General features: G+C 64.3%; 48 protein-coding genes, 1 tRNA gene and 1 pseudogene. 21 read left to right on the top strand and 29 right to left on the bottom strand.

What is annotated here, in order from left to right:
- The first annotated feature begins 25 nt into the window (after positions 1-25).
- Entirely contained in the window at positions 26-1,039 is a 1,014-nt protein-coding gene (locus LB528_RS13100; RefSeq protein ID WP_224511473.1) for a fatty acid desaturase, read from the top strand.
- A gap of 77 nt (positions 1,040-1,116) precedes the next feature.
- A complete protein-coding gene (locus LB528_RS13095; RefSeq protein ID WP_224715197.1) occupies positions 1,117-1,956 on the top strand; it encodes a phosphate/phosphite/phosphonate ABC transporter substrate-binding protein in 840 nt (279 codons plus the stop codon).
- Here the strand turns inward: LB528_RS13095 and LB528_RS13090 are convergent.
- From LB528_RS13090 to LB528_RS13070, 5 genes are all read right to left on the bottom strand, one after another.
- Positions 1,924-3,264, bottom strand: a complete 1,341-nt coding sequence (locus tag LB528_RS13090) for a M24 family metallopeptidase (RefSeq protein WP_224511099.1) — start codon at positions 3,262-3,264, stop codon at positions 1,924-1,926. The genes LB528_RS13095 and LB528_RS13090 overlap by 33 nt on opposite strands.
- Before the next feature lie 16 nt (positions 3,265-3,280).
- Positions 3,281-4,840, bottom strand: a complete 1,560-nt coding sequence (locus LB528_RS13085) for an ArnT family glycosyltransferase (protein ID WP_224715196.1) — start codon at positions 4,838-4,840, stop codon at positions 3,281-3,283.
- Between the two features lie 37 nt (positions 4,841-4,877).
- Positions 4,878-7,460 (bottom strand): FAD-dependent oxidoreductase, encoded by a 2,583-nt coding sequence (locus tag LB528_RS13080; protein WP_224715195.1) that lies wholly within the window; start codon positions 7,458-7,460, stop codon positions 4,878-4,880.
- Between the two features lie 15 nt (positions 7,461-7,475).
- On the bottom strand, positions 7,476-7,955 hold the full coding sequence (locus tag LB528_RS13075) for an endonuclease domain-containing protein (protein WP_224715194.1): 480 nt from the start codon (positions 7,953-7,955) through the stop codon (positions 7,476-7,478).
- Positions 7,956-8,093: 138 nt separating this feature from the next.
- Positions 8,094-9,671 (bottom strand): trimethylamine methyltransferase family protein, encoded by a 1,578-nt coding sequence (locus LB528_RS13070; protein ID WP_224715193.1) that lies wholly within the window; start codon positions 9,669-9,671, stop codon positions 8,094-8,096.
- 297 nt (positions 9,672-9,968) lie between these two features.
- Here LB528_RS13070 and LB528_RS13065 point away from each other — a divergent pair, with 297 nt between their 5' ends.
- The 3 genes from LB528_RS13065 (at position 9,969) to LB528_RS13055 (ending at position 14,866) form a co-directional block, all read left to right on the top strand.
- Positions 9,969-11,129, top strand: coding sequence for an MFS transporter (locus LB528_RS13065; RefSeq protein ID WP_224715192.1), 1,161 nt, complete (start codon positions 9,969-9,971; stop codon positions 11,127-11,129).
- Positions 11,130-11,202: 73 nt separating this feature from the next.
- Positions 11,203-13,269 carry a prolyl oligopeptidase family serine peptidase gene (locus tag LB528_RS13060; RefSeq protein WP_224715191.1) on the top strand — a complete coding sequence of 689 codons (2,067 nt, stop codon included), beginning with the start codon at positions 11,203-11,205 and terminating at the stop codon, positions 13,267-13,269.
- Positions 13,270-13,486: 217 nt separating this feature from the next.
- Positions 13,487-14,866, top strand: coding sequence for an aspartate aminotransferase family protein (locus LB528_RS13055; protein ID WP_224715190.1), 1,380 nt, complete (start codon positions 13,487-13,489; stop codon positions 14,864-14,866).
- A 321-nt stretch (positions 14,867-15,187) separates the two neighbouring features.
- On the opposite strand, the gene mmsB is transcribed toward LB528_RS13055, so the two are convergent.
- Together mmsB and LB528_RS13045 are read right to left on the bottom strand one after the other, a co-directional pair.
- Positions 15,188-16,072: a 3-hydroxyisobutyrate dehydrogenase gene (gene mmsB, locus LB528_RS13050; protein WP_224715189.1), complete on the bottom strand. Its 885-nt coding sequence runs from the start codon at positions 16,070-16,072 to the stop codon at positions 15,188-15,190.
- A 43-nt stretch (positions 16,073-16,115) separates the two neighbouring features.
- Positions 16,116-17,282, bottom strand: a complete 1,167-nt coding sequence (locus LB528_RS13045) for an isobutyryl-CoA dehydrogenase (protein ID WP_224715188.1) — start codon at positions 17,280-17,282, stop codon at positions 16,116-16,118.
- Between the two features lie 139 nt (positions 17,283-17,421).
- Between LB528_RS13045 and LB528_RS13040 the strand changes: the two genes are divergently transcribed.
- Together LB528_RS13040 and LB528_RS13035 are read left to right on the top strand one after the other, a co-directional pair.
- The gene (locus LB528_RS13040) at positions 17,422-18,027 is read left to right on the top strand and encodes a dimethylsulfonioproprionate lyase family protein (RefSeq protein ID WP_224715187.1); all 606 of its coding nucleotides are present in this window, start codon (positions 17,422-17,424) and stop codon (positions 18,025-18,027) included.
- Entirely contained in the window at positions 18,027-19,502 is a 1,476-nt protein-coding gene (locus LB528_RS13035; RefSeq protein WP_224715186.1) for a cobyric acid synthase, read from the top strand. The genes LB528_RS13040 and LB528_RS13035 overlap by 1 nt, the downstream gene beginning before the upstream one ends.
- Here LB528_RS13035 and LB528_RS13030 read toward each other — a convergent pair whose 3' ends face one another.
- The 4 genes from LB528_RS13030 to LB528_RS13015 all read right to left on the bottom strand — a co-directional run bounded on the left by LB528_RS13030 (position 19,503) and on the right by LB528_RS13015 (position 21,933).
- Positions 19,503-19,922 (bottom strand): VOC family protein, encoded by a 420-nt coding sequence (locus tag LB528_RS13030; RefSeq protein WP_224715185.1) that lies wholly within the window; start codon positions 19,920-19,922, stop codon positions 19,503-19,505.
- A gap of 85 nt (positions 19,923-20,007) precedes the next feature.
- Complete coding sequence (locus tag LB528_RS13025) at positions 20,008-20,841, bottom strand: helix-turn-helix domain-containing protein (protein WP_224715184.1); 834 nt, start codon at positions 20,839-20,841, stop codon at positions 20,008-20,010.
- A gap of 83 nt (positions 20,842-20,924) precedes the next feature.
- On the bottom strand, positions 20,925-21,095 hold the full coding sequence (locus LB528_RS13020) for a hypothetical protein (RefSeq protein WP_224715183.1): 171 nt from the start codon (positions 21,093-21,095) through the stop codon (positions 20,925-20,927).
- A 52-nt stretch (positions 21,096-21,147) separates the two neighbouring features.
- A complete protein-coding gene (locus tag LB528_RS13015; protein ID WP_224715182.1) occupies positions 21,148-21,933 on the bottom strand; it encodes a TSUP family transporter in 786 nt (261 codons plus the stop codon).
- Positions 21,934-22,155: 222 nt separating this feature from the next.
- On the opposite strand from LB528_RS13015, the gene LB528_RS13010 reads away from it, so the two are divergent.
- Both LB528_RS13010 and LB528_RS13005 read left to right on the top strand, forming a co-directional pair.
- The gene (locus tag LB528_RS13010; RefSeq protein ID WP_224715181.1) at positions 22,156-22,587 is read left to right on the top strand and encodes a TerB family tellurite resistance protein; all 432 of its coding nucleotides are present in this window, start codon (positions 22,156-22,158) and stop codon (positions 22,585-22,587) included.
- A 32-nt stretch (positions 22,588-22,619) separates the two neighbouring features.
- Positions 22,620-23,105, top strand: coding sequence for an NUDIX domain-containing protein (locus LB528_RS13005; RefSeq protein ID WP_224715180.1), 486 nt, complete (start codon positions 22,620-22,622; stop codon positions 23,103-23,105).
- Between the two features lie 4 nt (positions 23,106-23,109).
- Here the strand turns inward: LB528_RS13005 and LB528_RS13000 are convergent, their stop codons facing one another.
- The 5 genes from LB528_RS13000 to LB528_RS12980 form a co-directional block, all read right to left on the bottom strand.
- The gene (locus LB528_RS13000; protein ID WP_224715179.1) at positions 23,110-24,732 is read right to left on the bottom strand and encodes an ABC transporter ATP-binding protein; all 1,623 of its coding nucleotides are present in this window, start codon (positions 24,730-24,732) and stop codon (positions 23,110-23,112) included.
- Entirely contained in the window at positions 24,729-25,598 is an 870-nt protein-coding gene (locus tag LB528_RS12995; RefSeq protein ID WP_224715178.1) for an ABC transporter permease, read from the bottom strand. The genes LB528_RS13000 and LB528_RS12995 overlap by 4 nt, the downstream gene beginning before the upstream one ends.
- Positions 25,595-26,644, bottom strand: a complete 1,050-nt coding sequence (locus LB528_RS12990) for an ABC transporter permease (protein WP_224715177.1) — start codon at positions 26,642-26,644, stop codon at positions 25,595-25,597. Before LB528_RS12990 ends, LB528_RS12995 begins: the two co-directional genes overlap by 4 nt.
- A gap of 28 nt (positions 26,645-26,672) precedes the next feature.
- Positions 26,673-28,154, bottom strand: coding sequence for an ABC transporter substrate-binding protein (locus tag LB528_RS12985; RefSeq protein ID WP_224511138.1), 1,482 nt, complete (start codon positions 28,152-28,154; stop codon positions 26,673-26,675).
- 228 nt (positions 28,155-28,382) lie between these two features.
- On the bottom strand, positions 28,383-29,660 hold the full coding sequence (locus tag LB528_RS12980) for an acetylornithine deacetylase/succinyl-diaminopimelate desuccinylase family protein (protein WP_224511140.1): 1,278 nt from the start codon (positions 29,658-29,660) through the stop codon (positions 28,383-28,385).
- 257 nt (positions 29,661-29,917) lie between these two features.
- Between LB528_RS12980 and LB528_RS12975 the strand changes: the two genes are divergently transcribed.
- The gene (locus LB528_RS12975; RefSeq protein ID WP_224511142.1) at positions 29,918-30,349 is read left to right on the top strand and encodes a L,D-transpeptidase; all 432 of its coding nucleotides are present in this window, start codon (positions 29,918-29,920) and stop codon (positions 30,347-30,349) included.
- Positions 30,350-30,454: 105 nt separating this feature from the next.
- Here the strand turns inward: LB528_RS12975 and LB528_RS12970 are convergent, their stop codons facing one another.
- The 8 genes from LB528_RS12970 to LB528_RS12935 all read right to left on the bottom strand — a co-directional run bounded on the left by LB528_RS12970 (position 30,455) and on the right by LB528_RS12935 (position 38,181).
- Positions 30,455-31,447: a lipid A biosynthesis lauroyl acyltransferase gene (locus tag LB528_RS12970; protein ID WP_224511145.1), complete on the bottom strand. Its 993-nt coding sequence runs from the start codon at positions 31,445-31,447 to the stop codon at positions 30,455-30,457.
- A gap of 20 nt (positions 31,448-31,467) precedes the next feature.
- Positions 31,468-32,496 carry a zinc-binding dehydrogenase gene (locus tag LB528_RS12965; protein WP_224715176.1) on the bottom strand — a complete coding sequence of 343 codons (1,029 nt, stop codon included), beginning with the start codon at positions 32,494-32,496 and terminating at the stop codon, positions 31,468-31,470.
- A 114-nt stretch (positions 32,497-32,610) separates the two neighbouring features.
- Positions 32,611-33,882: a beta-ketoacyl-ACP synthase gene (locus LB528_RS12960; protein WP_224715175.1), complete on the bottom strand. Its 1,272-nt coding sequence runs from the start codon at positions 33,880-33,882 to the stop codon at positions 32,611-32,613.
- Positions 33,883-33,959: 77 nt separating this feature from the next.
- Positions 33,960-35,147: a beta-ketoacyl-ACP synthase gene (locus LB528_RS12955; RefSeq protein WP_224715174.1), complete on the bottom strand. Its 1,188-nt coding sequence runs from the start codon at positions 35,145-35,147 to the stop codon at positions 33,960-33,962.
- Between the two features lie 115 nt (positions 35,148-35,262).
- On the bottom strand, positions 35,263-35,544 hold the full coding sequence (locus LB528_RS12950; RefSeq protein ID WP_040981809.1) for an acyl carrier protein: 282 nt from the start codon (positions 35,542-35,544) through the stop codon (positions 35,263-35,265).
- 235 nt (positions 35,545-35,779) lie between these two features.
- Entirely contained in the window at positions 35,780-36,820 is a 1,041-nt protein-coding gene (locus LB528_RS12945; protein ID WP_224715173.1) for a slipin family protein, read from the bottom strand.
- Between the two features lie 461 nt (positions 36,821-37,281).
- A tRNA-Thr gene (locus LB528_RS12940) sits at positions 37,282-37,347 on the bottom strand.
- A gap of 285 nt (positions 37,348-37,632) precedes the next feature.
- On the bottom strand, positions 37,633-38,181 hold the full coding sequence (locus tag LB528_RS12935; RefSeq protein ID WP_224511152.1) for a histidine phosphatase family protein: 549 nt from the start codon (positions 38,179-38,181) through the stop codon (positions 37,633-37,635).
- Positions 38,182-38,342: 161 nt separating this feature from the next.
- On the opposite strand from LB528_RS12935, the gene LB528_RS12930 reads away from it, so the two are divergent.
- From LB528_RS12930 to LB528_RS12920, 3 genes are all read left to right on the top strand, one after another.
- Entirely contained in the window at positions 38,343-39,293 is a 951-nt protein-coding gene (locus LB528_RS12930) for an AEC family transporter (RefSeq protein WP_224511154.1), read from the top strand.
- Positions 39,294-39,603: 310 nt separating this feature from the next.
- Positions 39,604-41,061 carry an NAD-dependent succinate-semialdehyde dehydrogenase gene (locus tag LB528_RS12925; RefSeq protein WP_224715172.1) on the top strand — a complete coding sequence of 486 codons (1,458 nt, stop codon included), beginning with the start codon at positions 39,604-39,606 and terminating at the stop codon, positions 41,059-41,061.
- Between the two features lie 181 nt (positions 41,062-41,242).
- Entirely contained in the window at positions 41,243-42,268 is a 1,026-nt protein-coding gene (locus LB528_RS12920; RefSeq protein ID WP_224511159.1) for an aldose epimerase family protein, read from the top strand.
- A gap of 129 nt (positions 42,269-42,397) precedes the next feature.
- Here LB528_RS12920 and LB528_RS12915 read toward each other — a convergent pair whose 3' ends face one another.
- Positions 42,398-43,315, bottom strand: coding sequence for a sugar kinase (locus LB528_RS12915; RefSeq protein WP_224715171.1), 918 nt, complete (start codon positions 43,313-43,315; stop codon positions 42,398-42,400).
- Positions 43,316-43,471: 156 nt separating this feature from the next.
- Between LB528_RS12915 and LB528_RS12910 the strand changes: the two genes are divergently transcribed.
- Positions 43,472-43,915, top strand: a complete 444-nt coding sequence (locus LB528_RS12910) for a FixH family protein (protein WP_224715170.1) — start codon at positions 43,472-43,474, stop codon at positions 43,913-43,915.
- A 7-nt stretch (positions 43,916-43,922) separates the two neighbouring features.
- Positions 43,923-45,131 (top strand): cytochrome-c peroxidase, encoded by a 1,209-nt coding sequence (locus LB528_RS12905; RefSeq protein WP_224715169.1) that lies wholly within the window; start codon positions 43,923-43,925, stop codon positions 45,129-45,131.
- Here the strand turns inward: LB528_RS12905 and LB528_RS12900 are convergent.
- Positions 45,128-45,580 (bottom strand): Lrp/AsnC family transcriptional regulator, encoded by a 453-nt coding sequence (locus LB528_RS12900; protein WP_126060325.1) that lies wholly within the window; start codon positions 45,578-45,580, stop codon positions 45,128-45,130. The genes LB528_RS12905 and LB528_RS12900 overlap by 4 nt on opposite strands.
- 164 nt (positions 45,581-45,744) lie before the next feature.
- Here LB528_RS12900 and putA point away from each other — a divergent pair, with 164 nt between their 5' ends.
- Positions 45,745-49,353, top strand: coding sequence for a bifunctional proline dehydrogenase/L-glutamate gamma-semialdehyde dehydrogenase PutA (gene putA, locus LB528_RS12895; protein WP_224715168.1), 3,609 nt, complete (start codon positions 45,745-45,747; stop codon positions 49,351-49,353).
- Here the strand turns inward: putA and LB528_RS12890 are convergent.
- From LB528_RS12890 to LB528_RS30540, 3 genes and pseudogenes are all read right to left on the bottom strand, one after another.
- A complete protein-coding gene (locus LB528_RS12890; protein ID WP_224715167.1) occupies positions 49,350-49,700 on the bottom strand; it encodes an antibiotic biosynthesis monooxygenase family protein in 351 nt (116 codons plus the stop codon). The genes putA and LB528_RS12890 overlap by 4 nt on opposite strands.
- 44 nt (positions 49,701-49,744) lie before the next feature.
- Entirely contained in the window at positions 49,745-50,572 is an 828-nt protein-coding gene (locus LB528_RS12885) for an energy transducer TonB (RefSeq protein WP_224715166.1), read from the bottom strand.
- Positions 50,573-50,898: 326 nt separating this feature from the next.
- Positions 50,899-53,093 (bottom strand): annotated as a pseudogene (locus tag LB528_RS30540) (TonB-dependent hemoglobin/transferrin/lactoferrin family receptor).
- Between the two features lie 197 nt (positions 53,094-53,290).
- On the opposite strand from LB528_RS30540, the gene hemP reads away from it, so the two are divergent.
- The 5 genes from hemP to LB528_RS12855 are packed head-to-tail and all read left to right on the top strand — an operon-like array spanning position 53,291 to position 57,412.
- Complete coding sequence (gene hemP, locus LB528_RS12875) at positions 53,291-53,497, top strand: hemin uptake protein HemP (RefSeq protein WP_224511170.1); 207 nt, start codon at positions 53,291-53,293, stop codon at positions 53,495-53,497.
- 49 nt (positions 53,498-53,546) lie between these two features.
- A complete protein-coding gene (locus tag LB528_RS12870) occupies positions 53,547-54,608 on the top strand; it encodes a hemin-degrading factor (protein ID WP_224715165.1) in 1,062 nt (353 codons plus the stop codon).
- Positions 54,609-54,618: 10 nt separating this feature from the next.
- Positions 54,619-55,509 carry a hemin ABC transporter substrate-binding protein gene (locus LB528_RS12865; protein ID WP_224715164.1) on the top strand — a complete coding sequence of 297 codons (891 nt, stop codon included), beginning with the start codon at positions 54,619-54,621 and terminating at the stop codon, positions 55,507-55,509.
- 6 nt (positions 55,510-55,515) lie between these two features.
- Positions 55,516-56,616 carry a FecCD family ABC transporter permease gene (locus tag LB528_RS12860; RefSeq protein ID WP_224511175.1) on the top strand — a complete coding sequence of 367 codons (1,101 nt, stop codon included), beginning with the start codon at positions 55,516-55,518 and terminating at the stop codon, positions 56,614-56,616.
- 7 nt (positions 56,617-56,623) lie between these two features.
- Entirely contained in the window at positions 56,624-57,412 is a 789-nt protein-coding gene (locus LB528_RS12855; RefSeq protein ID WP_224715163.1) for a heme ABC transporter ATP-binding protein, read from the top strand.
- Positions 57,413-57,671: the final 259 nt, after the last annotated feature.

The following is a 57,671-nucleotide window of genomic DNA, read 5'->3' as shown; positions in this document are numbered from 1 at the left end:
GGCAGTGGTCGATAGCATGGCAAGCATGAATACCGGCATCAGCAAGAGACGCAGCAGTGCACCGGCAATCGAATGGCCGACGGTATTCCTCGCACTCTTCTGCTACGGCGCATGGTTCGCAATCGGCTTGTTGCTTTGGCCATCCTATCCCTTGATCGCTTTGATCGCGCTGGCGCTGATCCTGGCGCTCCAATCCTCGCTGATGCATGAGGTGCTGCATGGCCACCCGACCCGCAGTGCCAGGATCAACGAAGCCTTTGTCTTCCTGCCGATCGGGCTTGTCTGGCCGTTCCGGCGTTTCAAGACCATCCACCTGCGCCACCATGCAGACGAGCGGCTGACCGATCCGCTGGACGATCCCGAGAGCTATTACCAGGCGCTCTGGATGCATGAGGAACTGCCGCAGGCTATGAAGTTCCTGCTCAAGATCAACAACACCATGGTCGGCCGCCTCGTCCTCGGACCGTGGCTGTCGTCGGTCGGCTTCTTCATCGACGACGCCAGGCAGATCGCCGCCGGCGACCAGGCGATCCGCAAGGCCTGGCTGCTGCATGCCATCGGCATTGCCGTCGTGGCGCCGATCGTCACCTTCGGCTTCTGCATCCCGCTCTGGCTCTATGTGCTGGTGCCGGTCTGGCTCGGACAGTCGCTGATTTCGGTGCGCACCTATGCCGAGCATCAGTGGTCCGAGCATCCGGAAGGGCGCACCATCATCGTCGAACGCTCGCCGCTGTCGTTCCTGTTCCTCAACAACAACCTGCATTTCGTGCATCACAAGAGCCCGACGGTTGCCTGGTACAGATTGCCCAAGCTGTTTCGCGACCGGCGCGAGGAATGGCTGCGGATGAACAACGGCTATGTCTATCCGAACTATCTGGCGCTGATAAAATCCTATGCCTTCAGCGCCAAGGAGCCGGTGATCCATCCGGTGCTGCGTCGCGCGCCGGAGCCGGGCCGCGCCTTCAAGCCGCGCGTCAGGGCTCGAAATGTCAGCGGGCTTGGCACGGCGCCGGTTCCGGCCGAGCCGCCGAAAGAGTAATTTCGACTTTTCGCGCCCGGCTTTTTCGCGGCGGAACGCAGGCGCCGAAGGTCGCCTGCCTTTGAAAGCTGTTCGACATGAACAAGTTCGTTGCGGCCCTGCCGATGTATGATTGGCCCGAAGCCCGGCGCGAGGTCGATGCGCAATGGGCGCGGCTGCGTGACGCCTTCCAGCAACGGGGCATCGATGCGCCGGAAACGATCGTGCGCCGCAATCGCGATCTGCCGCCGGTGCCTGGCGGCATCCACGATAAGGCCGGCATGGTGATCGCGCCCGATCCGGCGACGCTGCCTCTGGACGAGATCGATTTTCACCAGCTTTGGCTCAGTCCGGCGCTGCTCTTCGGGCAAACCTGTTGGGGACCGATGGAACTCGGCCTCGCCGGGCATGTGCAGGTGATTGCCCAGCCGAATTACGATGCGTTCGAGGGGGGACAGGGGGAACTCTATTCCAGCGCGCTGGTGATGGCCGCGGACGGCGGACCGCCGGTTGCCTCGCCGCAGGACGGCAAAGCCATCATCCCGATCGATCTTCTCCGCGGCAAGCGCTTCACTTTCAACAATCCGGATTCGATGTCTGGGCTGATCGCGCTGACGCGCGACCTGGAGGCGTTGGGAGAGAGCCTCGATATTTTCGCCTCGCGCAGCGAAAGTGGCGGCCACCGGTCGTCGATCATCGCCATCGCCGAGGGCAGGGCGGATGTTGCCGCAATCGACTGCCAAAGCTGGGCGCTGGCGCAACGTTTCGAGCCGGCTGCGAAAGCCGTGAAGGTCGTCGGCTGGACGGCGCGACGCAAGGGCCTGCCCTATATCACCGCCAGAACGACGCCGGAAAAAACCATTGCCATGATGCGCGACGCTATCGCGGCCGTCGAAAGCGGCGCGTCAAAGCAGCCGCTCGTCCAGCTTGTAGGCTGAAAGCTTCTCGTTTCCGGTTGCGGTGATCAGGATCTGTTCCTCGATCTTGACGCCTTCATGCCCGCCAAGCCTGCCGATATAGCTTTCGACGCAGAGCACCATGCCTGGTTCGAGCACGCCGTCCGGTGTGTCGTCGGTCCAATCGCCGGCATGCGGCAGCGTCGGATATTCATCGGCCAGGCCGACGCCATGGTAGAGCACGCCGTAGCGCGTGGGGTAGCAATCGTCCGGCGGCACCGCCGAGCGCTCGACAAGATCGCGAAAGGAGATGCCCGGCCGCATCAGATCGGTGTTATGGGCGATCTGATCGGCAGCGATACGGAAGAGATCGCACTGTTCCTTCGACGGCTGCATGTCGCCGCAAAGCCATGTGCGCGAGAGATCGGCGCAGAAACCATAAGGGCCGATCAGGTCCGTGTCGAAGGCGACGAGGTCGCCATTCTCGATGACGCGCGAGGAGCATTCCTGGAACCAGGGATTGGTGCGCGGGCCGGACGACAGAAGCCGCGTTTCAATCCATTCGCCGCCACGCGCGATGTTGCCGCGATGCAGTTGCGCCCAGAGCTCGTTTTCGGAGATGCCGGGCTTGAGTACCGCTTCCATTTCGCCCATCGCCGCCTCGCAGGCGACGATGGCGCGGCGCATGGCGAGGATTTCGCCCGGGGATTTGATAAGGCGAGCATTCTCCATCACCGCTTCGCCATTGCCGACGGAAATGCCGCGGCGGGCGAGTTCCTGGACGCCTTCGGAATCGATGTGGTCGACGGCGATGCGGCGATTGCCGCCGCCGTGCTCGGCTACGAGCTCGGCGATGCCGGCGCCCCAGCGCCGGACCTTCTGCTCGGTGAGCTCGCCGCTATAGAGGTATATCCACGACACCGCCGGGCGCACCTCGTCGACGACACCCGAATGGTCGGACAGGTGCTCGCAGGAGAAGTAGTCGAAGAGCACCACAGGGCCCTCGGTGGCGACGAAACAGTGGCGTGTCGGGTTGTGCGCGACCCAGAGCTGCATGTTGGTCGAGTCCGTCGCATAGCGGATGTTGATGGGGTCATAGAGCAGGGCGCCTGCATAGTCGCGGCGCTTCAGCTCGGCGCGAATGCGCTCCAGCCGGTATCTGCGCATGGCGGGCAGGTCGGGCGCGGCGATGCCTGCCGCCTCCCATTCCGCCTCGGCTGTCGCGCCATAACCCAGCACATGCTGGCTGAGCGAGGCCGCTTTCTCACGGGAGGCCTCGCGCAACGCTTCGACGGACCCGGGTTCGAAGGGCATGATCTTGCGATGGCGGCCAAAGCCTAGCTTGTCCATTCGTCCCCCCTGAAGCTTACTGCGCGGTCTTCTTGAGCAGTTTGGTGATCGTGACCTTGCGCGGCGGGAAGCCGAGTGCCTGCGGCACCTCGATCGTGCGATGGACAGTGTCCATTGTGTAGCCGGCCTTCGCCATCTCTTCGAAGACATCCGAGGACGATTCCCTGTCGTCTGTAAGGACAAGCACAGCCGGCTCGCGGATCGACCGGGCGAAGTCCGGTATCTCGTCATCGAGCACGATCAGATCGGCATCGACCAGGCGCAGATTGCCGATCCAGAACCAGCTAGAGACCACGGTCTTGACCGGCCCATCGGCGTTGATCTGGTCGTAAAGCGACCGGTAGTCCATCCGCACGATGCTGCCGCGGCTGTCGCCGCCATTCACGTGCATGTACCAGCTTACGGGTAGCGCAAGAAGGGCGAGAATCGCGCCGACGAAGACAATGGTACTTTGCGTTTTTCCGCCCCTCTGCCCGATGGCATCGAAGCGCATGGCCAGGGCTGCGGGCAGCAGGACGAACACGGGCAGGACCCACCGATCGCGAAACTGCGTGATGCCGCCCGCCAGAACAACCACCAGCGTGATGAGCAATGCCAAGGCGATCGTGCGCCACAGCAGCTTCTCGGGCCACCGCACCGGCTGCGGCGTTGTTGCGGCTTTCCGTGCCGCGAGGAAAAGGGCCACGGCAATGATAATAGCCGGCAGGCCCGCGAAATTGAGCATCGCGTTGCCCAGCCCGCGCAGGGCGAGCACTGTGGTCTCCACCAGCCCATCGCCGTTGCCGGCGCCGAAGCCGCCACTGTGCGCCAGGAAGTCATCCGGGTGCGTGATGTTCCAGTGAAGCGTCGGCAGGCAGGCGAGGATCGCTACGGCCAGGCTGATTGCGAAACGTCGGTCGAAGATCGCCTCACGCGTTTCGCGAAGCGAGAGAGATGCCAGGAACAGAGCGGCAAGGAAGATGACGATATTGTATTTCGACAGCATCGCGGCCGCCGTCGCCAGGCCGAAAAACGCGTAAGCGACGGCCGAGCGCCGTTTCTCCACCTCGACCAACGCCAGAAGCAGCACCGAAGTGAAACAGAATATTGCGACCGAGTGGGTAAGGGCGTGCTGCATCTCCCAGAAGATCTGGGGAAACAGAAGCAATCCGAACATGCCGGCGGCACCGGCGCGGTTCGAGTAGCCAAGGCGACGTATGGCGGTGAAATAGGCGGCCAGTCCCGCGGCCAGCAAGCCGTATTTGACGATCTTGAGGGCAAGGACACTGGTTCCGGCCACCGAGGCCGCAAGCATCGCCAGCCAGGTGTATAGAGGCGGCTGCGAGCTGCCGTAGCCGGCAGCAAGAAAGCGCATTTCCATCAGCTGCTCGGAATCGTCGACGCCGACGCCCGTGCCCGCAATGTGAGACAACAGCGCCATCACTGCGATCTGGAGCAGGCAATAGACGAGGACCGACGCGATCGCGGCGCTGAATGGACCGACCCGTCCATTGCAGAGCCAATCGGTCCATTTCTCTAGCTGCTGCAAGGGGGTGGTCTTCTCATGCTGATGCGCCGGTAGCGGGGCATCGACCATGCCACAGCAACCGGCGCGATCCAACAAATCCGGGTGGTCAGGTCCGCATCTTCTCGCCGCTCGGGTCGAAGGGCGGCTCGATATTGATGCGCGCCGGGCGGCGGTGGCCGAGAATCTCGATCTCGAACAGGCCGGCGCTTTCGTCCTCGGCAAGGGCGGCTGGCACATAGCCCTGCGCCATCGATTTCTGCACGTAATGCGCATAGCCGCCCGAGGTCACCCAGCCGACGACGCGCCATTCGCCATCGACGATGCCACGCACGGCGGAAGCGCCTTCGGCGGCCTTCGATCCGCGCACTTCCTTGCCCCCCTCGTCGAAGCGAGGCGCGCCATAGCCATGCGGCTTCTCGACCGTGCCGTAGTCCTTGCCGACCTTGGCCCAGATCGGCTCGTCGCCCATAACGTCGGCATCGGCAGCGTCGACGATGAAGGAGACCCGGCGCAGCTTCGGCCCTTCGGCATGCTCCCTGGCGGACGCCTCGCGGCCGATGAAGTCGTTCTTCTCCAGCTTGATGAAGCGATCCATCGAGCCTTCGAACGGTCCGTAGATGGGCCGCAACTCGCGGAACCAGGTCGGGAAGTTCTTCTCCAGGCGCATGGAGAGCAGCGCGCGCATGCCGAAATCGACAATGCCGAATTCCGCGCCGGCGTCCTTGATCGCCTTGTAGACGAGACGCTGATAGGCGGGCGCCATCCAGATCTCGTAGCCGAGGTCGCCGGTATAGGTGATGCGGTTGACCATGCAGGGCGCGCCGCCGACCGCCATCTCACGGAAATCCATGAAGCGGAAGGCCTTGGTCGAGACGTCGACATCGACGAGCTTCTCCAGCAGGTCGCGCGATTTCGGCCCGGCGATGGAGAGACCGACCAGCGTCTGGTCGAAGCGGTGGATGCGCACCGAGCCATCCTTCGGCAGGTGCTTCTCGAACCAGCGCATGTGGTACTTCTGCGCGGCCGACGAGCCCCAGATCATGAAGCGGTCTTCTCCATTCCTTGGGCCGGCCTTGGCGATGGTGAAGTCGCCGATCAGCTTGCCAAACTCGTTGACCATCGGGGTCAGCACGATGCGGCCAATTTTAGGCATGCGGTTGGTCATCAGCCGGTTGAGGAAATCCTCCGCGCCCGGGCCCGAGACCTCGTATTTGGCGAAGTTGGCGATCTCGGTGACGCCGACCTTCTCACGCGTGGCGCGCACTTCCTCGCCGATCGGGCCGAAATCGTTGGAGCGGTGGAAGGAGACGATGTCCTTCGGCTCCGTGCCCTTCGGTGCGAACCAGAGCGGCGTCTCGAGGCCCCACGAATCGCCCATGACGGCGTTGTTGGCGAGCATGGTGTCGTAAAGTGGTGTCGTCTGCGCCGGACGGGCGGCGGGCAGTTCTTCGTTCGGGAAGCGGATTGAAAAGCGCCGCGAATAGTTCTCGCGCACCTTGGCGTTGGTGTAGCGCAGGCTCGCCCATTCGCCGAAGCGGGCGACGTCCATGCCCCAGACGTCGAAGCCCGGATCGCCATGCACCATCCAGTTCGACAGCGCCAGGCCGACGCCGCCGCCCTGGCTGAAGCCGGCCATGACGGCGCAGGCGCACCAGAAATTGGTCAGGCCCTGCACCGGGCCGACCAGCGGGTTGCCGTCGAGCGCGAAGGTAAAGGGGCCGTTGATGATCTGCTTGATGCCAGCCTTCTCGATGCCGGGGAAATGCTTGAAGCCTATCTCCAGCGACGGCGCGATGCGGTCGATGTCGGGCTGCAGCAACTCATGGCCGAAATCCCACGGCGTGTTGACCGGCGACCACGGCTTGCAGGCTTTCTCATACGTGCCGAGCAGGACGCCGTTGCGCTCCTGGCGGGTATAGATCTCGCCCTTGAAGTCGAGCACGCCGATCATCTCGCGGCCGGTCGACTTGTTGAATTCCTCGACCTCCGGCATCGGCTCGGTGAGCAGGTACATATGCTCCATGGCCAGCACCGGCAGCTCGACGCCGACCATGCGGCCGATCTCGCGCGCCCACAGGCCGCCGCAGTTGACGACATGCTCGGCATGGACCGTGCCCTGCTCGGTGACCACGTTCCAGGTGCCATCCGGCTGCTGCGTCAGGTCGACGACGCGGTTGCGCAGCACGATCTCGGCGCCGAGCTTCTTGGCCGCCTTGGAATAGGCGATGGTGGTGCCGGACGGATCGAGATGTCCTTCGACCGGATCCCACATGGCGCCGACGAAGTTCTTCTCGTCCATCAGCGGAAACATCGCCTTGGCTTCCGAAGGCGTGATCAGCTCGGTGTCCATGCCGAGATAACGGCCCTTGGCGTGAGCCAGCCGCAGGAAGTCCATGCGCTCCGGCGTGTCGGCCATCATGACGCCGCCGGTCAGATGCAGCGAGCAGGATTGGCCCGACAGTTCCTCGATTTCCTTGTAGAGCTGGACCGTATAGGCCTGCAGCTTGGCGACGTTAGGGTCGCCGTTCAGCGTATGGAAGCCGCCCGCCGCATGCCAGGACGAGCCGGAGGTCAGCTCCGAGCGCTCGATCAGCATGATGTCGGTCCAGCCAGCCTTGGCGAGGTGATAGAGCACCGAACAGCCGACGACGCCGCCGCCGATGACAACCGCTTTTACGTGGGATTTCATGCAGATAGGTCCGTTTTACAAAGACTGAGTTTTAAGAGCTGAATTGATTGGGCGAGGCGGGAAAACAAAGCGCAGATCGGCCACCGCGATGTTCTCGGCCAGTTTGCCATCAAGCGCGGCAACGATTGTTTCACAGGCGGAAGTGCGATGCTTCAGGATGTCATGGCTCCAGAAACGCAGGATCGAATAGCCCTGAGCGCGCATGAAGTCGTCGCGGCGGCGATCATATGAGCTGTCGGCGTGTTGGGATCCATCGACCTCGACGACGAGCCAACGCTCGCGGCAAGCGAAGTCGGCGAAGAACGGCCCGATGGAAAACTGGCGCGTAAAGCGATAGCCGCCGAGCTTGCGTGCTTTCAGTTCAAGCCAAAGCAATGCTTCCGCTTGATTGCCGGCCTGCCGGAGATTTCGCGCCCGCTGGGTAGCGCCCTGTTTGCGGCGGCTTCGCGTTTGAGCAGCGCCTTCCCCCACTCCGTCGCTGCTTCGCAGCGCCACCTCTCCCCCCTCCGGAGGGAGAGGAAGGGCGCCGGCTGGAATCGCCTCGCGCCTTTCCTCTCCCCCGTCGATCGGGGGAGAGGTGTCGAGCGCAGCTCGACGGAGTGGGGGTCGACTGTTCATCCTCAACACAGATGATCAGAAATCTGTCGGCGCACCGCCTTCGGCGCGGCGTTTTTCGACAAAGTCGTTGAGCTCCTCGCGGATGGCCGGATCCATGTAAGGCTCCTCGTAAGAAGCAAGGCGCTCCTTCCAGACCTTGTTGGTCCGCTCCATCGCCGTCGGCGAGCCGGCCTCGGTCCAGGTCTCGAAGTTGCGCCAGTCGGAGACGATCGGCGAGTAGAAGGCGGTCTTGTAACGCTCCTGGGTGTGCTGGGTGCCGAAGAAATGGCCGCCAGGACCGACAGACTGGATGGCCTCGAAGCCGAGCGCATCCTCGGAGAGGTCGAGCGGGGTGAGGAACTCGGCCACCATCTGCAAAAGGTCGATGTCGAGGATGGTCTTTTCGTAGGAGCAGCGCAGGCCGCCTTCCAGCCAGCCGGCGCCATGCATCATCAGATTGCCGCCGCTCTGGATGGCGCCCCACAGCGAGAACACGCTTTCATAGGCGGCCTGCGCGTCGACCGTATTGGCGGCGCAGGTGTTGGAGGTGCGGTAGGGAATTTGATAGCGGCGCGCGAGCTGGCCGCCGACGAGCTGCGCCTTCATATATTCGGGCGTGCCGAAGGCCGGCGCGCCGGACTTCATGTCGACATTGGAGGTGAAGCCGCCATAGCCTACCGGCGCGCCTTTCTTGACCATCTGCGCGAAGGCGATGCCGGAAAGTGCCTCGGCGTTCTGCTGCACCAGCGCGCCGGCGACGGTGACTGGCGCCATGGCGCCCGAGAGCGTGAACGGGGTGACGATCACGGCCTGGCCCATGCTCGCCATCTGGATGATGCCTTCCATCATCGGCACGTCGAGCTTGAGCGGCGAATTGGTGTTGATGATGGTGAAGACCGACGGTTCCTGCATCAGCTGCTCGCGGCTGATGCCGCGGGCGATGCGGGTGATCTCGATGCCGTCGACATTGCGTTCCTTGCCGAGCGAATAGATGTGGAAGACCTTGTCGGTGAGCATGGCGAGGTCGCGGATGCATTCCAGGTGCCGGACCGATGGATGGATGTCGATCGGCTCGACCGGATAGCCGCCGGTGCAGTGCAGGATGTTGTGCATCTGCGCGAGGCGCAGGAAGTTGCGGTAGTCGGCCTGGTTGCCGGGCCTGCGGCCGCGGTCGAGGTCGGAGCAGTTCGGCGCCGAAGCCATCATCGACAGGATGACGTTGTTGCCGCCGAAACGCAGATTGTGCGCCGGGTTGCGGGCATGCAGCGTAAACTCCGACGGGCAGTGCGAGACAAGCTCAAGGATCATGTCGCTGTCGAAGCGCACGCGCTCACTGCCTTCGCGCACATCCGCGCCATGCGCTTTCATGATGCGGCGGGCCTCGTCGTGCAGGACGTCGACGCCGATCTCCTTCAGCACGCGCAGCGAGGCGAGGTGGATCGATTCCAGCTCGTCGTCCGACACCAGCTTGGTCGGTGTCAGCGGGTTCCTCAACTGCCGGAAGGCGGGCTGCTCGAAGGCGGCCGAGCCGCCGGCGCGCTTGCCCGCGCGGCCGCCACGGCGGGCGCGATCGGTTGCCAGTGCCGGTTCGGCGGGACGAAGGGCGGCGGTCATGGGAAGCCTCGTGAGGATGCGAATTTGGCCGGCATAATGGACCGGCCGCAATGCAGCCGGTGAGGAGGCGGCGACCACTAGGGCGAGGGAAGCGACATGACGGAAGGGCAACCGGCTGGGTTGCCGAATTGCCGCCCACCGAAACATTCGCAAAGGCTTCTGCCGCCGCGCAGTATCGCTCCGAACGGGCAAGCGCTCCTGACAGGGACTGGCTGGAACATGCGTTTTCGCCGCCAGTTGGCTCTTACGGCCGCAGCCGCTAGCGGCTAAAGCCTCCTGGCAATTGGAGCAGGAACGATGGCTCTGGCGAAATCAGAGGCCGGCGAGAGGGTGCAGTGGGCCGCGATCACCGGCGTGATCGCGACCGTTTCGGTATTCGCCATCGCGCAAGGGCTTTCCTACCCGCTGCTCAGCTTCATCTTGCAGCGTCAGGGCGTTTCGCCGGCGATGATCGGGCTGTCGGCGGCGATGACGCCGGTCGGCTTCATCCTGTCCTCGCCGCTGATCCCGGGATTAGCGCGGCGGTTCGGGGCAGGGCGCACCGCGCTGACCTGCGCGGCGCTCTCGGCACTGGTGCTGGCGCTGGTCGGCTGGACGCAGGATGTCTATCTGTGGTTCCCATTGCGCTTCCTGATCGGCGTGGTGACCAACCCGCTTTATGTCTTGAGCGAAATCTGGGTGATTGCGCTTGCTCCCCCAGCGCGGCGCGGCCGCGTCATGGGCATCTATTCCACCATCATCTCGGCCGGCTTCGCGGCTGGGCCGCTCTGCCTGCTGGGCGTCGGGACCGAAGGCTGGCCGCCTTTCCTTGTCGGCATTCTTGCCTTCATCTTCTGCGGCGGCTGCCTGGCCGTGGTGGTGAAGCGGCTGCCAAAAGTCGACGAGGCCGAAAACAAGGTTTCGGTGCTGGGCTTCATCCCAATGGCCTGGCTGCTTCTGTCGGCGGTCGTCGTCGCGGCAGGATTCGAGCAGGCGATATTGGCGCTGCTGCCGGTCTATGGGACGCATCACGGCATTCCCGAAGCGCGCATGTCGGCGCTGCTTTCCGTGATGATCGCCGGCAATATCGCCATGCAGGTGCCGCTCGGCCTGCTTGCCGAGAGACTGACCGCGCGCCTGGTTCGCTTCGGCTGCGTGGCGGTGACCATCCTTGGATGTGTGCTCTTGCCGGCGCTGATCGAGACGCCGTTGATCTGGGCGTGCGTCTTTGTCTGGGGCGCCGTCTCCTACGGCATCTACACGATGTCGATCATCGAACTCGGCGAGCGCTTCAGCGGCTCGGCGCTGGTCGCCGGCAATGCGGCCTTCTCGCTGATCTGGGGTTTTGGCGGCATCGTCGTGCCGCCGCTCACCGGCGGCGTCATGGATGTCGCCGGCGCCACCGGCCTGCCGGTCACGCTGGGCGCAATCTGCGCGGCGCTGGCGGCGGCGACGGTCGTGCGCCGGCGGGTTTTGTAATCGGTCCGGTCACGGCTCTTGAATATCGATGCAGCGAACGCGATGTAGGCGGAGCCGCCGGAAGGAGACCCGCATGACCAGCATGATGACCAAGACCCAGCCCGAATTGGCGGATCCCTTTCTCTGGCTGGAGGATCGCAACGGCAAGGAAGCGCTGGACTGGGTTCATCGCCAGAATGCGCTGACGGTCGCCGAATTGCAGGGCGATCCTTCCTACCAGGCGGCTTTCGAGACCGCGCTCGACCTGATGACGGCCGAGGACAACATGCCGGTCGGGGCCGCACTTGCCGGCTACGTCTACAATTTCTGGCAGGACAAGACCAATGCGGTGGGCCTGTGGCGGCGCACGCCTGTCGCTTCCTACAAAACCGACAAACCGGAATGGGAGACGATCATCGATTTCGATCAGCTCTCGGCGAAGGAAGGCGTCAAATGGGTGTTCGGCGGCGCGAGCCGGCTCTATCCCGATTTCAACCGCTGCCTGCTCTACATGTCGCCCGATGGCGGCGACGCCAGCGAGATGCGCGAATTCGACATCGCAACGAAATCCTTCGTCGACGGGGGGTTTTCCGCGCGCGCCTCCAAGTCGGGCTTTTCCTGGCTGGACCCGGATACGGTCATCGTCTCGGCGGCTTTCGAGGAAAGCGACAAGACTGAGTCCGGCTATCCGCGCGTCATCAAGCTTTGGCGTCGCGGCACGAAGCTTGAGGACGCGACGCCGATCTTCGAAGGCAAGACGCAGCATCTCGCGGTCGGCAGCAGCGTCGAATATGACGGCGACAAGCGGCATGTGCTGCTCGGTAAGACGCTCGACTTTTTCACCTCGCACAGTTTCCTGCGTCTCGCTTCGGGCGAGAACCGGCGCATTCCGCTGCCCGACGACGCCACCGACACCGCGGTCTTCAAGGGACAGCTGATCTTCGGCTTGCGCAGCCCATGGACGGCGCCCGACGGCATGCAATTCCTGCCCGACGGGCTTTACTCCGTCGATTTCGACCGCTGGATCGAGAGCGGCACATTCGGGCCGTTCGAAACGGTGCTTGCGCCGGCGCATCGCGTCTCGATCGCCGGGCTCGCCAGGACCAAGGACCGGTTGTTCATTAACCTGATGGACAATGTGCGCGGCAAGGTCATCGCCTGCGACCGCACCGCCGATGGCTGGTCGCTGAAACGCATCGCGCTGCCCGACAATGGCAATGTCGGCATCAGCCATGCCGAGCATTTCGGCTCGAGCGTCTCCTTCTCCTTCACGGATTTCCTGACGCCGAGCTCGATCATCTGGTCGGACGACAATGGCGAGACGCTTCAAACGGTGAAATCGCAGCCGGCCCGCTTCGACGCCTCGCCTTATATCTCGGAGCAACTCGAGGCGCGCTCGAAGGACGGCACGATGATCCCGTATTTCGTGGTGCGGCGGCGCGACCAGAAAGGGCCAGTGCCGGCGCTGCTCTATGGCTATGGCGGTTTCGAAGTGCCGCTGCTGCCCGGCTATGCCGGCATCCGCGGCAAGCTCTGGCTGGACAAGGGCAACGCCTATATCCAGGCCAATATCCGCGGCGGCGGCGAGTTCGGCCCGGCCTGGCACCAGGCGGCGCTCAAGGGCAAGCGCCAGAACGCCTTCGACGATTTCGCGGCGGTGGCCGAGGATGTGGTTAAGCGCGGCATCACCACGGCGGCGCAGCTCGGCATTCAGGGCGGTTCGAATGGCGGCCTGCTCACCGGCACATTGCTGACGCAGCGCCCGGAGCTGTTCGGCGCGGTCATCATCGACGTGCCGCTGCTCGACATGCTGCGCTACACCGAACTGCCGCCCGGCGCCTCGTGGATAGCCGAATATGGCGACCCGTCGAAGCCGGAGGAGGCAGCTTGGCTCGGCGCCTATTCGCCCTACCAGCATGTCGCGACCAATGTCGCCTATCCGCCGGTGCTGTTGATGACCTCGACCGCCGATGACCGCGTCCATCCGGGACATGCGCGCAAGATGGCGGCGCGGCTGCAGGCGGCAGGCCATGGCGGGACGCTGTTCTTCGAGGAGACCGAAGGCGGCCATGGCGGGCGCGGCGACCGCCGGCCGCAGGCGGCGCAGACGGCGATGCGCTACATATTCCTGCAGCGGGCGCTCGATAAGACTGCCTCGTAGGCATGGCTTGAATTCTAGGCATCAGGCGGCATAAGCTGCCGCCATGATCCGCTTCAGCACATCAGGCGCCTTCGGGGTCGCGGTGACGCCGTCACCGCGGACCCTTCGCGCCGAGCTTTTGCGGCTGTGCGCTCGCATCGGCTATTCGCCGCCCGGCTTCCTCTGACGAATCCGCCCCGGCCGCTGCCGGATTGATTCAAGAGGAAAGATCAAACCCATGACCTATCAGAATTATTCGCTGAAGCAGCTTCAGCAGATCGACGCCGCGCATCACCTTCATCCCTTCACCGACCACAAGGAACTGCGCGACACCGGATCGCGTATCGTCACCCATGCCAAGGGCCCGTTCATCTACGATGCCGATGGCACCGAAATCCTCGATGGCATGGCGGGCCTGTGGTGCGTCAATGTCGGCTATGGCCGCGCCGAGCTGGCCGAGGCTGCCTACGCGCAGATGAAGGAACTGCCTTACTACAACTCCTTCTTCAAATGCTCGACGCCGACGCCGGTGCTGTTGTCGAAAAAGCTGGCGGAGCTGGCGCCGACGCATGTCAGCCAGGTTTTCTACGGTTCGTCCGGGTCGGAGGCCAACGACACGGCGCTCAGGCTCGTGCGCCACTATTGGGCGCTTGAAGGCAAGCCCGAGAAGAACCGCGTCATCTCGCGCAAGTCGGCCTATCACGGCTCGACGATCGCCGGCACGTCGCTGGGCGGCATGGAGCCGATGCACAAGCAGCTCGGCGGCGCGGTGCCCAACATCGTCCATGTGATGATGCCCTATGCCTATGAGCTCGCGCTGCCCGGCGAAAGCGACCATGATTTCGGCATTCGCGCGGCAAAGGCGGTCGAGGACGCGATCCTCGAGGCCGGCGCCGACAAGGTCGCCGCCTTCATTGGCGAACCGGTGATGGGCGCCGGCGGGGTGAAGATTCCGCCGATGAGCTACTGGCCGGAAGTCGAGCGCATCTGCCGCAAATACGACGTGCTGTTGATGCTGGACGAGGTCATCACCGGCTATGGCCGCACCGGCGAATGGTTCGCGGCGCAGACTTTCGGCATCGAGCCCGACACCATCACCACCGCCAAGGCGCTGACCTCGGGCTACCAGCCGCTGTCGGCGCTGCTGGTCAGCGATCGCGTCGCCAAGACGCTGGTCGAGAAAGGCGGCGAGTTCTATCACGGCTACACCTATTCCGGTCATCCGGTGGCTTGCGCGGTGGCGCTGAAGAATCTTGAGATCATCGAGAAGGAAGGCCTGGTCGAGCGTGTCAAGAACGACACCGGTCCCTATTTCGCGCAGGCGCTGCAGGAGCGGATCGCGGGGCACAGACTGGTCGGCGAGGTGCGCTCGATCGGCCTGATGGGCGCGATCGAGATCGTCAAGGACAAGGCGACCAAGGAACGCTATCTGCCGTCGGGAAGCGCTGCCGTTGTCGTGCGCGACCATGCGGTCGCGAACGGCATGATGATGCGGGCCACCGGCGACACCATGATCCTGTCGCCGCCGCTGATCTGGACGCGCGACACAATCGACATGGCCTGCGAGCGGATCGCCAAGGCGCTCGATCTCGCGGATGCCGATTTGCGCAAGCGCTGAGGGATATTCTCCGGGCGCTCCTCAATGGGCGCCCGGTCCATTCCCGGACATTTCGCGTGATGTCCCCACAACGCAAAAACCGCGTCCCGACGGGAACGCGGCTTTGCCAGATACGCATGGCGTTTCGCTACGAAACACTTGCGAAACCTACGGGCTCCGGTACGCGAGACCTGATCCGGAGCGCCGGGCAGACGCGATGTCCGCCACGCAATCCGTTTTAAAGGCACATCGTTACCGGTGCGTTAGCAAGACCTTAAGCAAATCTAAATTTGCCGGCTTTGTGTCGAAAAAATCCGCTAATAACCGTTGGAAAGCAGCCGTTTAGCTTTTGTCGCCGCGCAGGAAATTTATGATGCCGGAAAAATCGGCGCCGGCGTGGCCTTGCGCGTTGAACAAGGCATAAAGCTGCGTGGCTTCGGCGCCGAGCGGGGTCACGGCGCCGGCACTCTGCGCGGCTTCTTGTGAAAGCTTCAGGTCTTTGAGCATGAGCGCGGCGGCAAAGCCGGGCTTGTAGTCGCGATTGGCCGGCGAAGCCGGAACGGGGCCGGGCACCGGGCAGTAGGTGGTGAGCGACCAGCACTGGCCCGAGGACGTGGAGGCGACGTCATACAGCGCCTGATGCGACAGGCCGAGCTTTTCGGCCAGCACGAACGCCTCGGCGACGCCGATCATCGAGATGCCGAGAATCATGTTGTTGCAGATCTTGGCGGCCTGTCCGGCGCCGTCGCCGCCGCAATGAACGACGCGCCCGGCCATCGGCTGCAGGATCGGTTCGGCGGCGTCAAACGCTTCATCCGAGCCGCCTGCCATGAAGGTTAGCGTGCCGGCCGACGCGCCACCCGTGCCGCCGGAGACGGGCGCATCGATCGATTGCAGGCCATGCTTCGCGGCAATCGCATGCGCCTTGCGCGCCGATTCGACATCGATGGTCGAGGAATCGATGAACAGCGCGCCTTTCTTCGCGTTCGGCGCGATGTCCTCGTAGACCGACAGCACATGCTTGCCGGCGGGCAGCATGGTGATGACGACGTCCGCGCCCTTCACTGCGGTGACGGCGTTCGCCATGACCGTAATGCCGTGTTCTTTCGCAACTGTAAGGTTCTCGGGCATAAGATCGAAGCCCAGCACCGCATGGCCCGCTTTTACGAGGTTGGCGGCCATGGGATTACCCATGTTGCCGAGGCCGATGAAGGCGATCGTTGTCATTCTTGTTCCTCCGGAATCCTTGCTTCGGCAACGCGCGTCGGCGTCAGCGCCCAATCAGCGAGCGCGCGATGATGACGCGCATGATCTCGTTGGTGCCTTCGAGGATCTGGTGGACGCGCAGATCCCGCACCAGCTTCTCGATGCCGTAGTCGTGCAGATAGCCGTAGCCGCCGTGCAATTGCAGCGCCTGGTTGGCGATGTCGAAGCCGATATCGGTGACGAAGCGCTTGGCCATGGCCGACCATTTGCCGGCGTCCGGCGCCTTGCGGTCGAGCTTGGAAGCGGCGGCGTAGAGGAAGATGCGGGCCGCCTGCAGTTCCGTTTCCATGTCGGCCAACCTGAACTGCAGCGCCTGGAACTGGTTGATCTTGGAGCCGAAGGCCTTGCGCTCGGCCGTGTAGGCAAGCGCCTTGTCGAGCGCCGACTGCGCTCCGCCGAGCGAACAGGCGGCGATGTTGAGCCGCCCGCCGTCGAGCCCGGCCATGGCGATGCCGAAGCCTGCGCCTTCCGCGGCGAGCAGGTTCTCGGCCGGCACCTTGCAGTCCTCGAAGATGACCTGGCGGGTCGACTGCATGTGCCAGCCCATCTTGTGCTCGTTGGCGCCGAAGGACAGGCCCGGCGCATCCCTGGGCACGACAAAGGTCGAAATGCCCTTAGGGCCATCGGCGCCGGTGCGCGCCATGACGACGTAGAGGTCGCTGTCGCCGGCGCCGGAGATGAACTGCTTGGCGCCGTTGAGCACGTAATCGCCGCCGCTCTTCACCGCCCGCGTCTTGAGCGCGGCGGCATCCGAGCCCGAGCCGGGCTCGGTCAGGCAATAGCTCGCCAGCCACTCCATCGAGGTCAGTTTCGGCAGGAAGCGCTGGCGCTGCTCGTCGCTGCCGAAGCGGTCGATCATCGAGGCCGCCATGTTGTGGATGGAAATGAAGGAGGAGAAGGCCGGATCGGCATGGGCAAGCGCCTCGAAGATCAGCACCGCGTCCAGCCGCCCAAGCGCCGAGCCGCCGACATCGTCGCGCACATAGATGCCGCCCAGGCCGAGCGGCCCGGTCTCGCGGATCACATCGGCGGGGAAGTGCTTTGCCTTGTCCCAGTCGAGCGCATTGGGCGCGACGCGGTCCGACGCGAAGGCTCGGGCCATCTCTTGGATGGCGCGCTGTTCCTCGTTGAGTTCGAATTGGCCAGTGCCCGCATCGACTGCCACGTCCATGGCGTGCTCCCTGTCGCTTCAGGCCTTCTGGCCTGTCGTTTTTGTCTTTGCGCGCCGTTCAATCTAGACCAATGATGCCGCCGCGCAACCCGGACCGTTGAGAACCGGCTGTGCATGGAATGACGAACGGAGCTCGTGCGTGCCGACAATTTTCAATAAGTTGCTGGAGCGTTTCCAAGCCTGTCTCGCGGGCGTCGACAATGATCTGGTGAGGGACGAAGTCGCGCGCATCGGCTGGGACATGCCTGTGCGTTCTCTCGAACCGCGCGTGCTTGGCTGCCTTGGCCATCTCGATCGCATCGCCGAGCTTGCGCTGCTGGACGCCAGGCCGCTGGCGCGATTCGTTGCCGATCATCGGGAGGAGCTGCGCTGGGGACAGACCTATACCACCGCCGATTTCGGGCAGAGCTTCATCGACAATTACGGCTGGCTGGAAGTGTTCGGCACACGCGGGCACTTCGTCAATGACGCGGTCGCGGCCGGCCTGCTGATCCTTGGGCCCAACATTGTCTATCCCGACCACCATCATATCGCCGAGGAAATCTACATCCCGCTGACCGGCGGCACGGAATGGCGGATGGGCGAGGGGGACTTTCAATTTCGCGAGGCGGGCGAAGTGATCCACCACGCCTCCAATGTCAGCCATGCCACGCGCACCGGCAAGGAGCCACTGATGGCGCTCTATCTCTGGCGCGGCGGGCCCCTGGCACAGAAATCGACCATTGGCTCAGGAGGCAGAGGCTAATGGCTAAAGCGATCATGCTGCAGGGCACCGGTTCGGATGTCGGCAAGACCGTGCTGGTGGCGGGGCTTTGCCGCGCTGCGAAAAATCGCGGGCTGAAGGTGCGGCCGTTCAAGCCGCAGAACATGTCGAACAATGCCGCGGTCGCCGACATTCCCGGCGGCGACAAAACCGGCGAAGGTGAGATCGGCCGCGGGCAATGGCTGCAGGCCCTGGCCTGCGGGGTGAGACCGACCGTCCATATGAACCCGGTGCTGCTCAAGCCGCAGAGCGATATCGGCTCGCAAGTGGTGGTGCAGGGCAAGGTCTATGGCGAGGCGCGGGCGCGCGACTACCAGGCGATGAAAGCCGTGCTGATGGACGCGGTGCTGGAGTCCTGGGCGAAGGTCGGCGAGGGCGCGGACCTGGTCATCGTCGAGGGCGCGGGCTCGCCCGCCGAGATCAATCTCAGAAGCCGCGACATCGCCAATATGGGTTTTGCCACGCGCGCCAATGTGCCAGTGATCCTGGTCGGCGACATCGACCGCGGCGGAGTCATTGCGTCCGTGGCCGGCACGCATCTGGTCCTGCCGGAGGAAGACCGGCGCATGATCGCCGGCTATCTCATCAACAAGTTCCGCGGCGATGTCTCGCTGTTCGACGAGGGGATAAGCGCGATCGAAAGGTTCACCGGCTGGCGCTGCTTCGGCGTCGTGCCGTGGCTGAAGGCGGCCGGGCGGCTACCGTCCGAAGATTCCGTTGTGCTCGAACGGCTCGCTTCCGGTGAGAAACGGGCGTTGAAGGTGGCGGTGCCAATGCTGGCGCGCATTGCCAATTTCGACGACCTCGATCCGCTGAAAGCCGAGCCGCAGGTCGAGGTGGTGTTCGTGCCGCCGGGCAAGAAGCTGCCGGAAGATGCCGGGCTGGTGGTCATCCCCGGCTCCAAATCGACGATTGGCGATCTCATAAAATTCCGCGAGAACGGCTGGGATCGCGATCTTCTCGCCCATCGCGAGCGCGGCGGCCATGTCGTCGGCATCTGCGGCGGCTACCAGATGCTCGGCCGCATGGTGCGCGATCCCGACGGCATCGAAGGCAGCGTCACCGAGGCCGAAGGCCTTGGCCTGCTCGACATAGAAACGGTGATGGAGCCTGAAAAGACGGTGCGCAATTCAAGCGCGCATTCGGTGCAGTTCGGCCTGCCGCTCGAGGGCTATGAAATCCATCTCGGCCGGACTACCGGCGCGGACACGGCGCGACCGTCGACGATGTTCAATGGCGCCGAGGACGGCGCGGTCTCCGCCGACGGCAAGGTGATCGGCACCTATCTGCACGGATTGTTCTCAGCCGACGCGTTTCGCGCCGCCTATCTGGAGAGCCTTGGCGTCAGGGGAGGCGGCATCGACTATCGCGCGGACGTCGAGAAGGCGCTGGACGAGGTGGCCGCGGAGTTGGAGAGGCATCTCGACTGCGACGCTATATTTGGGCTGGCGCGCTGACTACGCCTTCTCGCCCGCCTTCGGCCAGTAAGTGCCGAAGGACCAGACATTGCCTTCCGGGTCGAGGCAGATGAAATCGCGGCTGCCATAGTCGCGGTCGACCAGTTCCTGGAGGATTTTCGCGCCGGCCTTCTTGGCACGCGCATAGGCGGCATCGGCGTCATCGACGGCGATGTAGATCGACTTGCCGCCGCCACCGCCGGGCTCGCCGACCATCTTGCCGTAATCGTCGTCGCGCGCCGTGCCCAGCATGATCATCGAGGAGCCGAAAGTGAGCTCGGCGTGGTGGACGATGTCGCCCTCGCCATAGCGGGCGCGCAGTTCGAAGCCGAAAGCCTCGCTGAGCCAGTCGATCATTTTGGCGGCGTTCCTGTAGCGCAGGGCCGGATAGAGACGGGGTGCTTCGTTTGCTGTCGGCATGACAATCTCCCTGGATCGGTTGATGAATGCCAGTCTGTGCAAAGGCGGTCTCGGCGTCTTGAAGAAATGTTACCTCGCCTGAGGGCTAGATCATCGCCGCGAGCCCGGTCGGCGTTTCGCCGGCCAACTGACGGAACTCGCGAACCAGATGCGCCTGGTCGGCATAGCCGCAATCGGCGGCGATGCCAGCCCAGTCATCGTCCTGCCGCTTCGACAGGGACAGCGCCCGGTTGAAGCGCACGATGCGTGACAAGGTCTTCGGGCCGATGCCGATCGCGTCGGTGAACTTGGCGGCCAGATGCTTGCGGCTCCAGCCGATCTCGCCGGCGAGCGTCGAAATGCGGGTGCGGCCGCCCGACATGATGACCGTCCTGTACGCCCAGGCGATTTCGGGCGAAAGCGCATTCGCGTCGGCAAGGCGGCTGGTAATGAATCCTTCGGCAATGTCGAAGCGCGCGTTCCAATCCGCCGCTTCGCCGAGCTGTTCGCGCAGCGCGTGGCCGTCAAAGCCCAGCACATCGTCCAACCCAACCATGCGATCCCGCAGCTCGCTCATCGGCAGGCCGAAGAATTGCCTGGCGCCGAGCGGCGTGAAATTGACTTGGACGCAGCAGGCGCCGCCGAAGGATTCGATCATGACCGGCCCGGCATAGAGGCCGGCGGCGAAGCTGGCGTAGCGGTCATTGGCGCCTGGGCTGTGGCCGAGCCCGATGGCGAAGGCTTCGGCGAAGCTGATCACCAGCGGCACGGTCAGCGAAGCATATTCGACGATGCGGAAATGGCCGGGGCGGGTCTCGCGATAGCCGCAGATATCCGTGACGATGCCCGTAAGCAAGGCAGCGGGCTTGCGTCGCACCATCTCGAAATGGAGGGCCGGGGACCGATTGTCCTGGCGATGGTGCTCTGGCTCGTCGGACATGGCGCGAGCCTAGCAGACCGCGTCCTCAAATCAAAAGCGCCCGGCAAGGCCGGGCGCTCCGGGTTGCCTAAGATCTGCGAATTTCAGGCGCCGCGCATCAAACAGCCGGCGGCGAGCACGATATAGGCGATGAGCATGATCCAAACGGACGCAAGCGGAATGAATGCAAGAATGCCAAGGGCGGCGAGAAGGCCGATGACGGCGATAACCAACGAAATAATGAACACGATCTGGGTGGGTGCACTGAGATTCATGTCTGGTCCCTCCAACATGATTCGCAAGGCTGGAATTGTACCAGCCGCTGCCTCACACACCAATGAGCTGGCGCAGCGGATTGGCGGGATCGGCCAAGAGCTTGATCGCCAGCGCCAGGCAGACCACCACCAGCAGCGGCTTGATCAGTTTCGCGCCGATACGGATGGCCAGGCTCGCGCCGACACGCGCGCCGATGAACTGCGCCACGCCCATCATCAGGCCGATCTTCCAGTCGATGACGCCGACGGCGGCGAAGACGACGAAGCCGCCGATGTTGGAAGCGAGGTTGAGCAGCTTGGTGTGCGCCGTCGCCTTGAGCACGCCATAGCCGGCGAGCGTGACGAAGGCGAGCATGTAGAAGGAGCCGGCGCCGGGACCGAAGAGCCCGTCATAGAAGCCGACCAGCGGCGGAATGATCAGTCCGAACAGGAAAGGCGACAGCCGCTCGGCGCGGTCGACGTCGTCCATGTTCGGCTTCAGCGCGAAATAGAGCGCGATGGCGATCAGCAGCAGCGGCAACAGCGCGCGCAGGAAATCGCCGGGGACGACGGTCGCCAAAAGCGCTCCGACGGCGCCGCCGACAAGCGCCAGCAGCGCCGACGGCAGCTGGCGGCGTAAATCGACCTGGCCGTTGGCGGCATAATGAATGGTCGCCGAGCCGGAACCGAACATACCCTGCAGCTTGTTGGTGCCGAGTGCTGCGACCGGCGAAAAACCGGCGAGCAGCAGCGCCGGGATCGTGATCAGCCCGCCGCCGCCGGCGATCGCGTCGACGAACCCCGCGGCAAAAGCGGCGGCAACGAGCATGAGGACGGTCTGCAGGGTAAGGTCGATCATGGGGAAGGGGCTTGGAAGGAAGCCGCAGCTTCCATCACGCTCAGCCAGTTTGCGCAAGAGCGATTCCACGCCAGATCGGTTCGTCGTTACACGCCGAACCGCACTGTTCTTGCTTTGACGCAATTCCGGATGGAAGGCTACGGCGAAGTCGCCGAGCCTAAACGCTCACACTTTTCCTGGAATTGCCCTAACAATCCAATCGGAATCGCAAAGGGGAGCTTGATGGCGATGGCGCTGCTCGACCAGATACGTTCGATCTTCGACGGTGACCCGGGCGTGCGCAAGGTGGCGGACGACCCGGTGCTGTCAGCCGAACTTCTGATGTTGTTCCGCATGATCCTGGCCGACGGCTCGGTCTCGGAGAGCGAGATGGTCGTGTTCCGGCGCATCTGCAAGGAAGCCTTCGGCATTCCGGAGGCCAGCATCGACAGCGTCATCGAATATCTCAACGATTATGGCTACGAGACCAACGGCTCGCAGGCGATCGGGCTGTTTCGCGATCTCGATGTCGAGCGCCGCAAGCTGCTTGCGCGCCACATGGCCGAGATCGCCAAGGCCGATGCCAGGCTGGCAGAGAGCGAGGTGAAGCTGCTGCGCCGCACACTCGACCTGCTCGACATCAGCCCCGTCGATTTGGTGAAGCCGGAAGAGTGAGCAAACTGTTCGCTGGCGCAGGGAGCGTTTGAATGGCCTTTGCCGACAGCTATCTCGGGCGATTGCGGGCATTGATCGGGAACCGTTTGGTGCTGATGCCAGGCGCGCGCATCATCATCGAGCGCGCCGATGGCCGCATCCTGCTGCAGAAGCGAACCGATTTCGGCGTGTGGGGTCTGTCTGGCGGCAATGCCGAGGAAGGCGAAGGCTTGGAAGCGGTGGTGATCAGGGAGGTCATCGAGGAAACCGGGTTGATCGTCAGCGATATCGAACCGTTCGGGTTCGGCTGCGACCCACAATATGAAACCTTCCAGTTTCCGAATGGCGATCGCACCCAATTTTTCGCGCTGGTGTTTTACACGCGTTCCTTCGAAGGCGAGCCGGCCGTCACGGATGATGAAAGCACTGCCGTCGACTGGTTTGCGCCCGACCACTTGCCCGAAATGCTGCCCAACATGGCGCGCAGCATAGAAGCCTATCTCCGGTTCAAGGTCTCTGGAAAATTCCAGATGATCTGAGAGGCTAACCTTGCTCCTGCAACCGTCGAGCGATGGCCCGATGCAGGTCAGGGGCAGCGGCAACAAGCGCTTGCGCCGCTTCCGAGCGCGGATGGTCGAGCACATCGGCGGCGCGGCCGCGCTCGACGATCTTGCCTTCATGCATGACCAGCACCTCGTCCGCCATGGCGCGGGCGACCGTCAAATCGTGGGTGATGAAGAGATAGGCGATGCCGAGCTTCTGGTTGAGCTCGGCGAAAAGGTCGAGGATCTGGGCGCGGACCGAGACATCCAGCGCCGAGACGGGCTCGTCGGCGACCACCAGCTTCGGGCGGGTGATGATGGCGCGTGCGATCGACAGGCGCTGGCGCTGGCCGCCCGAGAATTCATGCGGGTATTTGTCCATGTCGCGCTGGTCTAGGCCGACTTCATGCAGCGCATGCGCGACCATCTCGCGGCGCTCGGCCTTTGCCGGCTGCTTTTCCAGAAGATGCAGCGGCTCGGCCACCAGCTTTTCCACCTTCTGGCGCGGGTCGAAGGAGCCGTAGGGATCCTGGAACACGACCTGCATGTCGCGCCTTGCCGGCCTCAGCGCCGATTGCGGCCTGCCGGTGATGTCCTCGCCGCGAAAGCGGATCGTGCCCACCGTCGGCTTGTCCAAAGCGAGGATCATGCGGGCAAGCGTGGACTTGCCGCAGCCCGAGCGGCCGACGAGTGCCACCGATTGCGCGGGCTCGATGGTGAGCGAGACGTCGTCGACGGCGCGGATCGGCTGCGCCGGCCGGAACAGAGTTTTGCGCCGCCCCGGATATTCCCGGCCGACGCTTTCGACTTCGAGCAAGGGTTTTGCAGAGCCGGCAGGGTGCGGCCTCGGCCGCGCCGGCACATGCATGGAGGCGAGCGCCAGCTCGCGCGTGTAAGGATGTGATTGCTCCGACAGCGTGCGGGCGGTGTCGCCGGCTTCCGTCACCTCGCCACGGCGCAAGATGGTCAGGCGGTCGGCCATCTCGGTCACCACCGCGAGGTCGTGCGAGATGAGCAGCAGGCCCATGCGGTTTTCGCTGACCAGATCGCGCAAAAGGTCGAGGATCTGCGCCTGCAGCACCACGTCGAGCGCCGTCGTCGGCTCGTCGGCGATGAGCAGCTTCGGTCTCAGCGCACAGGCGATGGCAATGACGACGCGCTGGCGCTGGCCGCCCGACAGTTCGTGCGGGTAGCGCGACAGCGGGAATTTTGCCTCCGGCAACCCGACGCGGTCGAGGATTTTTCGTGCGCGCTCCTCGGCTTCGGCGCGACCCGCCCTGGTGTGCCAGCGTATGCCTTCGGCGACCTGTTCGCCGATGGTCTTGACCGGGTTGAGCGCCGTCATCGGCTCCTGGAAGACCATGCCGATATCGTCGCCGCGCAGGGCGCACATCTGGTCCTCGCTCGCGCCGAGGATGTCGATGCCGTCGAAGGCGACGCGGCCTTTGGCGCGCGCCAGATGCGGCAAAAGCCGCATGATTGTCAGCGCCGTCATCGACTTGCCGGAGCCGGATTCGCCCACAAGGCCCACGACCTCGCCCGGCGAGACTGCCAGCTCGACGCCTTTGAGGATCGGTGTGGCGCCGATCGTCAGCGACAGGTTCTCGATCTCGAGCAGGCTCATCGGCGCCGCCGTGATTTCGGATCAAGGATGTCGGCGATGCCGTCGCCGAGCAGGTTCAGCCCGAACACGGTGACGATGATCGCCATGCCGGGGAAGATCGCCATCCAGGGCGCGGTCACCATGCGCGTCTGGGCGTCGAACAGCATGCGGCCCCAGCTCGGCATCGGCGGTTGGGCGCCGAGGCCGACATAGGAAAGCCCGGCTTCGGCCAGGATGCCCAACGCGAACTGGATCGTGCCCTGGACCAGCAGCAGTGTCGTGATGTTGGGCAGGATGTGCTCGACGGTGATCAGCGTCATGCCCTTGCCGGCGGCGCGCGCGGCAAGGATGAATTCGCGCGGCCAGATGGCTAAAGCGCCGGCGCGGGTGACGCGGGCAAAGACCGGGATGTTGAAGATGCCGATGGCGATGATGGCATTGACGGCGCCGGGACCGAAGATCGCGGTGATCATGATCGCTGACAGCAATGCCGGAAAGGCGAAGACGAGGTCGTTGACGCGCATCAGCGCCTCGTCGGCCAGTCCGCCGCGCGCAGCGGCGACGGCGCCGAGCGGCACGCCGATGCCCATGCCGATGCCGACGGCCACCAGCGCCACCGCAATCGAATTGCGGGCGCCGACCATGATCATCGACAGGATGTCGCGGCCGAAATGGTCGGTGCCGAACCAGTGCGCCCAAGAGGGCGCCTGCGTCTTGTCGGCAATCACCAACCTGGTGACGTCGTAAGGCGTCCATAGGAACGAGACGAGCGCGACGGCCGCAACCAGCAGCGTGATGGCCAGACCGATCAGGAAGGAGCGGTTGCCGAAGGCCTTGGCCAGCACGCCGGCGATGGTTTCCTCGGGCAGGTCGATGCGCATGGTCATTGCCGGCCTCTCGAGCGGTTCCGCGTTTCGCGGAATCGCTGAACCGCTCTCAGTATTTGTTTTGGCGCAATTCCGGACGGAAAACCGCTACGCACTTTTCCTGGAATTGCTCTAAGGCGCGGGTCGACGATGGCGTAGGAGAAATCGACGAGGAGGTTGATCAGGATTACGGCGGCGACCAGCAGCATGACGATGCTCTCGACCACGATCAGGTCGCGCTGGGTGATGGCCTGGAAGATCAGCCGCCCGAGGCCGGGCAGGTAGAAGACGTTCTCGATGATGATGGTGCCGGCAAGCAGGAAGGCGAATTGCAGGCCGAGGATGGTGAGCACCGGGATCATGGCGTTGCGCAGCGCATGGCGCCAGAGCACGGCGCGATAGGGCAGGCCCTTAGCGCGCGCGGTGCGGATATAGTCCTCGTTGAGCACCTCGATCAGCGCCGAGCGGGCGACGCGCGCCAGGATCGCCGCCTGCGGCAATGCCAGCGCGACGGCCGGCAACAGCAGGGATTTCAACGCAGCCCAGATGCCGGCGCTCCAGCCCGGAAAGCCGCCGGCCGGCACCAGATGCAGCCAGACGGCGAACAGATAGATCAGCATCAGAGCGAACCAGAAATTCGGCACGGCGACGCCGAGCTGCGCGGCGCCCATGGCGAGCGTGTCGCCGGCGCGGCCCTGGCGGCTGGCCGAGAAGACGCCGACCGGAATGGCGATGACGGTCGAGAGCGCCAGCGCGATCAACGCCAGCGGCAGGGAGACGGCGATGCGTTCCCGCACGAGATCGATGACAGGCACCGAATAGGTGTAGGAGCGACCGAAATCGAGGCTGAGCAAGCCGCCCGCCCAATGCAGGTAGCGCAACACCAGCGGCGCGTTCAGCCCCATCTGGTCCCGCAGCATCTCGACCTGGTCGGCGCTGGCATTGAGGCCCAGCATCAGCCGTGCCGGATCGCCGGGCAGGATCTCCATGACCGCGAACACCACCATCGAGGCCAGCACCAGCGTGAGGGCCGCGATGATGAGGCGTTTCAGGAGATAGGCGGTCATGGGAGGCGATCGGGCGATCGCGCTGGCTTCAATCCGTCCACTTCACCTTGGTGAGATCGTCAGCCTCGATCGGCCAGTTCGTCCACATGCCCTGCAGCTTGGCGTCCCAGACGCCAATCTTGGGCAGCTCGAACAGGTAGACGGCGGGCACGTCGTGCGCGAGTATCTTCTGCGCCTCGCTCAGCAGCTCCAGCCTCTTGTCCTTGTCGACCGTGGTGCCGAGTTCCTTGATGACATCGTTGAACTTCGGATTGTCATACTGGAAATAGTAGCCGGGCCGCGAATAGATATCGATGTCGTTTGGCTCGACATGGGAAACAATCGTCAGGTCGTAGTCCTTGTTGGTGAAGACCTGGCTCAGCCACTCCGCCCATTCGACCGGAACGATCTGCAGATTGACCCCGATCTCCTTGAGCTGGGACTGAATCACCTGGCCGCCGTCGCGTGCGTAGGGGACGGGCGGCAGCTTGATCGTGGCCGAAAAGCCGTTTTCAAGCCCCGCTTCCTTCAGATACGCCTTGGCCTTGGCGATGTCGTGCGGATAGACGCCGGTGAGATCGACATAGCCCGCATCGCCTGGCGAAAAATGAGAGCCGATCGGCTTTCCAAGACCGTTCGAGGCCGCGGCGATAATGGCACTGCGATCGATCGCGGAGGCGAGCGCCTGCCGCACCGCGAGCTTGTCGAAGGGTGGCTTCTTGTTGTTGATCGACAGGATTGTCTCGCCCTCGGTCGAGCCGATCACGACGCTGAAGCGCGGATCGGATTGGACCTGCGCGAGCGCGTCTTGTGCGGGCATGTTGGCGAAAGCCTGGATATCGCCCGAGAGCAATGCGGGGACAGCCGCTGCCGCGTCCGGCACGATACGGAACGTCGCCTTGTCGAGCGCGGCGGGCGTACCCCAGTAGTCCGGGTTCTTGACGAGCGTGATCTCGGAACCTTTGGCCCAGTGATCGAGCTTGAATGGACCGGTGCCGATCGGCTTGTCCTTGTTGCCGTCGGCCGATGCCCTCCCCACGATTACCGCCGCAACCTGGCCCATGTCATAGAGGAAATCCCCCTGCGGACCGTCGAGCGTAACCTTCACCGTCGCCGGATCGACCGCTGTGACATTGGTGATATGCGCAAAGAGCGGCTTTTGCGGGTTAAGCGAATCCTTGGCCCGCGCCCGGTCCAGCGAGAATTTCACGTCGTCGGCACTGAAGGCCGAGCCGTCATGGAACTTCACGCCGGAATGCAGCTTGAACGTGTAGACCTTGCCGTCGTCGGAGACTGCCCAGCTCTGGGCGAGAGCGGGTTGAACCTGACCGTTGTCGTCGATGCGCGTCAGCCCTTCAAAGACATTGGCATAGGTGACTTCGCCGATGGCCGCGGCCGCGCCGGCGGTCGGATCGAGATGCGGCGGCTCAAGCACGATGCCCAGCGTGAGGTCGCTGCGTGCGGCAAAGGCCGACGTGGCGGCGGCAAGCGACAGCACAGCCGCGGCCAGGGTGGTCTTCCACAGTTTCATCGCTGAACTCCCATTGCTCAAACGTGCTCAGGCTGGCGGATAGAAGCGTGATTTCGCGCGCGAGTAAATTGCGTTTCGTGCTGCCATGTCCCGCCGCGGGAAATGTTTTTCCCGTCAACGGCGCGATTAGGGCGTTTCACCGTTTCACGGAAACGGAGAACCGCTCGCCCTCTTGTTCTTGCGCAATTCCGGACGGAAAACCGTTACACGGTTTTCCTGGAATTGCTCTTAGTCCGTCGTACCTCTCAGCAGGATGTTGAGGCCGATCGCCATCACCTTGGCCGATTCCACCATGTCGGCGATGCCGACCCATTCGTCCGGCCGGTGGGCGAGGTCGAGAATGCCAGGGCCATAGGCGATGCAGTCGTAAAGGTCGCCGATGCGCGCGACATGCTTCTGGTCGTAGGTGCCCGGCGAGATCACATAGTCGGGTTCGCGGTCGAACACCTCCATGATGCCTTTCGCGACAGCTTTCACCACCGGCGCGTCGCGCTCGGTCATCAGCGGCAGCACCTCCATCAGGTCGCGGATCTCGTAGTCGAATTTATTCCGCTCGCGCTTCAGCCGGTCGAGGATGCCGGTGACTTCGCCTTTCACGGTGGTGATGTCCTCTTCGAGCAGGAAGCGCCGGTCGATGGTCAGCCGACAGGAATCGGGCACGTTGGGCGAGGGCAGCCCCGGCCGGAAGTCCTCGGTCTGGCCGCCATGGATGGAATTGATGTTCATGGTCGAGCGCCTGGCGCCTTCGGGCACCACCGGCATGCGCGTCATCTTGCGGTCGAGCGCCGGGAACAATTCTTCTTCGAAGGCCTGCAGGACAGCGCCCATATGGCGCACCGCATTGTCGCCGAGGAACGGCATCGAGCCATGCGCGATCTCACCCTTGGTCTCAACCTCGGCCCACCAGACGCCGCGATGGCCAAGGCAGATGCGATCCTTGTTCAGCGGCTCGGGGATGATGACATGGTCGACCTTCGGCCTGGAGAAATAGCCGAGCCTGGCCAGATGCGCGACGCCGCCGAAACCGCCCGATTCCTCGTCCGCCGTGCCCGATATCTCAATGGCGCCGGGGAAATCCGGATAGGTTGCCATGAAGGCTTCGACGGCAATGACGGAGGCTGCCAGACCGCCCTTCATGTCGCACGCGCCGCGGCCATAGACCCTGCCGCCCCTCACCACGCCGGCAAAGGGATCGACGGTCCAGCCGTCGCCCGCCTCGACCACGTCGATATGTGAGTTGAAATGCACGCAGGCGCCGGGCGAGCGGCCGTCGAAACGGGCGACGATATTGACGCGCGGATAGCGGTCGCTGTCGCCGGGCGCGCCCTCGGCACGGATGAATTCGGTTTCGAAGCCGCGTTTCTTCAGGCGCGCGCCAAGAAACTCGGCACATGGCCGGTAGGCCTCGCCTGGCGGATTGACGGTTGGGAAGCGGATCAGGTCGGCGGTCAGCGCAACAAGGTCGTCGGTCCGGTCCTCGACCGCCTTGAGAAGTCGTTCATCCATGCGGCGGATTGAAGAAGGAACGCAGCACTTTTGCAAGCAGCAGTCACTCATTGCCATACGACGATCCAGGCATGGCCCAACGCCCGCCTAAACTCCAGAGGGTGCGTGTCGCGGCAGCAACTATACCGGGAAATCGTTCAAATTCACCGCATTGGATTGGCGGTTTCGTCAACGAGTGTGTGGTACTTAACGCACCTGCCGGCAAAAAGATGGAAAACCGCGTGGATGGCAGGGGGCAATCAAAGGGGTTTGATCGCATGAAAAAGTTCGTTCTCACGGCAACCGTGCTGACAACCGCGTTGTTCGGCATGTCCATCGCAAGCCGGGCGGCCGCGCTGGTCGCCAATATCGACGTCTCGTCGCAGACCATGACCGTCAGCAAATACGGCCAGGTCGTCTATCGCTGGAGCGTGTCGACCGCGCGCAAGGGTTATTTCACGCCGCGCGGCAGCTACCGGCCGCAATGGACCGCCCGGATGTGGTATTCGCGCAAATACGACAACTCGCCGATGCCCTATTCGGTGTTCTTCCACGGCGGCTACGCCATTCACGGCACCGGGTCGGTGAGAAATCTCGGGCGCCCGGCCTCGCATGGCTGCGTGCGCCTGCATCCGGCCAATGCCGCGACCTTCTACACGATGGTCAAGGAAGTCGGCTTCGGCAACACGCGGATCGTCGTGACCAACTGACCTAAAGCGCGTCGCAATCTTTCAGATTCGCTCCATGCGCTTTAGGTTCTTGATTTGCGCATGTCTTTTATCCCGAAACCGGTTCCCACTTTCGGGAGACATGCTTTAAAGGCCGACTGTCGCCTTCGACTGTCCGCGCTTACGGCGGCGGCCGCTGATTTCCCAGCGCTTGTGGAACCACATCCACTGGCCGGGATCCTCACGCACCCAGCGCTCGACCACATTGGTGAGTAGCTGGGCAGTGGCGCTGACGTCGACGCTGCCGCCTTCGGTGCGCGGCAAGATCAGCCTGTCCTCGATTTCCAGACGGAAGCGGTTGCCGGGCAACCTGACGCAGCGGGCGGGGTAGACATCGCAATCGTAGTGGCGGGCCAGCATGCCGAGCATCGGATTGCTCTGGCATGGGCGGCCGAAGAAGGTCGTGTCCACGCCGCCGGAGAATTTCTGGTCGACCAGCACGCCGATATTGCCGCCCTTTTCCAGGATGGCGGCAAGGGCGAAGGACGCTCCGGCGGCGGAGGGCAGCAGCGCGCCCATCGAGGAGCGGCGCGTCGAGTGGATGTAGTCGGCGAGGTAGGGGTTGTTCGGCGGGCGAAACAGCGCCGTGATATTCATGCCGAAGGTGGCGGCGGCCACCGGCAGCAGCTCGAAATTGCCGAGATGGCCGGTGAACAAGATATGCGGCTTCTTCTCGCCGGCGATCTCAAGGAAATGCTCGACGCCGCGCACCTCGACCCGGCCCGGCTTCGAAGCGTCCGGATCGAAGTCGAACAATGCATCGAGGAAGATGTATTCGGCCGCGAGGCGGGCCATGTTGCCCCACATGTCGCGCGCGATGGCTTCGATCTCGGCGTCGCTCTTTTGCGGGTAGGCAAGGCGCAAATTGTTGACCGCAACGCGATGGCGCCCAACCAGCGGGCCGATGCGGCGGGCGACACGGTCGGCGAAGTTGAGCGCGCTGTCCGGCGGCAACAGGCGCAGCAGCGAGAGCAAGACGATGGCGAGCTTGGCGACCAGCCAGTGCTCCAGCTGGCGCAGCCGCCGGCCGTAGCGGAACATGAAGTCCCGGCGGGCTTTCCTGAATACCGTGCCGACCATCCGCCTTTCCTGGAACTGCTTTAGGAAACGCGCAGGATGATCTTGCCGAAGACGTCGCGGCCTTCCATGCGCTTCAGCGCGGCATCGATGTCTTCAAAGCCGACTTCGGTATCGATGACGGGAACAACGAGGCCGGCGGCCATTTTCTGCATGGCACTGGCCATGTTCTCCATGCGGCAGCCGAAGGAGCCGAGCAGCTTCAGCTGCTGCTGGAAGAGCTGCATCAGGTTGACCTGCGTCGACACGCCCGAGGTCGAGCCGCAGGTGACGAGGCGGCCGCCGCGCTTCAAGGACAGCATCGAGCCGGCGAATGTGTCGGCGCCGACATGCTCGAAGACCACGTCGACGCCCTTCTTCTTCGTCAGCTTGCGCACGACGCCTTCAAAACGATCCTGGCGGTAATTGATGACATGGTCGGCCCCAAGCGCCTTGGCCTTGTCGATCTTGTCGTTGGAGCCGACCGTGGTGATCACCGTGCAGCCCATCTTCTTGGCCAACTGGATGGCGGCCGTGCCGATGCCGGAACCGCCGGCATGGACGAGGATGGTTTCGCCGGGTTCCAGCTTCGCGTTGTCGAACAGCATGTGCTCGACCGTGCCGAAGGTGACGGGCGCGACCGCGGCGCCGATCTCGGTAACGCCGGGAGGAGCGGGCACCAGCAAGCGCGCCGGCAGGTTGATCTTTTCCTGGGCGAAGCCGTCGAGATGGAAGCCGTGCACGCCGGAAACATGCTCGCAGAGATTGTCGCGGCCGTCGCGGCAGGCGCGGCACAGCCCGCAGGTGCGCGCGCCATAAATCGAGACCAATTGTCCGGGCTGCAGGCTGGAGACGCCGGGGCCGACCGCCTCGACCTCGCCAGCGGCTTCGGCGCCGACGACCAGCGGCAGCTTGCGCTTGGCAAAGGCCATGCCGCGCCAGCCCCAGACATCGATATGGTTGAGCGCCACCGCCTTGATGCGGAGCGTCACTTCGCCCAACGAAGGCGGCGGGGGAGGCGGCAGGTCCACCGTTCCGAGACGGCGGTCCTCGATAAGTTGCAATGCGCGCATCGGGCCTGTCAGTTCGGTTCTAAAGCGCAATGCGCTTTAGTTTCTTTGTTATGCATGTTGTTGTCGCAAAATCGATTTCAGTTTTGCGCGACATGCATTGCGGGAAAAATCCGCTTAGACCGGTTCCCGCGCCATGACAAGGCAGGTGTTCTGGCCGCCGAAGCCGAAGGAATTCGACAAAACCGTGCCGACCTCGGCGTTGCGCTTCTTGTTCGGCACGACATCGAGCACGATGGCCGGATCGGGATTGTCGTAATTGATGGTCGGCGGGATGACGCTTTCGCGCATGGTCATCAGCGAGAAGGCGGCCTCCACCGCGCCGGCGGCCGACAGCGTGTGGCCGATCATCGACTTGTTCGAGGAGATCGGCATTGAGCCGATGCGCTCGCCGAAGACGGTGGACAGCGACAGGTGCTCCATCTTGTCGTTCTCGGGCGTCGAGGTGCCGTGAGCGTTGACGTAGTCGATCTCGTCTTCGCCGAGGCCCGCATCGGCAAGGGCGGCACGCACCGCCGCGATCGCCGGCGAGCCGTCGGGCTTGGAGCGGGTGCGGTGGAAGTCGTCGGCTTTCTCGCCGCAGCCGCGCATGATGCCCAGGATCGTCGCGCCGCGCGCAAGCGCGGCCTCCAGCGATTCCAGCACCAGCGCGCCGGAGCCTTCGGCCAGCACGAAGCCGTCGCGGTCCTTGGAGAAGGGCTTTGAGGCCTTCTCGGGGATATCGTTGTGGGTGGACAGCGCCGAGAGCAGCGAGAAACGGATCAGCGCTTCGGCGGTCGCCGAGCCGTCGGCGCCGATCGACAGCGCCTTGTCGCACTCGCCGCGCCGGATCGCCTCGACACCGAGCTGGATGGCGGTGGCGCCCGAGGCGCAGGCGGTAGACAAGGTGATCGGCAGGCCCCGCGTGCCGAAGCGGTCGGCCAGGCGGTCGGCGATCGAGCCGAACTGCGTGGTCTCGAAGACATCCAGCTCTTTCAGCCCGCGCGCCACGCGCAGCAGCCTTTCGGCGCCTGCCTCCTGCTTGTCGGAATTATAGAGCGAGAAGCGGTCGGCCCAGTCGAGCTCGACCGGCGGCGAGGCCAGGAACAGCGGGCCGCCGAAGTCGCCGGAATCGAGGCCTGCTTCCGAGACAGCCTCCTGGGCCGCCGTCTCGGCCAGTTCGTAGGTGAGGTGGCTCGCGCCCTTCGAACTCGAGGGCAGGAAGTCGACCATGCCGGAAATGCGGGTGTTGAGGTGATCGACCGGAAAGCGTGTGATCGGGTGGATGCCGGATTTGCCCGAGGTCAGCGCCGCCCAATTGTCCACCTTGCCGACGCCGAGCGAGGTCACCACGCCGATGCCGGTAACGGCGACGATCGGCCTGCCCATGTGATCGCGAAGATTGGCCATGCTTTGTCTGCCTCGTTATCGAGCAATTCCAGGAGAAGTGTGCAGCAGTTTTCCGCCCGAAATTGCGAAAAACCGATCTAAGCGGCTTTAACCAGCCCCAGGCCCTCGAATTGGTGATAGCCGATCGCGGTTGCAAGGACGGAATTGGGCACGCCTTTGAATGGGCGCTCCACTGTGGCATCGAAGACAGGATAGCCGGCGCCGCGGTCAACGGCCATCGCCGCGAGCGCAACCGCAAAGGGGAATTGCGCTTCCTTCATATGGCCGGTCAGCGTCGAGAAGGCTCGCACGGCCAAAGCCGGGTTGGCGTCGAGCACCGCCTTTTCGGTCGCCGTGGCGGCATGGGCGCCGGAGGCGGCGGAAATCGTAAGCAGGTCGCCGTCGGGAAGGTTGGCCTGCTTCAACAGCGAAGCAATCTCTGAATTCAACTCGCCTTGCCGGCGCCTGGCGCGGCCGGAGACGACGGGGCCAAGCTCGGCGTAGATCTTGCGGCCGCGGTTTTTTGCGTGCTCGCGCTGTTCGAGCACCAGGAAGGCGCCGCCGGAGCCCGTGACCACGCCGCCGCCTTCTGAGCCCTGGCGTTGCCAGACCGGTTTCCACGGTCCGCGATGCAGGTAGCCGGCAAGCTCATAGCCGAGCAGCATGTCGGAATGCTCGGTCTGAAAAGCGCCGCCGACCAGAACATGGGTCGACTGTCCCGAGCGGATGCGCGCGGCCGCCGTCTCGACGGCCGAGACGCCGGCGCCTTCCTCGCCCATGAAGGTGCGCGACGAACCGGTGACCTTGTGGACGATCGAGATGTTGCCGGCGAGCAGGTTGGAGAGCTGGGCGAGGAACAAAGTCGGCCGCAGTTCCGTCGTCAGTTTCTCGTTGAGCAGCACGTCGCGGTCATTGCGGCTCTCGGAGGCCGCAAGGATCACGGCATCGACGGCTTCGTCGCGCTCGCCGCCGCCGGCCGCCACCACCATGTCCATGGTGGTGCAGAGCTCGTCATTGCACTTGATGCCGGCGTCGTCCAGCGCCAGCCCCGCGGCATAGGTTCCGAGCCGCTGCCAAGTTTCCATCTGGCGCTGGTCGCCGCGCTTGGCGATCTGCAGGTTCCAGTCGATCTCCGGCAGGGGATGGATCGTATAGGGCGCGAAGCGCGCCGCATCGAGCACCGGCTGGAAACCAGGCTGCGTCAGCTTTTGCCAGTGCGCGTCGGGACCTTCTCCCAATGAAGAGACAAGGCCAATCCCGGTGATGACGACGTCGTGGGAACTCATGGGTGGCTGTTGTGGGTCAGGCGACTTTTTGAGTTTGCGCATGATCCTTTCCGAAAATCGATGCCGATTTCGGGCTCATGCGCTGAGCGCGTCAAGTTCGCGCGCTCTGTGGACATCAGGCGTTCTTGGCCGCGACCAGAGCATCGATCTTGGCGCAGAGGTTCTTCATGACGAAATAATCGTCGGTCGAAGCCTTGCCGTCATTGACCTCCTGCGTCCACTTCTCGAGCGGCACCTTGATGCCGAATTCCTTGTCGATGGCAAAGACGATGTCGAGGAAATCGAGGCTATCGATGCCGAGATCGTCGATGGTGTGGCTCTCCGGCGTGATGGTGTCGATGTCGATCTCGCTGGTGTCGGCAATGATCTTGGCGACTTTCTCGAAAGTGGTGGACAAGGGCTCTTCCTTCGGTTGCGGGCGGAATCTGTCCGCATCTTGTTTGGGCGCTGTCTAATCGGTTTTTCCCGGCAGGAAAAGGCCTGATGCGCCGGGGGCAGATGGGTAGAGGATTGAGGAAAGGCAAGAAGGGCCGCCGGTCGAACCGGCGGCCCTTCCCATTTTATGCTGCGTAAGCTTTCCATGTCGATGCATGTCGTTCTCCCAAAGCCGGAACCACTTTGGGCGACATGCATCAGTCGCGGAGCTTGACCAGGTCGTTGAGCAGCCCGCCCGTTCCGTTGTGGACGGTGAGCCGCTCGACCTTGCCGGCGATGGCTTCGAGAGCCTCGAGCTCCTTCAGCCGCAGCATCACCGGGTTCTCGGCCATCACCTTGGCCGTGTTGAGCAGCGAACGGGTGGCGTTCGTCTCCTCGCGGCGGCGGATGACGTTGGCCTCGGCCTGCTTCTCGGCCGAAACCACCTGGTTGAGGATCTCGCGCATATCGCCCGGCAGGATGACATCCTTGAGAGCGATATCGCTGACCTCGACGCCAATCGCGGCCATGTCGTTGCGCACCTTGGCCGCCGCGTCCTCGTCGACCGTCACCTTCTTGTCGAGGATCTGGTCGAGCGTGAGCGCGCCAAGCGTCTTGCGGAAGGCATACTGCAGGGCGCGGTAGAGGGCTTCCGAGAAGTCCTTCACCGTGCTCACCGCCGTCACCGGATCGACGACCCGGTATTCGGCGGCGATGTTGATGCGGATCGTCACGCGATCCCTGGTCAACACTTCCTGCCCGGCGACATCAAGCGACTGGCGCTTGATGTCGACGACCTTCACCTGGACCATGCGCCCGACATTCCAGAAGGCGTGCACGCCCGCTTCGAGCGTGCGGACGAAGACGCCGTCCACGAACAGCAGCCCGACCTGGCCGTCCACGACCGGATAGAGGAACGTATGCTCCGTCTTCCGGGCCCGGCCAATCCGGCGCATCAGGGCCGGATCGACAGCCAGATCGGCCGCCGTGTCGACGGACGTGACCTTCCACGGGCCGGCATCCGTCCACAGCACGAGCTTGCGATCCGGGTTGAGCACGGCATGCAAGGCGCCGTCGCGCTCGACGACGGCGACGTCGGTACGTCCGGTGCGGATGACGGTGAGGTGACGCGCGGCCACATCCGGGAGCTTGTCGAACAACGCCTTCTCGTAAGCCGAAACGAATTCCGGGTTCTTCAGGTCGTGCCTGGAGATTTCCAGGTTGCCGCGCCGGTTGGCGAGCCAATGCTCGCCCGGCATCAGGATCGCCTGGATCTCACCCTGTAGAGGGCGACGGCACGTTCATTTTCCTTCACGAGGACGCGCTGGCGTCCAAGAAGCTTTTCGAGAATGGTCTTCATTGTCTTACTCCTGTCGGGCATGGCCTCATGCGAGGCGTCACGTCATGCGTCGAGCATCCTTTCGTTTCCTGTTTCACGTCGTACTTCGTCTCCCCGGCACGAATGATCCGGGGACCGGTGGCATCGATCCGCGGCGGGCCTTCGGGAGCGGATCGCGGGGCGGCGAAGCGGGCGCCGGAAACCGAAGCTTCCTTTGCCGGCCGCGTCGCGCCTTGATCGTCACCGCGGGCCTGGCCGCGAGCCGATGGCGCAGGACGTCGCCGCCCGGCGAGGCCGAAACCTTGCCGTCCGTGAAGTCCTCGCATTCCGGTCCCCGGACCGTTTGGATAACACCACCTGAAGTGTCGGCTTATCAGGCCGTTGGAGAAGGAATCGAACCTTCGACAGTCAGATGACAAATCTGATGCTCTACCAACTGAGCTATCCGTGTCGTGGGTGTGGGAATCGAACCCTGCCTCCGGACGAAATCCGGCGCTCTCCATGAGCTACACCCCGCAAGTCCCAACACTCCGAAACGGCGCCGTACACAGCGCGGCAAAGCCGGCTGCGCGGGCGGAGGCGAAAGCTCCAAACCGCTGTGCTCGCTTCGGTTTTCGTGACCGGGAGCGCGCCTATAGACCCTGCGACGGGTTGTCGCAAGCGGCATTGTCGCGGCGGATTTGCGGCTTCTTCCGGGAGTTGTATTTCGGCAACACCGGTTGGCGCGGCGCCTTAGAAGGTGACCCGTCCAAGCACCTTGAGGCCATCGCCATCCGGCGCCACCACCACGGCTTCGCCCTCGCGTGGCGCGACGCCGGTGAGCGCCTCGATATTTTCCACATGCGTTACCAGGACCAGATTGTCGGAGCCGGAATAGCCGCGGATCTCCTTGATGATCGCGGCCATTTGCGCGGCCTTTTCGGCCGGGTCGGTTTTGAGCAGGTCGAGCGGCGCGAAGGGCTGCGGCTCGGATTCAAAAGCGATGCGGGCGGTGTCCAGGCAGCGGCAGTAGCGGCTGGAGAGCACATGATCGATCGGCGCCGCGCGCGCCGCGAACAGCGCGCCGATGCGGCTTGCCTGCTGCTTGCCGCGCTCGGACAGATTGAGCTGCGTGGCGCAATTGCCGATGTCGAAATTGGCCGGGTCCGTCGCCCCGGTGACGAAGGCGTGGCGAAGCAGCACGACATGGCCGCCGTCGCGCAGCAGCGCCCAGCCGGCATCGGTCGCGTGGGCAAGGCTCGGAACAGCTAGGAGGATAAGCACCAGAACAAGTCGCAGCATCGGAAGTCCTATGGCGGCCCGGGCGAACCAGGTCGTGATTGGCATATAGGGACCGCAAAGCCGTCCGGAAAACAAGCAGAGGCGCCGGAGATCGGCCCGCCGCGCCGGTTGCGCCGCGGTCGGGGCTCGCCTATCACGGGAAAAATGTCTCCGCCCGCAAAATGACTCCACTCACCGAAACCGTCCTCTTCGTCTTCAGCCTTGTGGCGCTCGGCTACCTTGCCGGGCTCACCGGCTATTTGAAGCCAGTGAGCGGGGAGGGCATTTCCGAATTCGCCGTCAACGTGGCGATGCCGCTACTGCTCTTCCAGACCATGGTCAAATCGGATTTCCACGGCGTCACGCCTTGGTCGCTGTGGAGCGCCTATTTCGCGGCCGCCGCCATCACCTGGGCCGCGGGCCATCTGGTGGTGACGCGGCTGTTCGGGCGAGATGCCCGCGCCGGCATCGTCGGCGGCGTATCCTCGGCCTATTCCAATGTGGTGCTGCTCGGTGCGCCCTTCATCCTGGGCATATTCGGCGCCAGCGGCTTCGAGGTGCTGTCGCTGCTGGTCTCGGTTCACCTGCCGATCATGATGATGACCTCGATCGTGTTGTTCGAGATGTTCGGGCGCGGCAGCGGCGAGACGGTGCATCCTGTGCGCGTCGTCAAAAGCTTCCTCCGGCGCCTGTTCATCAATCCGCTGATCATCGGCATCCTGGCGGGGCTCGCCTGGCGCCTCACCGGCGCACCGATGCCGGACCTGGTCGAGCGGCTGGTCGACACGCTTGCCGGCACGGCCGGTCCGGTGGCGCTGTTCGCCATGGGGCTCAGCCTGCGCCGCTTCGGCATCTCCGGCAATATCAGGCCGGCGCTGGCGCTGTCGGTGCTGAAACTGTTCCTGATGCCGGCGCTTGTGCTGGCCTTCGTCTGGCTTCTCGGCCTGCCGCCGCTGACGGCCAAGGTGGCGGTGGTGGTTGCGGCGCTGCCTTCGGGCATCAACTCCTACCTGATCGCCGTCCAGTTCAACACCGGCCAGGCGCTGGCCTCGAACCAGATGACGCTTGCCACCGCAAGCGCGGTCGTGACCACGTCGTTCTGGCTGACGGTGGTGATCCACGTCTTCGGATAAGGGATGGCGTTATTCAGGTGAGGCCGGCCTGCAACACCGATTTCCTGCGCTTCCGGTGGTCACGTACCTAAGGTATGCTCCGCTGCGGCTCTCGGAAATCGCTATTTTCGGCTCGGCCTGACCTGAATCTCAACATCCCTGCCAGCAATTGAGGCGCTCGCTTTTGCTGGCCCAACCCCTATATGCCATCTTGTGATTGCTTGCCTGCCTTTCCCTAGGTAAGAGCAATGCGCCGGCGTGCGGCTCTTGAAGCACGCTTCAACGGATATCCAGAAAACGGCCGATCAGCGCGCCGAACGGAGGCCAGATCATGCTTCAGAAAACCAGCCATTTCATGCGCCAGGCCAATCTCATCAATGGTGAATGGGTGCAGGCCGACAGCGGCCAGACCATCGACGTCAACAATCCGGCGACGGGCCTGAAGATCGGCACCGTGCCGAAGGCCGGCAAGGCCGAAACCCGCCGCGCCATCGAGGCCGCGGAGGAAGCGTTCAAGAGCTGGAGCAAGACCACTGCGCTCGAGCGGTCGAAGCTCCTGCGCAAGCTGCATGACGCGATGATGGACAATCAGGACGTGCTTGCCGAATTGCTGACCATCGAGCAGGGCAAGTCGCTGACCGAATCCAAGGGCGAGATCGGTTCGGCCGCCAGCTATATTCTCTGGTTCGCCGAGGAAGGCCGCCGCGTCTATGGCGACATCGTTCCGTCGCCATGGGGCGACCGCCGCATCCTGGTGACCAAGGAGCCGGTCGGCGTCATCGCCGCCATCACGCCGTGGAATTTCCCGTCCTCGATGCTTGCCCGCAAGATCGGTCCGGCTTTGGCCGCCGGCTGCACCGCGGTGGTCAAGCCGGCCTCGCAGACGCCTTATTCGGGGCTCGCCTGGGGTGCGCTTGTCGAGGAAGTCGGCTTTCCGAAGGGCGTCGTCAATGTCATCACCGGTTCGGCCGGCGAAATCGGCGACGAGATCTGCGCCAACCCACTGGTCAAGAAGATCACCTTCACCGGCTCGACCGAGGTCGGCAAGATCCTTATCCAGAAGTCGGCCTCGACGGTCAAGAAGGTGTCGATGGAGCTTGGCGGCAACGCGCCGTTCCTGGTCTTCGACGACGCCGATGTCGATCGCGCGGTTGCCGGCGCCATCACGGCCAAGTACCGCAATTCCGGCCAGACCTGCGTGTGCACCAATCGCTTCCTCGTGCAGGCCGGCATCTATGACAAATTCGTCGAGAAGCTGGCCGCCGCCAGCAACAACCTCAAGGTCGGCTCGGGCCTGGAAGAAGGCGTGCAGCAGGGGCCGCTGATCGACGAGAAGGCGGTCGAGAAGGTCGAGGAATTCATCGCCGACGCGACGTCGAAGGGCGGCAAGGTCGTCGCCGGCGGTAAGCGTCATGCGCTGGGTGGCTCGTTCTTCCAGCCGACGGTGATCTCCGGCGCCACGCCGAACATGCGCTTCATGAAGGAAGAGATTTTTGGGCCTATCGCGCCCGTGTTCCAGTTTGAGACTGAGGAAGAGGCGATCGCCTTGGCCAATGACACCGAGTTCGGCCTCGCCGCCTATTTCTACACCGGCGATCTCGGCCGCGCCTTCCGGGTGATGGAAGGCCTGAAATACGGCATGGTCGGCGTCAATGAAGGCCTGATCACCACGCCCGAGGCGCCGTTCGGCGGCGTCAAGGAATCGGGTCTTGGCCGTGAAGGCGGGCATCAGGGCATCGAGGACTATCTCGACACCAAATATGCCTGCTTCGGCGGCCTCGGACTCTGACGTCAATCCCAGGAACAGGGCAGGCGCCCGGCAGTCTACCGTTTCGGACAAACGGTGGACTGCTTATCGCCTTGTCTTGGCGCAAAGCCGCTGCGCACTTTTCCTGGAATTGCTTTAGCCTGCGCTTGCCGGATGATACGCAGCCGGCCTAAATCCACGGATCGGTAATGACATCTTGGGCATGGCGATGAAGGACGGTGAGGTCTTCGGCACGACGCAGGCGGGCGAGGCCGTGCGCCGGTTCACCATTCGCGGCGGCGGCATCACGGCCAACATCATCGGGCTCGGCGCCATCATCCAGGATCTCAGGCTGAGCGGCCACGACGCGCCGCTGGTGCTGGGCTACGACCGTTTCGAGCCCTACGAGACCGACCGCGCCTTCTTCGGGGCGGTGGTCGGCCGCTTCGCCAACCGCATCGGCGGGGGCCGCTTCACGATCGCCGGCAGCCGCTACCAGACCGAACAGAATTTTCTCGGCAAGCACACGCTGCATGGCGGCTCGGAAGGCTATTTCCGCCGGCCATGGTCCGTCTCGCTGCATGGCCGTGATTTTGTGACGCTGACGCTGCACGATCCGGACGGCGCCATGGGCTTTCCCGGCGCGCTCGACGTCACCTGCACCTACCGGCTGAAGATCCCGGGCACGCTCAGCATGGAACTGACCGCGACCTGCGAGGAGCCGACGCTCTGCAACCTCGCGCAGCACTCCTATTTCAATCTCGACGATGGCGGGGCCGGCGACATCCTCGATCACCGGCTGATGCTCAACGCCGGCGCCTACACGCCCGTCGATGACGAGATGATCCCGACCGGCGCCGTAAAGCCCGTCGACGGCACGCCTTATGACTTCCGGCAGGCGCGGGCGCTGCGCATGGAAATGGAAGGCGAGCAGCTTCGCTACGACCTGAATTACTGCCTGGCCTCCAGCCGCGGGCCGCTGCACCAGGCTGCCTGGGTGCAAGGCGCCAATTCCGGCGTGGAGATGGAGGTGTGGACCACCGAACCGGGACTGCAGCTCTATAGCGGCCAATTCGTCGCGCCGACGTCGCCGGGGCTCGACGGCCGCCGCTACAAGGCGTTTTCAGGCCTCTGCCTCGAAGCGCAGACCTGGCCGGATGCCCCGAACCGGCCCTATTTCCCGCAGGCGACGCTGTGGCCGGGGCAGATCTATCATCAAGTGACGGAATACCGGTTCCGTCTGCCCTAGGATTGAGGTGAGGCCGGCCTGCAAATGGCGGCTTCCTGCGCTTCCGGTGCTCGCGTACTTTAAGTACGCTCCGCTCCGGTTCTCGGAACCCACCATTTTCGACTCGGCCTGACCTAAATCTGAAAGGTCCTAGCTGTCGAACGCGGCCTTCAACGTTTCAAACGGCGCCAACGCGCCGCGAACCTGCACGACCGCGGCGGCGACTTTGTGCGCGCGCAGAGCGGCGGCGGCGGGCGCATGGCCGGCAAGCCGCGCGGCGAGATAGCCGCCGTTGAAGGAATCGCCGGCGCCCGTCGTGTCGACAGGAGCGGCCACATGCACCGCGTCAACGACTTGCGAAGCGCCGTTCAGGGCAATCAGGGCCGGCTGCTCGCCGTTCTTGACCACGACCTCGCCGGTCAGCTTGCCAAGGCGTTCCGCCGTTGCCTGCGGCGTCGCGTCGCCGAACAGCATCTGCTCGTCCGGAAAAGTCGGAAGCGCGATATCGGCCACCGCAAGCGCTTCCAAGATCGCGGCCTGAGCCGTCTCGCGGCTCGGCCACAGACGCGGCCGGTAGTTCGGGTCGAAGGCGACGAGCGAGCCGGCCTTGCGCGCCGCAATTATGGCCGTCAGCAAAGTTTTCCGCGCGGCCTCGTCCAGAATTGCCAAGGTGATTCCGGAAAAATAGACAAGCGCCTGGTTTTCAAGGCTTTTTGCCAGCGCTGTCGGGTCCGAGGCGAGCTGGCGCGCGGCCGCGTCGCTTCGCCAGTAGGTGAAGGCGCGCTCGGCCCCGGTGAGCGTTATGGCGTAAAGGCCGGGACGCGCGCCGGCAATGACCGGACTGTTGCCTATTCCGATGCCGTTCTCGGCAAAGAAAGCGATCTGGTCGCGCGAGAATGGGTCGTCGCCAAAGGCCGTCACATAGGTCGCGGGCCGTTCCGGGCTCAAGGCGTGCAACGCCCAGAGCGTGTTGAAGGTATCGCCGGCAAAACCCATTCGCCAATTCGGGCCTGTTTGGCCCGACAGTTCCAGCATGCATTCGCCGATCGACGCGATACCATTGGCCATGCGAGCTTATCCTTCCTAAGATGTTGTTGCTGTAGCTTTTTGCGGTCGGCAGCGCCATGCTTGGCTATCGGCGATTTTTGCGCCAGAAGCGATTTCCACAGGCGGGCCGGGACGCGGCAAGCGCCCCGCGGCGTTAACAGCCGAAGAGGAATGGGCTTGGCATCGATATGGCGTTACATCCTTGCGGGTCTCGGTCTGGCCGCTCTGCTGGTCGGCATCGTGGCCGTCGTCTATCTGACGTTGCCGCAACCGGCGCCCGGACCGGACCTGTCGCGCTCGAAAAAGACGGCGAACGGTCTGTTCGTCGCGAGCTTCGAGCCGGAGCGCGGCGTCGTCCGGCAGGGCGAGCTGCAGTCCTGGCTGCTGACGCTGAAGACCGCCGCCGGCGCGCCGGTGGAGGGCGCTGCCATCACCGTTTCCGGCGGGATGCCGCAGCACGATCACGGCCTGCCGACCAGTCCGCAGGCGACCGACTATTTGGGTCAGGGGCGCTATCGCATCGATGGCGTGAAGTTCACGATGAGCGGTTGGTGGCAAATGCGCTTTGCCGTGTCGGCGGCGGCGGGCTCCGATTCCGTCGTCTTCAACGTCGTGTTGTGAGCGGGCGATGAGGCGGCTGATCAGCGTTGCAAGTCTCTTGGCTTTGGCCGCTCTCGCCTTGCTGGGCGGCTTCGGCGAGCCGCAGTTCAGCGATGCCGAGAAGAAGACCATCGCGTCGCTGGCGCTGAACACGCTGCCATCATTGAAACCCGACACCACGAACCAGTATGCGGACGTACCGGCGGCCGCGGCGCTTGGCTCCACGCTGTTCTTCGATGGCCGCATGAGCCGCGACGGCACGGTGTCCTGCTCGACCTGCCACAAGATCGACCGCCAGTTCCAGGACGACCTGCCGCAGGCGGTCGGCATCGGCCACACCAACCGGCGCACGATGCCGCTGGCGGGCGTGGCGCGCAATCCCTGGTTCTTCTGGGACGGAAGGCGCGACAGCCTGTGGGCGCAGGCGCTGACGCCGCTTGAAAACCCGCTTGAGCAGGCCGGCAACCGGGCCGCCTTCGCGCATTATATCACAAAGCGGTTCGGCGAGCGCTATGAGCGGATCTTCGGACCGCTGCCCGACCTTTCCAGCGTGCCGGCCAATGCGAGCCCGCTTGGCAGCGACGCCGAGAAGGCCGCGTGGAACGCCATGCCCACCGGCCAGCAAGACGACGTCAACCGCGTCTTCGCCAATATCGGCAAGGCGATCGCCGCCTTCGAGCGCTCGATCGAGCCTGAGCAGACGCGCTTCGACCGCTTCGCCATCGATCTGGCCACCGGGGCCAAGCCGGAAGGGAATGCGGCGTTCTCGCCGGAAGAGATGCTCGGACTGAAGCTGTTCATCGGCAAGGCCAATTGCGCGACCTGCCACAATGGCCCGCGCTTCACCGACAACTCCTTCCACAACACCGGCGTGCCGCCGATCGACGGCCTGCCGCCGGACCGCGGGCGCGTGGATGCCGTGGCGCAGGTCGAGGCCGATCCTTTCAACTGCCTCGGCAAGTTCCGCGACGGCGACGAAAGCGCCTGCCGCGAGCTGCGCTTCATGGTGAAGGACGGTCCGCAAATCATGCGCGCCTATAAGACGCCATCGCTCAGGGGCGCGGCTGACCGGCCGCCTTACATGCATGCCGGGCAATTCTCGACGCTGGATGAGGTGGTGGCGCATTATTCGAAGGCGCCGCCCAGTGTGGAAGGCGTCTCGGAAGCGCACCCGCTCGACCTGTCCGAGCGCGAGCGGGCCGCGCTGGTGGCGTTCCTGAAGACGCTGTCTGATTAGCGGTCCTTCACAGTCTCCATCGCGACAAAGGTCGACGTCTGGGCGACATGGGGCAGGGCGGAGATGCGCTCGCCGAGCACGCGGCGATAGGCGGCGATGTCGGTGGTGCGGACCTTCAGCAAATAGTCGAAGCTCGATGCCATCATATGGCATTGCTCGATCTCCGGCACGCCCTGAACCGCGCGATTGAAGGCATCGAGCGCCGCCGAGCGCGTGTCCGATAGCTTTACCTGGACGAAGGCGACATGGCCTTCGCCCATGCGCTCGCGATCGATGACTGCGCGGTAGCCTCTTATGTAGCCGTCCTTCTCCAGCCGCTTCACGCGCGCCTGCACCGGCGTCTTCGACAGGCCTACCTTCAAAGCCAGCTCAGACATCGAAAGCCGGCCGTCGCGCCCGAGCGCGGACAGGATGTTGCGGTCAATGCGGTCCAATTGGTCTTCGATCATCGAAATTACGGTCGAAATGACGGGATCACTCCCTATATGATAGATCGATCAGTCTATCTTGTCGATTTCTTTGGACCGACTGGAAATCGCAGCTGTGCTAGCTTGCGCCATTCGGTCCGGCGGCCGCCAGACCGTTCGCTCACGCTCGCTTTCATGGACCCGACATGCCGCTCGACGCCATCCGCCAGCAGATCCGCGCCAATTATTTGCCCGACGAAGATGAGGCGGTGAAGCGCCTGTCAGCGACGGCGGAACTTTCGGCGCAGGAGCGCAAGGCGATCTCGGCGCGCGCGGCCGATCTGGTGCGGGCGGTGCGCGGATCCACCGATCCAAGGCTGATGGAGGTCTTTCTCTCGGCCTACGGCCTGTCGACCAAGGAAGGCGTGGCGCTGATGTGCCTGGCCGAAGCGCTGCTGCGCGTGCCCGATGCCGAGACGATGGACGATCTCATCGCCGACAAGATCGCGCCGCATGACTGGTCGGCGCATTCGGGCGGCTCGAGCTCCATCTTTGTCAACGCCTCGACCTGGGCGCTGATGCTGACCGGCCGCGTGCTCGACGAGGGCGAGGGCGGCATCGAAGGCACGCTGCGCGCCATGGTGCGCAGGCTGGGGGAGCCGGTGATCCGCAAGGCGGTCGCCGCGGCAATGCGCGAGATGGGCGAGCAGTTCGTGCTCGGCCGCACCATCGCCGAGGCCGTCAAGCGCGGCCGGCCGATGACGCAGAAGGGCTACCTCTATTCCTTCGACATGTTGGGCGAGGCGGCCCGCACCGAAGCCGACGCGCTGCGCTACCACCGCGCCTATGCCGACGCGATCTCCTCGCTCGATGCTGGGTCGAACGGTCCCGACATCCGTTACAATCACGGCATTTCGGTCAAGCTCTCGGCGCTGCATCCGCGCTACGAGGTAGCGCAGCGCGAGACCATGCTGCCGGTGATGGCCGAACGGCTTCTGTCGCTGGCGCTTGCCGCCCGGCATTCGCGCATGGGCCTCAACATCGACGCCGAGGAGGCCGACCGCCTCGACCTGTCGCTCGACGTCATCGAACGCGTGCTGGCGGAGCGGGAACTTGCCGGCTGGGACGGTTTCGGCGTCGTTGTCCAGGCCTATGGCCCGCGCGCGGCCTTCGTCATCGACTGGCTCTATGCGCTTGCCAAAAAATACGACCGCCGGATCATGGTGCGGTTGGTGAAGGGCGCCTATTGGGACACGGAGATCAAGCGGGCGCAGACGCTTGGCTTGTCCGGTTATCCCGTCTTCACCCGCAAGGCCAACACCGACGTTTCGTATCTGGCCTGCGCGAAAAAGCTTTTGTCGATGACCGACCGCATCTATCCGCAGTTCGCCACGCATAACGCGCACACGGTTGCCGCCATCCTGTCGATGGCGTCGGACCGCGACAGCTTCGAGTTCCAGCGCCTTCACGGCATGGGCGAGGCGCTGCACGAGACCGTGCGGCAGGCCGAAGGCACGCGCTGCCGCATCTATGCGCCGGTCGGCGCGCATTCCGATCTGCTTGCCTATCTGGTGCGCCGTCTGCTGGAAAACGGTGCCAACTCCTCCTTCGTCCACCAGTTGACTGACGAGGAAGTCGAGCCCGAGGAGATCGCGCGCGATCCGCTCGCGGTTGTCGAGACGCAGGGGCCGGCCGCCAACCCGGCGATCGCGCGCCCGGCCGCGATCTTCGGCGCCGGCCGGCGCAATTCCAAAGGCTTCGACATCACTGATCCGGTGACGCTCGCGGCTATCGATAAGGCGAGGGCGGAGTTCGCCGGAACGGATCGCTGGCACGCCAAGCCAGTGACGCGCGCCGCCGGCTACGGCAAACCGCGGCAGATCGTCAATCCGGCAAAGCCCGACGAGATCGTCGGCACCGTGCATGAGGCGGCGGCCAAGCAAGTGGTGACCGCGGTGCGCATTGCGGTCGACGCACAACCCGCCTGGGCGAAGCGTCCGGTTGCTGAGCGCGCCGCTATCCTCAATCGCGCCGCCGACCTCTACGAGGCGAATGCGGTCGAGTTCTTCGCTCTCGCCACCCGCGAGGCCGGCAAATCGCTGGCGGACGGCGTCGCCGAAGTGCGCGAGGCGGTCGACTTCCTGCGCTACTACGCGGCCGAGGCGGCCAACGCGGAAGCGGGCACGCAAGCGCGCGGCGCAATCGTTTGTATCTCGCCGTGGAATTTCCCGCTGGCGATCTTCACCGGCCAGATCGCGGCGGCTTTGGTCACCGGCAATTCGGTGATCGCCAAGCCGGCCGAGCAGACGCCGCTGATCGCTTTCCGCGCCGTGGAAATGCTGCGCGAGGCCGGCGTGCCGGAAGATGTCATCCAGCTTTTGCCGGGGGATGGCGCCTCGGTCGGCGCGCCGCTCACCGCTGACCCGCGCATAGCCGGCGTCTGCTTCACCGGCTCGACCGAGGTCGCCAAGCTCATCGAGAAGCAACTGGCCGACACCGCTGCGCCGGACGCCATGCTGATTGCCGAAACGGGCGGCTTGAATGCGATGATCGTCGATTCCACCGCGCTGCCGGAACAGGCGGTGCGCGACATTCTCGCCTCCGCCTTCCAGAGCGCCGGCCAGCGCTGCTCAGCATTGCGCGTGCTCTACGTCCAGAAGGACGTCGAGAAGAAGATGTTGGAAATGCTGAAGGGCGCGATGGAAGCGCTCAATGTCGGCAATCCTTGGGCCATCTCGACCGATGTCGGCCCGGTTATCGACGACGAGGCGCAAGCGTCGATCAGCGATTATTGCAGGAAGAAGGGGCTGGAAGGCAGGCTCATCGCAAAATTGGAGGCGCCGGCAACTGGCCGTTTCGTTGCGCCGCATGTCTTCCGCGTCAAAGGCATAGAGGAAATGGAGCGCGAGGTGTTCGGCCCGGTGCTGCATGTCGCGACCTTCGACGCCGACGAGATCGACGCGGTGATCGCCGCCATCAACCGCAAGGGCTACGGGCTGACGTTCGGGCTGCACACCCGCATCGAAGGCCGCGTCCAGCATTTCGTCGACGGCATCCATGCCGGCAACATCTATGTCAATCGCAATCAGATCGGCGCCGTCGTCGGTTCGCAGCCCTTCGGCGGCGAGGGGCTTTCGGGCACCGGCCCGAAGGCCGGCGGACCGCATTATCTGCGCCGGTTCCGCAAGGGGCCGGAGGCCGGCACCGAGATTGGGGAAGGCCACAAGGTGAGCGCGACCGAGCTTGCCGACAATCTGCCGGATCCCACGCTCGGCGGCTGGTCGACGCGACCGGACCGCGTGGCGATCCTGAGGAAGCATCTGCGCGGCAAGGGCGCGGCGGCGATCGCCGCAGCCGCCAGCCTCGATTTCGGCCAGGTCGACCTGCCGGGGCCGACCGGCGAGGCCAACACGCTGTCGCTGGCACCGCGTGGCCGAGTTTTGTGCCTGGGTCCGGATGCCGAGACGCTGCTTGCGCAGACGATCCAGGCGCTTGCGGCCGGCAATGCGGTGCTTGCGGTGGCGCCGGGCGCGCCGGCGGCGCTGTCGGCGCTGACCGGCAAGGGCCTGCCGCTCGCGGCGATCGACGGTCAGCCCGATCCGGTGGAGGCGCGTTCGCTGCGGGTCGATGTCGTCGCCTTCTCCGGCACGCCGGAGGCGGCGCGCATCGTGCGCAAGGTGATTGCCGAGCGCGCCGGGCCGATCGTGCCGCTGGTTAGCGAAGTGCTCAATCCGGCCGCCTACGCCCATGAGCGCGCGGTCTGCGTCGACACGACCGCGGCGGGAGGCAATGCCAACCTGCTCGCCGCGGCTTAGTCAGCTCGAGACGAGTTTGGCGGAGGCGCGTTCAGGCGCCTTTCGAGGACCGAGAAGCCTTCGAACTGCGGATGGCCCAGATAATGCACCTTCGAGCCGCCGGCGTTGCGATGGGCGGCGCGGAAGTTCTCCGATTTCGTCCAGGCGACGAAATCCTCCTGGCTTGCCCAGACCGTGTGCGAGGCAAATAGCGTACAACCTTGGGTCTCGTTGACCGGACCGCGCAGCAGGTGGAATTCCCTGAAACCCTGCATTCCGGAGAGGCTTGAATCGCGGTTCTTCCAGACGTCCTCAAAGGCTTCCTCGGAGCCGTTCTGGACCTTGAAGCGGTTCATGGCGGTGTACATTGATTTCCTTTCGAAATGGACGAATTCTTAGGAGGGCGGAGGTTTCAAAAAGGGCCAATCCGCGCCTTGAACACCCAACTTGATCTTCCGGTCTCGGGCGGAATGGGAGGGAACGGGGCTTGTTTGCGCACCAGCGTCAAAGCGAACTGATCGAGCTCGGCGGACCCTGAACTTTCAGCGAGCTGCAGGTCGCTGACGCTGCCGTCGGCCGCGACGACGAAAACCACCCGGGCATTGTTGCGAGCCTTGGCCTGGATCGATTTCGAAACGCGACGGTTGGCGCGGGCCAGCCTCTTCTGGATTTCACCGCTGTAGCGGGATTCGAGCGCATTGCCGGCGGCCTGTTTCTTGCCCTTGCTGGCGACGACAGGCGCATCGCGCGTATCGCCATCCGCCGTGCCGCGCGGTTCAACGGATTCGCTTGGCCCCGCCGATCCGGCTGGTGCGCTTGATGTCGCGCTCGGAACCGGCGATTGCTCAGGCTCGGCAGGGGACGCTTGTGTGCTATGCGGCTCGATCGCGGGCGTCGGCTTGCTGTCGGTTGGGACGCTCTGATCATCCTGGCGCGGTGCGGCGGCCGCCAGGATATCCGGCGTAGAGCCCTGCTCCTTGACGGCTTCCGGCGGAGGCTGGCGCGCCACTTGCTCACTTACCGGCTGCGGCGCCTCGGCCGGCGGAGTGGGCTGGACAGACTGGCGTTTTGCCGGTTGCGGATCCGGCACCAGGGTAACATCCACCGCGCCGGACGCCTGGTCGTCCAAGGCGCTGCCGATGACGTTGGCGCCGGACTGGTCGGCGCCCTCGGCCCTGATCGCGTCCGCAGGATCGAATGTTCCCGCGGGTCCGATCAAACGCTGCCGCGGCGGCGCCATGGAGCAGGCCGGAGGCGATGATCGCCACCATCCATCTGCGGTCTCCCGCGGATTGCCGCACCTGCATGAGCGGCTCGGCCGGCTTGATAGCCGGTTCGCTGCCTGCATCGCAAGGGTGATTGATGTCCTGCATGTGTCGCGCCGAGACCTGCCGCACGCGACAAGGAATTGTCAAATCAAGATCGGTTGCCGCCCATGGCGGTGGACCGGAGGCGGGCCACGCCACGGCGCCATGCGGAATGGCCGGATGTAATCCGCCGAAAGCGATGGCGATCTTGGTCGAGGTCTTGAGCGCGCGCATGCAGGCCGCCGGCTCGACCCCGGGCTCAGCCTCCAAAGCGCATGGTTGCCGCGAGCTTCAGCGTGACGCCGGGCTCATAGAGGACGGCTGTCGTGCTTCCGTTGAGCGGGTTGGTGTATTTGACGTCGAACAGATTATCGGCGCGGAAGTCGAGCTTGAGATCGTCCGTCGCTTGGTAGCTGGCGAAGGCGTTGACCAGCGTGAAGTCCTTGGCCACCGGATTGCCCTTGGGCTTCCCGTTGTACTGCACTTCGCCGCCGACTGTCAGCTTGTCCTCGAGGAAGCGCAGGCCGAGCTGGGCCGTCACCTGGGAAGACGGGATGGTCGCGAGGTCGCCGCGCTCGCCCTCATAGGAGATGGTGTGGCCGTTGATGATGGAGGCCGAGAGACCGGCATAACCCCAGCCGGTGTCGTAGACGCTTTCCAGTTCGAAGCCGTCGATCTTGGCCTTGGCGAAGTTCTGGTACTGGAAGCAGATCGGAATGCCGGGGCCGAACGGGCAGCCGCTGGTCGGATCGAAGGGTGAGAGCGTCACGCCCTCGATGTAATCGTCGATGTTGTTGTGGAAGTAGGCAGCCTTGAGCCGCAGCGCGTCGCCGCCCTGGATGATGTCGTTCTGCTTGTAGTTGAAGCCGAACTCGACGGTCTTGCCGGTCTCGGGCTTCAGGTTCGGGTTGGGCAAGAACGGGAAGCTGACGCCGGCCGGATGGTTGCCGCTGATCAGCGTCTCGGTCAGCGAGGGGGAGCGATAACCTTCCGCATAGGTGCCGTAGAATTGCAGGCCGGCCAGGCCGGCGCTTTCGAAGGGCGAGACGCCGACCGTGATGCGGGGCGACGCCCGGTCGCCGGAGGTCTCGTTCGTGTCGTCCTTCAGGCTGTAATTATCGTAGCGCAGGCCGCCAATGACCTCGAGCCATTCCCAGGTCAGCTTGTCCTGGATGTAGGCGCCGGAGACGTTGCGCTTGCCCGACGGCGTGTAAAAGGAGTCGCCGCCCGCTGTGCCGCCGGTATCGACGTCGTCGCCGACCCAGTCACCGCCATAGGTCAGTTCGTGGGCGACGCCCGCCGTCTCGAAGCGCGACGTGTTCCAGATGTCGATGCCGGTGGTGCCGACATCGAAGGTGGACAGCGAGCCGGCCGGCAGCAGCACAGGCAGGCCGGTGACCGGATCGAAGCGATTTTGGACCGTAAGCGTCGTCAGGTCGAGAAGGTCTTGTTGTAGGAGGCGTTGATGTGGAGGTCGAGCCAGCTCCTGGCATCGTCGGTGATGTTGTAGCGGGCGGTAAAGGTGTTCGACTTCAGATCGACATCGTTGGCCGGCACGCCGCTGCTGGTCTCGGTCCAGCCGTCCTTCGAGCCGACCCAACCTAATTTCAATTCGCTGTTCTCGGTCGGGCGTATGGTGGTCTTGAGCAGTCCGCTCAGCACGTCGAAACCGGTGCCGGCAACGGTGTCGCCGCCGCCGTTCTTGTAGTCGCCGTAGTCGCGGTAGACGATGTTGCCGAGACCGTCCCAGTTCTCGTTGATCTGGTAGGCGCCGGTGGCGCTGGTGGTCCACCCCTCGCCGTTGCTTTCATAGCGTCCGGTCAGCGTGCCGGCCCATGTCTCCTCCGGCTTGAGGAAATCCGCCGCGTCCTTGGTGTCGAAGAAGACGACGCCGCCGATGGCGCCGGAGCCGTAGGTGTTGGCAACCGGGCCGCGGATGACGTCGACGGACTTGATGAGCTCAGGATCGACATAGAAGGTCGACTGCGTGCCGTGGTCCGAGCGCTGGAAGTCCTGCCTTGCGCCGTCGACAATCACCGCAACGCGGCCGAAATCCTGCAGGCCGCGGATGTTGATGCTCGAAGACACACGCCGCGCGTCGGCCTGGACGGTGACGCCCGGCACGCCGAGCAGCATCTCGTTCGGCGTCGTCGCCATGCGGCGGTCGAGCTGCTCCTGGTCGACATGGCTGGCGGAAGCCAGCGACTGGATCGCGGTTTCGCCGGTGCGGCTGATGACGAGGATCTTGTCGAGCAGCGTCCCTTCGGCCGCGGCGCTCTCGGCCTGCTGCTGGTTGACCGGCGGCACGGCTTGCTGGGCTTGCGCGGCGGGCACGCTGAGTGCGATCGCCGCCGCTCCGGCCATCAATGCGGCGATTGCCTTTGCAATCGATCGGAAGCCCGGCCCCGCGCTATTGCCCGCAGGGCCCGTCCGTTCCCAAGTCACCAACCCCATGCCCAACTCCAGATTTCAGGCTCGTAGCTGGCTGGCCAGTGGCTCGCTCGCATTTTTGATCATATCCGGCGTCTTAAATGTTGACTCATTTACTCCTGTAATGCACTGACTAGTAAACATGACTATTCGAGTCAAGGATTGAATCCGCATTTTATGAGGCTGCGGCCAAGGTGGCCGGCAGAGGAAGGACCGACCCGATGAACACGCACAATCCCCACGATTTCCGCTATCGCGTCCGCCGTCCGGATGACACGCAGATGCGTTACGAACGCGTGCCGTTGGCGGTGAGGACGCTCTCCAGCAACACGCTGTTCCAGGGCGAGCACGAGATCGGCATCGAGCATCATGGCGCGCTCTACCGCCTGAAGATCACCCGCCAGGGCAAGCTGATCCTCAACAAGTGAGGACCGGCGGGCGTAGACGAGCAGACATCAGGCAATACAGGTGGACGATATGGACCAGCGCGTTAAGCCGTCGCCGGAGGAAATCCGGCGGGCGCGAGAAGAAAATCCGAAAATGCGGGAGCGCGATCTCTCGGCGCAATTGGGCATTTCGGAAGCGGAGCTGGTCGCCGCGCAATGCGGCTTCGGCGCTGTCCGCGTCGAGCCGCGCGTCAGTGATCTCTTGACCGGTCTCGAGGCGGTCGGCGAAGTGATGGCGTTGACCCGCAACGAAAGCGCCGTACACGAAAAGATCGGCGTCTACGACAAGGTCGTGACCGGCAACCACAATGCCATGGTGCTTGGCGAGAACATCGACCTGCGCATCTTCCCGAAACTCTGGGCGCACGGCTTTGCCGTCGAAAAGCGCGACGGCGGCGAGATCCGCCGCAGCCTGCAGTTCTTCGACGCAGCCGGCGAGGCGGTGCACAAGGTGCATCTAAAGCCGGCATCCAACCTCTATGCCTACCACAAACTGGTGGCGAGCCTCGAATCGTCGAACCAGGAACCGACCGTCGCGATCCTCCCAAGCGCAGCGGAAGGGGAGGGCGAGACGCAGGGCTCGGGTGCCTCGATCGACGATCTGCGCGACCGCTGGAGCCGGCTCACCGACGTGCATCAGTTCTTCGGCATGCTGAAGACGCTGAAGCTCAGCCGCCGCCAGGCGGTGCGCATGGTGGGCCAGGACTATGCCTGGCTACTCGACAATGACGCGGTCGGCGCCATGTTCCATCACGTCGCGGCAGGCGAGATGCCGATCATGTGCTTCGTGGGCAACCGCGGCTGCATCCAGATCCATTCCGGCCCGGTCAAATCGGTCAAGCCGACGGGCCCGTGGATCAACGTGCTCGACGAGACCTTCCATCTGCATCTGAGGGCCGACCACATCCACGAGGTCTGGGCAGTGCGCAAGCCCACCAAGGACGGCCATGTCACCTCGCTGGAGGCCTATGACGCCAATGGCGGCATGATCATCCAGTTCTTCGGCAAGCGCCATGAAGGCGAAGGCGAGCGCGAAGACTGGCGTTTTCTCGCCGAGAACCTGCCCCGCATTCCCAACCCGACCGCGGCATGAGGTGCACCCAATGCGCTTTGTTCTCGGTTTCCGCGCGGCGCTTGCGCCGATGCTCGGCGTCCTGCTTGCCGTCATGCAGCCAGCCAAGGCGGACGAAGGCACGACCGTCTTTTCGGACAGCTCGCGGATCGCCTCCGTAGGCGGCTCCATCACCGAGATCGTCTATGCGCTCGGCGAGGAAGGCCGCCTCGTCGCTCGCGACTCGACCAGCAGCTATCCCGAGGCGGCGGCGAAGCTGCCGGATGTCGGTTATATGCGCGCGCTGTCGCCCGAGGGCGTCCTGTCTGTCAATCCGACCGGAATCCTGGCCCTGCAGGGCAGCGGCCCGAAAGAAGCGGTCGACGTGCTGAAGAAGTCGAGCGTGGCTTTCATCGAGGTGCCGGACCACTACAATCATGAGGGCATCCTGGAAAAGATCCGCGTCGTCGGCAAGGCGCTGGGGGTCGAGGCCAAGGCGGAAAAGCTCGCGGCGGAGACGGACGCGAAGCTGACCGCGGCGGAAAAGCAGACGGCTGCGATCAAGGAGCGCAAACGGGTGCTCTTCGTGCTGTCGACGCAGGGCGGCAAGATCCTTGCTGCGGGCAGCGACACGGCGGCCGACGGCGTCGTCAAGCTTGCCGGCGCGGTCAACGCGGTCGAGGGTTTCTCCGGCTACAAGCCGATGACCGATGAGGCGATCGTCAGCGCCAAGCCGGATGTGATCCTGACGATGAAGGGCGGCGGGCCGCCGATCTCGGAGGAGGAGCTGTTTGCCAATCCGGCCGTCGCGTCGACCCCGGCTGGCACGAACCGCAAGATGATCAGCATGGGGGGCGGCTATCTGCTCGGCTTCGGGCCGCGCACCGCCGAAGCCATCCACGATCTTGCGGTCGCGCTTTATGGCAATCAGGTCCTGGACTGAGCGGCCATGGCCGAACAGTCGATAGCAGGCGCGCCGGGCCAGGCGATGGCAGCCGATGGCGACCGCTCGGCGCGCGCAAGGTTCGTCATCGCGCTTTTGTGCCTGGCGCTGGCCCTTTCCGTTTTCCTGTCGCTGACGGCGGGCGCTTCCGACGCATCGGCCGTTCGCGTCATCCACGACTGGTTCACCGGCGCCGTGCCGCCGGATGGCGCGCTTGCGGCGCGCGACCGGCTGATCGTCTATGACATCCGCATGCCGCGCGTGCTGCTCGGTGTGCTGATCGGCGCAGCGCTGGCCGTCTGCGGCGCGGTGATGCAGGGCCTGTTCCGCAATCCGCTTGCCGATCCCGGCCTGATCGGCGTCTCTGCCGGCTCCAGTCTCGGCGCGGTGACGATCATCGTGGTCGGCACGACCTGGCTTGCGCCCGTCACGCTTGCGCTCGGCGCGCTCGCTTTGCCGCTCGCGGCATTCTTCGGCGGGCTCGCGGTGACGTTGCTGCTCTACGCCATCGCCACGCGCCAGGGACGGACGTCGGTCGCCACGATGCTGCTTGCCGGCATCGCCATCAGCGCTCTGGCCATGGCGATCACGGGCACCCTTATCTTCATGGCCGACGACCGGCAGCTGCGCGACCTGACCTTCTGGCAACTCGGCTCGCTGGCCGGCGCGACATGGCCGAAGATCGGCACCGTGGGGCCAGTCATCATCCTTGCGCTGGCCACGATGCCGTTCCTGTCGCGCGGCCTCAACGCGCTGGCGCTGGGCGAAGCGACCGCGGGCCATCTCGGCATTCCGGTGCAGCGGCTGAAATACACGGCCATTATCGGCGTGTCGGCGGCGGTCGGCGCTTCGGTCGCGGTCAGCGGTGGCATCGGCTTCATCGGCATCGTCGTGCCGCATGTGCTGCGGCTGGCGATCGGCCCGGACAACCGCTATTTGCTGCCGGCCTCGGCCCTGCTCGGCGCATCGCTGCTTCTCATCGCCGACGCGGTCGCCCGCACCATCGTCGCGCCGGCCGAACTGCCGATCGGCATCGTCACGGCGGTCGCCGGCGCGCCGTTCTTCCTGTGGATCCTGCTGCGCAAGCGCGGCGTCGTTGATCTGTGAGTTCGCCATGATCGAAGCGCGCGACATTTCGGTGGCGATCAGCGGCAAGCGCATCGTATCCCATGTCGACTTCAGGGCGCGGCCCGGCGAGGTGACGGCAATTGTCGGGCCAAACGGATCCGGCAAGACGACTTTGCTCAAGGCGCTGACAGGCGAGCTCGCCTATGCCGGCACCGTCACGCTCAACGGCCGCGACCTGTCGGCCATGAAGCCGGTCGAGGCAGCCACGTTGCGCGCGGTGCTGCCGCAGGCCACGACGCTGTCCTTCCCGTTCACCGTGCGCGAGATCGTGCGCCTCGGCCTGATCGGTGGGCGCTCCGGCGTGCTGCCCGGCGAGGATGCGCGTTTGCCCGAGCGGGCGCTGGCGCGTGTCGACCTCGACGGTTTCGCCGGCCGCTTTTACCAGGAGCTTTCCGGCGGCGAGCAGCAGCGCGTGCAGCTTGCCCGCGTGCTCTGCCAGGTGTGGGCGCCGGTGCTCGAAGGGCGGCCGCGCTACCTCTTCCTCGACGAACCGGTCTCCAGCCTCGACGTCAAGCACCAGCTCATCATCATGGATATCGCACGCGATTTCGCCCGGCGCGGCGGCGGCGTGGTGGCAATCCTGCACGACCTCAATTTGACGGCCATGTATGCCGACCGGATTTTCGTGCTGCATGGCGGCCAGCTGGCGGCCGCGGGGACGCCAACGGACGTGCTCAATGACGAACTGATCGAAAAGGTGTTCGACTGCAGGTTGAAGGTCGGCGCTCTGCCTGCGGGAAGCGTGCCGTTCGTGCTGCCGCAGTCGGCTGCGTAGCTTGGCGGCGAGGAGATTTCCCGGAGCTTTCCCGCCTTCGTCATCCACGGGCGGAGCCGGAGCGAAGCGGACGCGGAGACCCGAGGATCCATTCCGTTATATCAGTCGAAGAATGCGGCGATCCAGAAAGGAGCGGTGGCGCCGACGTCGCTAGTTCTGCATGGCTGCGGCGCTCGAACGTCACGGAATGGCAACTGTGTTCATGCGAATGCGGTTTTGTCGCGCATGATGGCGTTGAGGACGACGAGGAGCTTCCTTG

The organism is Mesorhizobium sp. CA4 (genome assembly GCF_020165075.1).
GTDB lineage: Bacteria > Pseudomonadota > Alphaproteobacteria > Rhizobiales > Rhizobiaceae > Mesorhizobium.
This window is presented reverse-complemented; position numbering and strand designations above follow the sequence as displayed.

Coding starts and splice junctions, on each gene's coding strand:
- LB528_RS13100 (WP_224511473.1), top strand. CDS start 26: ATGAATACCGGCATCAGCAAGAGACGCAGCAGTGCACCGGCAATCGAA.
- LB528_RS13095 (WP_224715197.1), top strand. CDS start 1,117: ATGAACAAGTTCGTTGCGGCCCTGCCGATGTATGATTGGCCCGAAGCC.
- LB528_RS13090 (WP_224511099.1), bottom strand. CDS start 3,264: ATGGACAAGCTAGGCTTTGGCCGCCATCGCAAGATCATGCCCTTCGAA.
- LB528_RS13085 (WP_224715196.1), bottom strand. CDS start 4,840: ATGGTCGATGCCCCGCTACCGGCGCATCAGCATGAGAAGACCACCCCC.
- LB528_RS13080 (WP_224715195.1), bottom strand. CDS start 7,460: ATGAAATCCCACGTAAAAGCGGTTGTCATCGGCGGCGGCGTCGTCGGC.
- LB528_RS13070 (WP_224715193.1), bottom strand. CDS start 9,671: ATGACCGCCGCCCTTCGTCCCGCCGAACCGGCACTGGCAACCGATCGC.
- LB528_RS13065 (WP_224715192.1), top strand. CDS start 9,969: ATGGCTCTGGCGAAATCAGAGGCCGGCGAGAGGGTGCAGTGGGCCGCG.
- LB528_RS13060 (WP_224715191.1), top strand. CDS start 11,203: ATGACCAGCATGATGACCAAGACCCAGCCCGAATTGGCGGATCCCTTT.
- LB528_RS13055 (WP_224715190.1), top strand. CDS start 13,487: ATGACCTATCAGAATTATTCGCTGAAGCAGCTTCAGCAGATCGACGCC.
- mmsB (WP_224715189.1), bottom strand. CDS start 16,072: ATGACAACGATCGCCTTCATCGGCCTCGGCAACATGGGTAATCCCATG.
- LB528_RS13045 (WP_224715188.1), bottom strand. CDS start 17,282: ATGGACGTGGCAGTCGATGCGGGCACTGGCCAATTCGAACTCAACGAG.
- LB528_RS13035 (WP_224715186.1), top strand. CDS start 18,027: ATGGCTAAAGCGATCATGCTGCAGGGCACCGGTTCGGATGTCGGCAAG.
- LB528_RS13030 (WP_224715185.1), bottom strand. CDS start 19,922: ATGCCGACAGCAAACGAAGCACCCCGTCTCTATCCGGCCCTGCGCTAC.
- LB528_RS13025 (WP_224715184.1), bottom strand. CDS start 20,841: ATGTCCGACGAGCCAGAGCACCATCGCCAGGACAATCGGTCCCCGGCC.
- LB528_RS13020 (WP_224715183.1), bottom strand. CDS start 21,095: ATGAATCTCAGTGCACCCACCCAGATCGTGTTCATTATTTCGTTGGTT.
- LB528_RS13015 (WP_224715182.1), bottom strand. CDS start 21,933: ATGATCGACCTTACCCTGCAGACCGTCCTCATGCTCGTTGCCGCCGCT.
- LB528_RS13010 (WP_224715181.1), top strand. CDS start 22,156: ATGGCGATGGCGCTGCTCGACCAGATACGTTCGATCTTCGACGGTGAC.
- LB528_RS13005 (WP_224715180.1), top strand. CDS start 22,620: ATGGCCTTTGCCGACAGCTATCTCGGGCGATTGCGGGCATTGATCGGG.
- LB528_RS13000 (WP_224715179.1), bottom strand. CDS start 24,732: ATGAGCCTGCTCGAGATCGAGAACCTGTCGCTGACGATCGGCGCCACA.
- LB528_RS12995 (WP_224715178.1), bottom strand. CDS start 25,598: ATGACCATGCGCATCGACCTGCCCGAGGAAACCATCGCCGGCGTGCTG.
- LB528_RS12990 (WP_224715177.1), bottom strand. CDS start 26,644: ATGACCGCCTATCTCCTGAAACGCCTCATCATCGCGGCCCTCACGCTG.
- LB528_RS12985 (WP_224511138.1), bottom strand. CDS start 28,154: ATGAAACTGTGGAAGACCACCCTGGCCGCGGCTGTGCTGTCGCTTGCC.
- LB528_RS12980 (WP_224511140.1), bottom strand. CDS start 29,660: ATGGATGAACGACTTCTCAAGGCGGTCGAGGACCGGACCGACGACCTT.
- LB528_RS12975 (WP_224511142.1), top strand. CDS start 29,918: ATGAAAAAGTTCGTTCTCACGGCAACCGTGCTGACAACCGCGTTGTTC.
- LB528_RS12970 (WP_224511145.1), bottom strand. CDS start 31,447: ATGGTCGGCACGGTATTCAGGAAAGCCCGCCGGGACTTCATGTTCCGC.
- LB528_RS12965 (WP_224715176.1), bottom strand. CDS start 32,496: ATGCGCGCATTGCAACTTATCGAGGACCGCCGTCTCGGAACGGTGGAC.
- LB528_RS12960 (WP_224715175.1), bottom strand. CDS start 33,882: ATGGCCAATCTTCGCGATCACATGGGCAGGCCGATCGTCGCCGTTACC.
- LB528_RS12955 (WP_224715174.1), bottom strand. CDS start 35,147: ATGAGTTCCCACGACGTCGTCATCACCGGGATTGGCCTTGTCTCTTCA.
- LB528_RS12945 (WP_224715173.1), bottom strand. CDS start 36,820: ATGCCGGGCGAGCATTGGCTCGCCAACCGGCGCGGCAACCTGGAAATC.
- LB528_RS12935 (WP_224511152.1), bottom strand. CDS start 38,181: ATGCTGCGACTTGTTCTGGTGCTTATCCTCCTAGCTGTTCCGAGCCTT.
- LB528_RS12930 (WP_224511154.1), top strand. CDS start 38,343: ATGACTCCACTCACCGAAACCGTCCTCTTCGTCTTCAGCCTTGTGGCG.
- LB528_RS12925 (WP_224715172.1), top strand. CDS start 39,604: ATGCTTCAGAAAACCAGCCATTTCATGCGCCAGGCCAATCTCATCAAT.
- LB528_RS12920 (WP_224511159.1), top strand. CDS start 41,243: ATGGCGATGAAGGACGGTGAGGTCTTCGGCACGACGCAGGCGGGCGAG.
- LB528_RS12915 (WP_224715171.1), bottom strand. CDS start 43,315: ATGGCCAATGGTATCGCGTCGATCGGCGAATGCATGCTGGAACTGTCG.
- LB528_RS12905 (WP_224715169.1), top strand. CDS start 43,923: ATGAGGCGGCTGATCAGCGTTGCAAGTCTCTTGGCTTTGGCCGCTCTC.
- LB528_RS12900 (WP_126060325.1), bottom strand. CDS start 45,580: ATGATCGAAGACCAATTGGACCGCATTGACCGCAACATCCTGTCCGCG.
- putA (WP_224715168.1), top strand. CDS start 45,745: ATGCCGCTCGACGCCATCCGCCAGCAGATCCGCGCCAATTATTTGCCC.
- LB528_RS12890 (WP_224715167.1), bottom strand. CDS start 49,700: ATGTACACCGCCATGAACCGCTTCAAGGTCCAGAACGGCTCCGAGGAA.
- LB528_RS12885 (WP_224715166.1), bottom strand. CDS start 50,572: ATGGCGCCGCCGCGGCAGCGTTTGATCGGACCCGCGGGAACATTCGAT.
- hemP (WP_224511170.1), top strand. CDS start 53,291: ATGAACACGCACAATCCCCACGATTTCCGCTATCGCGTCCGCCGTCCG.
- LB528_RS12870 (WP_224715165.1), top strand. CDS start 53,547: ATGGACCAGCGCGTTAAGCCGTCGCCGGAGGAAATCCGGCGGGCGCGA.
- LB528_RS12865 (WP_224715164.1), top strand. CDS start 54,619: ATGCGCTTTGTTCTCGGTTTCCGCGCGGCGCTTGCGCCGATGCTCGGC.
- LB528_RS12860 (WP_224511175.1), top strand. CDS start 55,516: ATGGCCGAACAGTCGATAGCAGGCGCGCCGGGCCAGGCGATGGCAGCC.
- LB528_RS12855 (WP_224715163.1), top strand. CDS start 56,624: ATGATCGAAGCGCGCGACATTTCGGTGGCGATCAGCGGCAAGCGCATC.